This window comes from Synechococcus sp. F70.1, assembly GCF_047502745.1.
Classification (GTDB): Bacteria; Cyanobacteriota; Cyanobacteriia; order Thermostichales; family Thermostichaceae; genus Thermostichus.
Genome location: NZ_JANSJL010000029.1, coordinates 3,329 through 59,152, shown reverse-complemented (window position 1 = coordinate 59,152; position 55,824 = coordinate 3,329). Strand labels below are relative to the sequence as shown.

At 60.4% G+C, this 55,824-nt stretch carries 54 protein-coding genes (1 of these 54 running past the window's edge); 32 read left to right on the top strand and 22 right to left on the bottom strand.

Annotated elements, in window-relative coordinates; translation table 11 throughout:
- Positions 1-1,372, bottom strand: the 5' portion of a protein-coding gene (locus NW860_RS01980) for an NAD+ synthase (RefSeq protein WP_414512080.1). The gene continues 299 nt to the left of window position 1, outside the view; only the first 1,372 of its 1,671 coding nucleotides appear in the window; the start codon lies at positions 1,370-1,372; its stop codon lies off the left edge, out of view.
- Between the two features lie 53 nt (positions 1,373-1,425).
- Entirely contained in the window at positions 1,426-3,309 is a 1,884-nt protein-coding gene (gene uvrC, locus NW860_RS01975; protein ID WP_414512078.1) for an excinuclease ABC subunit UvrC, read from the bottom strand.
- A 155-nt stretch (positions 3,310-3,464) separates the two neighbouring features.
- Here uvrC and NW860_RS01970 point away from each other — a divergent pair, with 155 nt between their 5' ends.
- From NW860_RS01970 to NW860_RS01960, 3 genes are read left to right on the top strand one after another with little or no spacing between them, the layout of a single operon-like run.
- Complete coding sequence (locus tag NW860_RS01970) at positions 3,465-4,565, top strand: quinone-dependent dihydroorotate dehydrogenase (protein ID WP_414512076.1); 1,101 nt, start codon at positions 3,465-3,467, stop codon at positions 4,563-4,565.
- 22 nt (positions 4,566-4,587) lie between these two features.
- Positions 4,588-5,478, top strand: coding sequence for a photosystem I biogenesis protein BtpA (btpA, locus tag NW860_RS01965; protein WP_414512086.1), 891 nt, complete (start codon positions 4,588-4,590; stop codon positions 5,476-5,478).
- 19 nt (positions 5,479-5,497) lie between these two features.
- The gene (locus NW860_RS01960) at positions 5,498-6,580 is read left to right on the top strand and encodes a diguanylate cyclase (RefSeq protein ID WP_414512074.1); all 1,083 of its coding nucleotides are present in this window, start codon (positions 5,498-5,500) and stop codon (positions 6,578-6,580) included.
- Between the two features lie 6 nt (positions 6,581-6,586).
- Here the strand turns inward: NW860_RS01960 and NW860_RS01955 are convergent, their stop codons facing one another.
- From NW860_RS01955 to NW860_RS01930, 6 genes are all read right to left on the bottom strand, one after another.
- Positions 6,587-8,212, bottom strand: a complete 1,626-nt coding sequence (locus tag NW860_RS01955; protein ID WP_414512072.1) for a peptide chain release factor 3 — start codon at positions 8,210-8,212, stop codon at positions 6,587-6,589.
- 55 nt (positions 8,213-8,267) lie between these two features.
- On the bottom strand, positions 8,268-9,452 hold the full coding sequence (locus NW860_RS01950) for a pyridoxal phosphate-dependent aminotransferase (RefSeq protein ID WP_414395767.1): 1,185 nt from the start codon (positions 9,450-9,452) through the stop codon (positions 8,268-8,270).
- 42 nt (positions 9,453-9,494) lie between these two features.
- Entirely contained in the window at positions 9,495-10,055 is a 561-nt protein-coding gene (locus NW860_RS01945) for a hypothetical protein (RefSeq protein ID WP_414406260.1), read from the bottom strand.
- Between the two features lie 90 nt (positions 10,056-10,145).
- Entirely contained in the window at positions 10,146-10,805 is a 660-nt protein-coding gene (locus tag NW860_RS01940; protein WP_414512070.1) for a DUF2232 domain-containing protein, read from the bottom strand.
- Between the two features lie 36 nt (positions 10,806-10,841).
- The gene (locus NW860_RS01935; protein ID WP_414395762.1) at positions 10,842-11,126 is read right to left on the bottom strand and encodes an RNA-binding S4 domain-containing protein; all 285 of its coding nucleotides are present in this window, start codon (positions 11,124-11,126) and stop codon (positions 10,842-10,844) included.
- 63 nt (positions 11,127-11,189) lie between these two features.
- On the bottom strand, positions 11,190-12,248 hold the full coding sequence (locus NW860_RS01930; protein ID WP_414395760.1) for a serine hydrolase: 1,059 nt from the start codon (positions 12,246-12,248) through the stop codon (positions 11,190-11,192).
- Positions 12,249-12,505: 257 nt separating this feature from the next.
- On the opposite strand from NW860_RS01930, the gene NW860_RS01925 reads away from it, so the two are divergent.
- The 3 genes from NW860_RS01925 to NW860_RS01915 are packed head-to-tail and all read left to right on the top strand — an operon-like array spanning position 12,506 to position 14,220.
- Positions 12,506-12,733: a hypothetical protein gene (locus NW860_RS01925; RefSeq protein WP_414406257.1), complete on the top strand. Its 228-nt coding sequence runs from the start codon at positions 12,506-12,508 to the stop codon at positions 12,731-12,733.
- Between the two features lies 1 nt (position 12,734).
- Entirely contained in the window at positions 12,735-13,916 is a 1,182-nt protein-coding gene (mutY, locus tag NW860_RS01920) for an A/G-specific adenine glycosylase (RefSeq protein ID WP_414512067.1), read from the top strand.
- Between the two features lie 28 nt (positions 13,917-13,944).
- Entirely contained in the window at positions 13,945-14,220 is a 276-nt protein-coding gene (locus NW860_RS01915; protein ID WP_414406255.1) for a hypothetical protein, read from the top strand.
- A gap of 25 nt (positions 14,221-14,245) precedes the next feature.
- Here the strand turns inward: NW860_RS01915 and folD are convergent, their stop codons facing one another.
- The 3 genes from folD to xseA all read right to left on the bottom strand — a co-directional run bounded on the left by folD (position 14,246) and on the right by xseA (position 16,791).
- Positions 14,246-15,115 carry a bifunctional methylenetetrahydrofolate dehydrogenase/methenyltetrahydrofolate cyclohydrolase FolD gene (gene folD, locus NW860_RS01910; protein WP_414512064.1) on the bottom strand — a complete coding sequence of 290 codons (870 nt, stop codon included), beginning with the start codon at positions 15,113-15,115 and terminating at the stop codon, positions 14,246-14,248.
- 106 nt (positions 15,116-15,221) lie between these two features.
- A complete protein-coding gene (gene xseB / locus NW860_RS01905) occupies positions 15,222-15,461 on the bottom strand; it encodes an exodeoxyribonuclease VII small subunit (RefSeq protein ID WP_414395752.1) in 240 nt (79 codons plus the stop codon).
- Positions 15,442-16,791, bottom strand: coding sequence for an exodeoxyribonuclease VII large subunit (gene xseA / locus NW860_RS01900; protein ID WP_414512062.1), 1,350 nt, complete (start codon positions 16,789-16,791; stop codon positions 15,442-15,444). The genes xseB and xseA overlap by 20 nt, the downstream gene beginning before the upstream one ends.
- 13 nt (positions 16,792-16,804) lie before the next feature.
- Here xseA and NW860_RS01895 point away from each other — a divergent pair, with 13 nt between their 5' ends.
- The 5 genes from NW860_RS01895 to mraY all read left to right on the top strand — a co-directional run bounded on the left by NW860_RS01895 (position 16,805) and on the right by mraY (position 23,188).
- Positions 16,805-17,956: an AI-2E family transporter gene (locus tag NW860_RS01895; protein WP_414512060.1), complete on the top strand. Its 1,152-nt coding sequence runs from the start codon at positions 16,805-16,807 to the stop codon at positions 17,954-17,956.
- An 88-nt stretch (positions 17,957-18,044) separates the two neighbouring features.
- Positions 18,045-18,419 carry a DUF1257 domain-containing protein gene (locus NW860_RS01890; protein ID WP_414512058.1) on the top strand — a complete coding sequence of 125 codons (375 nt, stop codon included), beginning with the start codon at positions 18,045-18,047 and terminating at the stop codon, positions 18,417-18,419.
- Positions 18,420-18,437: 18 nt separating this feature from the next.
- Positions 18,438-19,541: a pentapeptide repeat-containing protein gene (locus NW860_RS01885; protein WP_414512056.1), complete on the top strand. Its 1,104-nt coding sequence runs from the start codon at positions 18,438-18,440 to the stop codon at positions 19,539-19,541.
- A 99-nt stretch (positions 19,542-19,640) separates the two neighbouring features.
- Positions 19,641-22,016, top strand: a complete 2,376-nt coding sequence (locus NW860_RS01880) for a phosphoketolase (RefSeq protein WP_414426096.1) — start codon at positions 19,641-19,643, stop codon at positions 22,014-22,016.
- Between the two features lie 95 nt (positions 22,017-22,111).
- On the top strand, positions 22,112-23,188 hold the full coding sequence (gene mraY / locus NW860_RS01875; RefSeq protein WP_414512053.1) for a phospho-N-acetylmuramoyl-pentapeptide-transferase: 1,077 nt from the start codon (positions 22,112-22,114) through the stop codon (positions 23,186-23,188).
- Between the two features lie 6 nt (positions 23,189-23,194).
- Here mraY and NW860_RS01870 read toward each other — a convergent pair whose 3' ends face one another.
- From NW860_RS01870 to NW860_RS01855, 4 genes are all read right to left on the bottom strand, one after another.
- Entirely contained in the window at positions 23,195-23,725 is a 531-nt protein-coding gene (locus NW860_RS01870) for a hypothetical protein (RefSeq protein WP_414395738.1), read from the bottom strand.
- A 143-nt stretch (positions 23,726-23,868) separates the two neighbouring features.
- A complete protein-coding gene (locus NW860_RS01865; RefSeq protein WP_414512051.1) occupies positions 23,869-24,486 on the bottom strand; it encodes an Npun_F5749 family FMN-dependent PPOX-type flavoprotein in 618 nt (205 codons plus the stop codon).
- A gap of 49 nt (positions 24,487-24,535) precedes the next feature.
- Entirely contained in the window at positions 24,536-25,753 is a 1,218-nt protein-coding gene (locus NW860_RS01860; protein WP_414395735.1) for a GNAT family N-acetyltransferase, read from the bottom strand.
- Between the two features lie 95 nt (positions 25,754-25,848).
- Positions 25,849-26,502 carry a DUF3386 domain-containing protein gene (locus tag NW860_RS01855; RefSeq protein WP_414395733.1) on the bottom strand — a complete coding sequence of 218 codons (654 nt, stop codon included), beginning with the start codon at positions 26,500-26,502 and terminating at the stop codon, positions 25,849-25,851.
- Positions 26,503-26,861: 359 nt separating this feature from the next.
- Between NW860_RS01855 and murA the strand changes: the two genes are divergently transcribed.
- The gene (gene murA, locus NW860_RS01850; RefSeq protein ID WP_414395920.1) at positions 26,862-28,181 is read left to right on the top strand and encodes a UDP-N-acetylglucosamine 1-carboxyvinyltransferase; all 1,320 of its coding nucleotides are present in this window, start codon (positions 26,862-26,864) and stop codon (positions 28,179-28,181) included.
- 59 nt (positions 28,182-28,240) lie between these two features.
- Positions 28,241-29,371, top strand: a complete 1,131-nt coding sequence (locus NW860_RS01845) for a geranylgeranyl reductase family protein (protein WP_414422977.1) — start codon at positions 28,241-28,243, stop codon at positions 29,369-29,371.
- Here NW860_RS01845 and NW860_RS01840 read toward each other — a convergent pair.
- Positions 29,368-29,847 (bottom strand): ATP-binding protein, encoded by a 480-nt coding sequence (locus NW860_RS01840; protein WP_414512048.1) that lies wholly within the window; start codon positions 29,845-29,847, stop codon positions 29,368-29,370. The genes NW860_RS01845 and NW860_RS01840 overlap by 4 nt on opposite strands.
- Positions 29,848-30,067: 220 nt before the next feature.
- Between NW860_RS01840 and NW860_RS01835 the strand changes: the two genes are divergently transcribed.
- The 7 genes from NW860_RS01835 (at position 30,068) to NW860_RS01805 (ending at position 35,585) form a co-directional block, all read left to right on the top strand.
- Positions 30,068-30,319 (top strand): hypothetical protein, encoded by a 252-nt coding sequence (locus NW860_RS01835; RefSeq protein WP_414512046.1) that lies wholly within the window; start codon positions 30,068-30,070, stop codon positions 30,317-30,319.
- A gap of 85 nt (positions 30,320-30,404) precedes the next feature.
- On the top strand, positions 30,405-30,767 hold the full coding sequence (gene ndhC, locus NW860_RS01830) for a photosynthetic/respiratory NAD(P)H-quinone oxidoreductase subunit C (protein WP_414405908.1): 363 nt from the start codon (positions 30,405-30,407) through the stop codon (positions 30,765-30,767).
- Positions 30,758-31,498, top strand: coding sequence for an NADH dehydrogenase subunit K (locus NW860_RS01825; RefSeq protein WP_414395725.1), 741 nt, complete (start codon positions 30,758-30,760; stop codon positions 31,496-31,498). The genes ndhC and NW860_RS01825 overlap by 10 nt, the downstream gene beginning before the upstream one ends.
- A 1-nt stretch (position 31,499) precedes the next feature.
- On the top strand, positions 31,500-32,045 hold the full coding sequence (locus tag NW860_RS01820; protein ID WP_414395724.1) for an NAD(P)H-quinone oxidoreductase subunit J: 546 nt from the start codon (positions 31,500-31,502) through the stop codon (positions 32,043-32,045).
- 244 nt (positions 32,046-32,289) lie between these two features.
- A complete protein-coding gene (locus NW860_RS01815) occupies positions 32,290-33,552 on the top strand; it encodes a class I SAM-dependent methyltransferase (RefSeq protein ID WP_414512043.1) in 1,263 nt (420 codons plus the stop codon).
- A gap of 24 nt (positions 33,553-33,576) precedes the next feature.
- Positions 33,577-34,548: a LysR family transcriptional regulator gene (locus tag NW860_RS01810; protein WP_414395720.1), complete on the top strand. Its 972-nt coding sequence runs from the start codon at positions 33,577-33,579 to the stop codon at positions 34,546-34,548.
- Positions 34,545-35,585 (top strand): anthranilate phosphoribosyltransferase family protein, encoded by a 1,041-nt coding sequence (locus tag NW860_RS01805; protein WP_414411690.1) that lies wholly within the window; start codon positions 34,545-34,547, stop codon positions 35,583-35,585. Before NW860_RS01810 ends, NW860_RS01805 begins: the two co-directional genes overlap by 4 nt.
- 38 nt (positions 35,586-35,623) lie before the next feature.
- Here the strand turns inward: NW860_RS01805 and glgP are convergent, their stop codons facing one another.
- A complete protein-coding gene (gene glgP / locus NW860_RS01800; protein WP_414512040.1) occupies positions 35,624-38,230 on the bottom strand; it encodes an alpha-glucan family phosphorylase in 2,607 nt (868 codons plus the stop codon).
- 135 nt (positions 38,231-38,365) lie between these two features.
- Here glgP and mnmE point away from each other — a divergent pair, with 135 nt between their 5' ends.
- From mnmE to gpmI, 4 genes are all read left to right on the top strand, one after another.
- Entirely contained in the window at positions 38,366-39,745 is a 1,380-nt protein-coding gene (gene mnmE, locus NW860_RS01795; protein ID WP_414405913.1) for a tRNA uridine-5-carboxymethylaminomethyl(34) synthesis GTPase MnmE, read from the top strand.
- Positions 39,746-39,851: 106 nt separating this feature from the next.
- Positions 39,852-40,352, top strand: a complete 501-nt coding sequence (gene dps / locus NW860_RS01790) for a DNA starvation/stationary phase protection protein Dps (RefSeq protein WP_414395712.1) — start codon at positions 39,852-39,854, stop codon at positions 40,350-40,352.
- A gap of 23 nt (positions 40,353-40,375) precedes the next feature.
- Complete coding sequence (locus tag NW860_RS01785; RefSeq protein ID WP_414395710.1) at positions 40,376-40,900, top strand: tetratricopeptide repeat protein; 525 nt, start codon at positions 40,376-40,378, stop codon at positions 40,898-40,900.
- Between the two features lie 94 nt (positions 40,901-40,994).
- On the top strand, positions 40,995-42,587 hold the full coding sequence (gpmI, locus tag NW860_RS01780) for a 2,3-bisphosphoglycerate-independent phosphoglycerate mutase (protein ID WP_414512038.1): 1,593 nt from the start codon (positions 40,995-40,997) through the stop codon (positions 42,585-42,587).
- Positions 42,588-42,600: 13 nt separating this feature from the next.
- Here the strand turns inward: gpmI and NW860_RS01775 are convergent, their stop codons facing one another.
- Together NW860_RS01775 and NW860_RS01770 are read right to left on the bottom strand one after the other, a co-directional pair.
- On the bottom strand, positions 42,601-42,915 hold the full coding sequence (locus NW860_RS01775; RefSeq protein ID WP_414410379.1) for a hypothetical protein: 315 nt from the start codon (positions 42,913-42,915) through the stop codon (positions 42,601-42,603).
- The gene (locus NW860_RS01770; RefSeq protein ID WP_414512036.1) at positions 42,912-43,499 is read right to left on the bottom strand and encodes a DUF3177 family protein; all 588 of its coding nucleotides are present in this window, start codon (positions 43,497-43,499) and stop codon (positions 42,912-42,914) included. The genes NW860_RS01775 and NW860_RS01770 overlap by 4 nt, the downstream gene beginning before the upstream one ends.
- A 319-nt stretch (positions 43,500-43,818) precedes the next feature.
- On the opposite strand from NW860_RS01770, the gene NW860_RS01765 reads away from it, so the two are divergent.
- The 8 genes from NW860_RS01765 to NW860_RS01730 all read left to right on the top strand — a co-directional run bounded on the left by NW860_RS01765 (position 43,819) and on the right by NW860_RS01730 (position 49,805).
- Positions 43,819-44,349, top strand: coding sequence for a hypothetical protein (locus NW860_RS01765; protein WP_414395702.1), 531 nt, complete (start codon positions 43,819-43,821; stop codon positions 44,347-44,349).
- A 5-nt stretch (positions 44,350-44,354) separates the two neighbouring features.
- A complete protein-coding gene (gene atpB / locus NW860_RS01760) occupies positions 44,355-45,101 on the top strand; it encodes a F0F1 ATP synthase subunit A (RefSeq protein ID WP_414395700.1) in 747 nt (248 codons plus the stop codon).
- A 227-nt stretch (positions 45,102-45,328) separates the two neighbouring features.
- A complete protein-coding gene (gene atpE, locus NW860_RS01755; RefSeq protein WP_414395918.1) occupies positions 45,329-45,577 on the top strand; it encodes an ATP synthase F0 subunit C in 249 nt (82 codons plus the stop codon).
- A 92-nt stretch (positions 45,578-45,669) separates the two neighbouring features.
- Positions 45,670-46,143, top strand: coding sequence for a F0F1 ATP synthase subunit B' (locus tag NW860_RS01750; protein ID WP_414395699.1), 474 nt, complete (start codon positions 45,670-45,672; stop codon positions 46,141-46,143).
- Positions 46,144-46,179: 36 nt separating this feature from the next.
- The gene (locus NW860_RS01745; protein WP_414512033.1) at positions 46,180-46,707 is read left to right on the top strand and encodes a F0F1 ATP synthase subunit B; all 528 of its coding nucleotides are present in this window, start codon (positions 46,180-46,182) and stop codon (positions 46,705-46,707) included.
- A gap of 25 nt (positions 46,708-46,732) precedes the next feature.
- Positions 46,733-47,281, top strand: a complete 549-nt coding sequence (gene atpH / locus NW860_RS01740) for an ATP synthase F1 subunit delta (protein WP_414395695.1) — start codon at positions 46,733-46,735, stop codon at positions 47,279-47,281.
- A 32-nt stretch (positions 47,282-47,313) separates the two neighbouring features.
- A complete protein-coding gene (gene atpA, locus NW860_RS01735; RefSeq protein WP_414411699.1) occupies positions 47,314-48,834 on the top strand; it encodes a F0F1 ATP synthase subunit alpha in 1,521 nt (506 codons plus the stop codon).
- A gap of 26 nt (positions 48,835-48,860) precedes the next feature.
- Positions 48,861-49,805: a F0F1 ATP synthase subunit gamma gene (locus NW860_RS01730; RefSeq protein WP_414410373.1), complete on the top strand. Its 945-nt coding sequence runs from the start codon at positions 48,861-48,863 to the stop codon at positions 49,803-49,805.
- Here NW860_RS01730 and NW860_RS01725 read toward each other — a convergent pair.
- The 3 genes from NW860_RS01725 to NW860_RS01715 all read right to left on the bottom strand — a co-directional run bounded on the left by NW860_RS01725 (position 49,802) and on the right by NW860_RS01715 (position 55,771).
- Complete coding sequence (locus tag NW860_RS01725) at positions 49,802-51,475, bottom strand: ABC transporter permease (protein ID WP_414512030.1); 1,674 nt, start codon at positions 51,473-51,475, stop codon at positions 49,802-49,804. The genes NW860_RS01730 and NW860_RS01725 overlap by 4 nt on opposite strands.
- A gap of 121 nt (positions 51,476-51,596) precedes the next feature.
- The gene (locus NW860_RS01720) at positions 51,597-52,643 is read right to left on the bottom strand and encodes a Fe(3+) ABC transporter substrate-binding protein (protein ID WP_414512028.1); all 1,047 of its coding nucleotides are present in this window, start codon (positions 52,641-52,643) and stop codon (positions 51,597-51,599) included.
- A gap of 215 nt (positions 52,644-52,858) precedes the next feature.
- Entirely contained in the window at positions 52,859-55,771 is a 2,913-nt protein-coding gene (locus NW860_RS01715) for a PAS domain S-box protein (protein WP_414512026.1), read from the bottom strand.
- Between the last annotated feature and the right edge of the window lie 53 nt (positions 55,772-55,824).

The following is a 55,824-nucleotide window of genomic DNA, read 5'->3' as shown; positions in this document are numbered from 1 at the left end:
GGGGAATCCGTTCCTGGTGGCGGTTGATCCAGCGGGCCAGGCGGTAGACCCAGGTTTTGGGCACATCGGAAATCACGGCCAGGCCGCCGGACATATCCCCGTAGATGGTGCAGTAGCCTACCGCCAGCTCCGACTTGTTGCCCGTGGTCAAGAGCAGCCGGCCAAACTTGTTGGAGAGGGCCATGAGCAAGGTGCCGCGAATGCGCGACTGCAGGTTCTCTTCCGTGATGTCAGAGGGCAGGCCAGCGAAGGGCTCAGCCAGGAGGTGCTGGTAGCTCTCCATAATCGACTGGATGGGCAGCTTCAGGGTAGGGATCCCCAGGTTCTGCGCCAGTTGGTAGGCGTCCGTCAGGCTGCCTGGGCTGGAATAGGGAGAGGGCATGAGCACCCCCAGCACCCGCCCCGGCCCTAGGGCGTCGGCGGCAATGACGGCAGTTACCGCTGAGTCAATCCCCCCCGACAGGCCCAGCAACACCTCGCGAAAGCCGCATTTGCTGACGTAGTCGCGGGTGCCTAAGACCAGCGCCTCGTAGAGCTCTGCTTCCGGCTCCGTTGGCCAGCGGGATCCCTGAACTTCCGGGCCTTCCTCAGGAGGGTGAACCAGCGCCTCCACATCTACCATCAGGCAGTCCGGCTGAAAGGCAGCGGCTTGGGCCACCACCCGGCCCCGGCAGTCTAGGGCGCAACTGGCCCCGTCGAAAATGAGGTCGTCGTTGCCCCCCACCTGGTTGACATAGAGGATGGGCAGGGCGTGCTTGCGGGCCAGGGATCCCAGCATCTCCACCCGCAATTTCTGCTTGCCCAGGCTAAAAGGCGAGGCCGACAGATTGATGAGCAAATCGGCGCCGCAGCGGGCCATCTCGTCTACCGGATCCCGGTGGTAGCGGCGGTGCTGCCAGAAGTCACGGTCGTTCCAGATGTCTTCACAGATGGTGAAACCCAGGCGATAGCCGCCGTACTGGACGGGCTGGGGCTGGGATCCCGGCTCAAAGTAGCGGTCTTCGTCGAAGACATCGTAGGTGGGCAAAAGCGACTTCTGGAACCAGTGGCGGATCTGCCCCCCCTCTAGCCAGGCCGCGGCGTTGTAGAGAGGCCGCCCCTCCGGCAGGGGGTTGGGCTGCACGGATCCCACCACCACCGGAATGCTATCCCGCAGCCGGTCAGCCAACTGCTGCAAGACTTGGCCTGCCCTCTCGACTAGAGCAGGGTAGAGCAGCAGGTCCCGGGGCGGGTACCCCAACAAGGCCAGTTCAGAAGTAATCGCCAGCTCTGCCCCCTTGGCTGCTGCCGCCTCGACCGCCGCACGGATGCGCTCGGCATTGCCGCTAAGATCACCAACGGTATAGTTAAGTTGCAACAGCGCTACCTTCACTTAGCTCCCTTGGTCGAGAATGGCGGACTCCACGATGATACGCCAGCTCAGACTTAGGTCTGGCTAGAGGCGGGTTGCACTGTTGCCGGCAACTCGGTTTCGGCGTCTGGGTGGAAGTAGCGGTAAATCTGGCGGGCCAGCTTGGGGCCAATGCCTGGCACCTGGGCCAACTGCTCTTCGGTGGCCACTTGAATGCGGGCAAGGGAGCGAAACGCCTCCATGAGCAGCTTTTGGCGCTGCTTGCCTAGGCCAGGGATCTCCTCCAAAACAGAAGCCTGTTGGCGCAGTTTCCGCTGCTGGCGATGGTAGGCAAGGGCAAAGCGGTGGGCCTCATCCCGTAGGCGCTGCAATAGCAGGCGAGCTGGATCTTGGGGTGGCAGCCGCAGCGGCTCGGGATCCCCAGGCCGAAAGATTTCCTCCTCCCGCTTGGCCAAGGCAATGACCGGCAGGTGATCCAGCCCCAGCTCTGCCAGAACAGCCATCACGGCAGCCAGTTGCCCTTTGCCCCCGTCGATGAGCACCAAGTCCGGCTGATCCTCAGGGGTCATTTTGCTAAAGCGACGCCGCGCCACCTCGGCATGGCTGGCAAAATCGTCGGAGTGGCCAGGACGCACCTCGGGGTTGCGAATCTTGTAGCGGCGGTAGTGCTGCTTGGCTGGCAGGCCGTCGATAAACACCACCTGGCTGCCCACCGCATCGGATCCCTGAATGTGGGAAATATCGTAGGCTTCCAGGCGGCGGGGGGCTGACGGCAGATCCAAAACTTCTGCCAAGCGCTCCAGGGCTGCTGCCTCCCGGTCTGCCAAGCGCTGGCTGCGGGCTAGCTCCAGCTGGGCGTTCCGCTCCACCAGGTCAATTAGCTCGGCTTTACTTTGCCGCTGGGGGGCAATGAGACTGACTTTGCGCCCCTTTTTTTGGCTTAGCCAAGACTCGAGAAAATCGCGATCCGGCAGCTCGTACTGCGTCAAGATTTCCGAGGGAATTTCCACCGGATCGCAGTACTGGTAATGCTCCTGCAAAACCCGCTGCAAAATCAGGGCTGGATCGTCGCCCCGGTTTTCGGCCACAAACCCCAGCCGACCCACCAGCTTGCCCGCTCGCACCTGAAACAACTGAATACAAGCCCGCGAGTCGTCCATCGCCAAGGCCAGAGCATCGCGGCTAACTGTCGAGTTGGGCAAAGACACCTTCTGGGATTCGCCCAACTGTTCTAGGCCGCGGATTTGATCCCGATACCGCGCTGCTGCCTCGTAATTTTCTTGCTCGGCCGCCTGGGCCATTTTCTCCTTCAACTCCCGGATGAGCTCGTCCGTCTGCCCCTGGAAGATCATCGCCACTTGAGCAACGGTCTTGCGATACTCCTCGGGGCTGATCAAGCCCTGACAGACACCAGGGCAACGCCCGATGTCGTAGTTCAAACAGGGGCGGTCTTTGTAAAGTGGCTTGGGACGCTGGCGCAAGGGAAAAATCCGCTTCACTAGCCCAAGGGTGTACCGCAGCAGGCCTACATCGGTATAGGGCCCGTAGTACTTATCTTGATTTTGGTCGAGACGGCGGTGGCGGGTAATGTAAATCTGAGGGTAAGGCTCTGACCATGTAATGCACAAATAGGGGTACTTCTTATCCTCTTTGAGGAGAACATTGTAGGGTGGCTGATAGGTTTTAATCAGATTGTCTTCTAGAGCCAGGGCCTCACTCTCGTTATCAGTTACAATAAACTCGATCTCGCACACCTGGGCTACCATGCGCTGAATGCGAGGGGGGAGATCCCCAAGGCAGCGAAAATAGGATCGCACCCTGGAGCGCAACTTCTTAGACTTGCCCACATAGAGGATTTGATCGCTGGCATCTCGCATGAGGTAGACACCAGGCTCAGCCGGGATCTCCTTGAGCCGACTCTCCAGAAGCTCTGGGCTTTGGATGAGAGGGATAGTCATAGCGCTAGCCTCAGGGATCCTGGTTTTGCCCCCATTCCCTTTTCCGGCGGAAGGAGGGGAGTCAAAACTGTAACCCCAATCTAGCAACAGCCCCGCACCGCAGAGTGCAAGCGAGCTGGCTCAGGTAATATGGCTTGGCCAAGAGGGGTTTAGGGGTGAATCTGTACCGGGATCTGCTGCAGCCGCTACTGTTTTCCGGGCTAAGGGCTGACCCAGAAACCCTCAAGGTGGCGCTCCTACGCACCTTGGAGTGGCTAGATGTTACCCAGGCCACGGGGATCTTGAGTCTTTTGGAACGCCTCTTCTGCTATCGGGATCCCTGCTTGGAGGTGCGGCTGTGGGGGCTGAGCTTCCCCAATCCCCTGGGTCTAGCTGCGGGCTTGGATAAGGACGGCGTAGCTTTGGGAGTCTGGCCCTACCTGGGCTTTGGCTTTGTGGAGGTGGGCACCGTCACTCCCCAGCCCCAGCCAGGCAATCCAAAGCCGCGCCTATTTCGGCTGCCCCAGGATCGGGCTGCCCTCAATTGCATGGGCTTCAATAACCAGGGAGCAGCAGCTTTGGCCGAACGGCTGCGCCGGCTGCGTCAACGTCTTATCCCCATTGGCGTCAACCTGGGCAAAGGCAAAGCCACGCCGCTGGAAGCCGCCGCCACCGACTACCTGGCCAGCTTTCGGGTGCTGCGGGAGCTGGGGGACTATTTTGTGGTTAACGTCAGCTCCCCTAACACGCCAGGCTTGCGGTCCCTGCAGGCTGCCCAGCACCTGGAGCCCATCCTGGCCGCTCTCCAAGAGGAAAACCAAGCCAAGAAGCCTCTTTTGGTCAAGATTGCCCCCGACCTAGACTGGCCAGAGATTGACGCCATTCTGGAGCTAGCTCAAGCCTACGGCCTGGCTGGGATCATCGCCACCAACACCACTCTGCGCCGCGACAACCTGAAAACCCGCTTCCTCCCTGGTCTAGGGCCTTTGACAACAGCAGCCGGCGGCATCAGCGGCGCCCCGCTGCGAGAGCGCTCCACCCAGATCATCCGCTACATCCACCAGGCCACGGGGGGACAGCTGCCCATTATCGGCGTGGGGGGCATCTTTACCCTAGACGACGCCCTGGAGAAGCTTGCTGCCGGCGCCAGTTTGCTCCAGGTCTATACCGGTTGGATCTATGAAGGGCCAAGCCTGGTTCCTCGCCTGCTGCGCGGCCTTGCTGCTAGCCGGCAGGGAGCCTGCTCGATCCCATCCGGGCGTAAGATTGTTGGTTAAGGATCCCCAAGGGAGCCTGCCGGTGAGCCTGCTGCAACACCTTTTCAAAACTTCCCATCCCGTGATCGGAGTGGTCCATCTGTTGCCGCTGCCCACCTCCCCCCGTTGGGGCGGCAACCTGGAGCAGGTTATTGCCCAAGCGGAACAGGCCGCCACGGCCTTGGCTGCAGGGGGCGTTCACGGGATCCTGGTCGAGAACTTCTACGATGCCCCTTTTGCCAAGGATCAGGTAGACGCGGCGGTGGTGAGCGCCATGACGGTAGTTGTCCAGCGGATTAAGACGTTGGTCTCCCTGCCCATCGGGATCAACGTCCTGCGCAACGATGGCTGTAGCGCTCTAGCCATTGCCGCCTGTGTGGGGGCGCAGTTTATCCGCGTCAACATCCTCTGCGGGGCAATGGTGACCGACCAGGGCCTCATCGAGGGGAATGCCTACCGCTTGCTGCGCTACCGCCGCGAGCTAGGGGCCCAAGACATTAAAATCTTCGCCGATGTGCTGGTGAAGCACGCCCAGCCTCTCGGCCCCATTAGCCTTGAGGCGGCTATCCTGGATACAGTGGAGCGAGGTCTTGCCGATGCCATCATTGTCTCCGGCGAGGCGACCGGCAAGCCGCCTCTTTTGGAAGATCTCAAGCTAGCCCGCCAAGTTGCTCCTCAGGTACCCCTTCTCATTGGCTCAGGGGCCACCGCTGAGAACATCGGCACCCTCATCCAGCACGCCGATGGAGTGATCGTGGCTAGTTCCCTCAAGCGGCTGGCTCGTTCTGGGGGTATACTGACAGGCCATGCAGAGCTTTTCCCCCTCATTGACCCCATTCGGGTGCGGGAATTTGTAGAGGCGTTGCAGCAGGCGGTAGGGGAGGGCCCCCCTGCCTCTACCTACTTAGCCACCCCTACTTCTAGTTGTAGCTAGACTTTGGGGGTTTCTCCCCATGCTGCCGTCTGACTACAGGGGCGGGGATTCTTCTAGTCCAGTACCTGAGTCCCTGGAGGAGAAGGCGTGGAGCCAGCTTAAGGATCAGGTTCCCCGCCTTTGGGTCGTCGACGACGATTCGGTGACTCGCTGCTTCGTGGGCGGGGTTCTCAAAGCCTGTGGCTACCAGGTGGAAACCTGGGAAGATGGCCAGATGGCCTGGGAGCAGCTGCAGGCGCTCGACGAAAGCCAGTGGCCGGATGTGGTGATCTGCGATTGGGTGATGCCCAAGCTGTCAGGGCTGGATTTTTGTCGCCGTCTCAAGGGATCCACCGCTGGCCAGTTTGTCTACTTCATTTTCCTCACGGCCCGCTCTGAACTCAAGGATTGCCTTCAGGGGTTGGAGGCGGGGGCAGATGAGTTTATCGCCAAGCCGGTGGCTCCTGAGGAACTGCGGGCACGGGTGCAGGCAGGGCTGCGTTTACAGCGGCTTGTCCAAGCTTTGGCTCAGGCCAACCGCCAACTGCAAGCCCGCAACGAGCTGTTGGAGTCTCTGGCTTTGACGGATCCCTTGACTGGAGCCTTGAACCGCCGCGCCCTTGACCAGGCACTGCCCCGTTTGCTGCAGCAGGTGGGGCCGCAAGGGAAAGCCCGCTACCTCTGCCTATTGATGCTGGATGTGGATCACTTCAAGCAGATCAACGACACCTACGGCCACTTCATCGGCGACTGCGTTCTCCAGGCCATTGTTGAACGGCTGCAGCAGCACCTCCGCCCCTCCAGCCTGCTCTACCGCTACGGCGGGGAGGAATTTGTCTGCGTTACCCCTGGTCTAAGCCCCTCGCGCTGTCAACGGTATGCTGAGTCGCTGCGCCAGGCTATCGCCAGCCGTCCCGTTGAGGTTTCGCCCCGTCGCAGCCTGCCCGTAACCATTAGCATTGGCGGGGTCGTGATTAGCGAAGATCACCCTCTGCCGCCAGAGGTTGCCCTCCAGCAAGCCGATGAGGCCCTCTACCAAGCCAAACGGGCAGGACGCAACCGGCTGCAGCTTTTCTGGCCACCAGCACCCTTTTCGGGGAATACGTCGGAGGAGGTCCTCTGAGGGGCTTTACGGGCTGCTGTTAGCTTCTAGGCTGAGATCGGCAGTGGGAGCAATTTTGCTGAGCTTAATCTTGGGATTGCTACTGACAAATTGCTGCAGAGTCCATTCATTCTTAAAGAGCAGAACCGGCCTATCCTGAACATCCTTGACAATCAGAGTGTTAAACAGACTGGGAAGATCCCGAAGGGCCTCCCAGCCGTTTTCTACCCAGCGAGCCAGCGTGTAGGGCAGCATCTCCAGGCGGGTTTCAACGTTGTATTCATGTTCCAGGCGGTACTGCAGCACCTCAAACTGCAACTGGCCCACCGCGGCCACGATTGGATCCCGTTTGGATTCGTCAAGGGAGTACATAATTTGCACCGCCCCTTCTTCCCGCAGCTCTGACACCCCTTTCTGAAACTGTTTAAATTTGGAGGGGTTGGGATTTTTGAGATAGGCAAAAAGCTCCGGGGAAAAGCTTGGGATCCCGGCGTAGCGCAGCTTTGGGCCAGTGTAGAGCGTATCCCCAATTGTAAAGAGGCCAGGGTTATTTAGGCCAATCACATCCCCAGGGTAAGCTTCGTCAATGGAGATGCGCTCTTGAGCAAACAATTTCTGGGGGTAGGATAGGCGGATTGGGCGGTTGAGGCGGGCATGGTTGACCACCATGTCTTTCTCGAACTTGCCGGAGCAGATGCGCACAAAAGCAATGCGATCCCGGTGGCGGGGATCCATATTGGCCTGCAGCTTAAAGACAAAGCCCGTGAACTCAGGATACTCTGGAGAAATCAGCCCAGCCGTACTTTCGTGGGGCATTGGCGGCAGGGAGTACTCCAAAAACGCATTGAGAAACAGCTCCACCCCAAAATTGGTCATGGCGCTGCCGAAAAAGACAGGAGTTTGTTTCCCAGCATGAACCTGTTTGAGATCCAAACTGGGCATAAGGCCATCCAGGATCTCCAATTCTTCCTTAAATCGGTAGTAGAGATCTTTTTCGATTAGGTCTTCCACTTGGGGATCCCCGAGTTTAATAACTGTATCTTTGACTCGTAGCCGTCCCCCAGAGACTCGCTCAAAGAAGTGAAACTCCTGGGTGCGTCGGTCAAACAAAGCTGTGAAGCGCTCCCCTGAGCCAATGGGCCAGGTAACAGGATAGGGCTTAAGGCCCAGCTCGCTCTCGATTTCGTCCATGAGCTCGAGGGGATCCCGGCTGGGGCGATCCATCTTGTTGATGAAGGTAAAAATCGGCAGCCGCCGCATTTGACAGACTTCAAACAACTTGCGGGTTTGGGGTTCTAGCCCTTTGCCGGCATCTTCTAGCATCACGGCGTTGTCCACTGCCGCCAGGGTTCGGTAGGTGTCTTCGCTAAAGTCCTGGTGGCCGGGGGTATCGAGGAGGTTGAGGCGAAAGTTGCGATAGTCAAATTGGAGCACCGTCGAGGTGATGGAGATACCCCGCTGTCTTTCCAGTTCCATCCAGTCGGAGGTAACCCGCTTTTGAGCGCGGCGGGCCTTCACGGCTCCAGCCTCCTGAATGGCTCCTCCGTACAGCAACAGCTTTTCCGTAAGGGTGGTCTTTCCAGCATCGGGGTGGGAGATGATGGCAAAAGTGCGCCGCTGCTGGATGGCTTTGGCCAGGTCTACTTCCTTCATCGTCAAGAAGCTCCTCTAGGTCAACCAGGGCGCTGGCAGCATCCAGTTTCCCGCCTTAGAGGGAGGAGAGAAAGCGGTGCAGTCGCTCCAGACCTTTTTCCAGGGTGACGCGGTCGGCGGCGTAGGAGAGGCGAATACAGTGATCGGCTCCGAAGGCCACCCCTGGCACGGCAGCCACATGGTGCTCTTTGAGCAGCCGTTGGCAGAACTCCACCGAGCTCAAGCCGGTCTGGCTGATGTTGAGAAAGATGTAAAATGCGCCCTCTGGCTCTGGACAGCTTACCTTTGGCAGGGTGCGGATCCCCTCCAGCATCAGATCCCGCCGCCGCCAGAACTCTTGGCGCATCTTTTCTACCGCTGGCGCTGAAAGGGGGCTGGTGAGGGCCTCTAGGGCACCGTATTGGGCAAAGGTGCAGACGTTGGAGGTGCTGTGGCTTTGCAGGCTGATGGCCGCCTCGACGATGGGCTTTGGCCCTGCCAAGTAACCGATGCGCCAGCCGGTCATGGCATAAGCTTTGGCAAAGCCGCTGCTAAGGATAGTGCGCGGCAGCAGCTCTGGAGAAAGGGATCCCAGGCTGAGGTGGCGAGCTTCGCCGTAGACAAGCTTCTCGTAGATCTCGTCGCAGACCACGTAGAGATGGGGGACCGAGAGGATCACCTCCGCCAGCGCCTCCAGCTCGTGCCGGTGATAGACGGCGCCGGTGGGGTTGGCTGGCGAGTTAAGAATGAGCAACTTGCTGCGGGGGGTGAGGGCCTGACGTAGCTGGTCGGCAGTGAGCTTGAAGCCCTGGGCCTCTTGGGTCTGAACCCGCACCACTTGAGCGCCTGCCAGAGCCACCATTTCGGGATAGCTGACCCAGTAGGGGACGGGCAGGATGACCTCATCCCCTGGATCCAGCAGCACCATGGCCAGGTTAAACAGGGTTTGCTTGCCGCCGTTGCTAATCAAGATCTGCTCGGGGCTATAGTCCAGGCCGTTTTCCCGACGCAGCTTGTCAGCTACCGCCTGGCGCAAGGCGGGGATCCCAGCGGTGGGGCCGTAGCGGGTTTTGCCTTCCTGCAAGGCGCGAATGGCAGCCGCCCGAATATGTTCAGGGGTGTCGAAGTCCGGCTCGCCGGCGCTCAGGATACAGACGTCCAGACCCTCTGCCTGCATGGCTTTGGCCAGGGCCGAGATCGACAGCGTTGCCGAAGGGGAAAGGCGGGCAACCCGTTGGGACAAGCCAGCAGCAGACACCATCAGTTGGGGATCCTGAGGTACAGTTGGGCTAGTTCTCAGCACCTAGGCTACGGCTGTCAAGAGGCGGCTGCCATCCACCAGCAGCAGCTTGTGACCTTCCCGCTCCGCCAGCAGATCCCAGAACTCCCCCGCTGTAGCCCCTGGCAAAAACCCTTCCAGGCGTAGCCGCAGGGGGGGAAATTGTTTGTTCCCCTGAGGCTTGCGCCGCACTGCTACCCAGATGTAGCCTTCGTGGGGCTCGACAACGCCGCGAATGTTAAAGCCTTCCTCCGCATCTTCAGGGGCAGGCAAAAAAGGCTCATCCTCTGCCGCTGGGTCTTGCTCCTCCTCTGGCAGAGCCAGGATGCGGATGACGCTCAGGCCCAGAGTGCCCCCCGAGCGCGGCTGGGGCTGCACGTAGTACCAGTAGGTTCGGCCGCTCTCAATACAGTGGGTGAAACGGCGCAGCAGCCCGGCGCGGCCAGGGGTGGCTGGGTACTCCACGCCATCGCTGGCAACCAGCGTCGCCTGGGCATAGGTCTTCGGGATTGGCTTCAGGGATCCCTTAATCAAGCCCAGCGCGCGGAACTGGTAGGGGTGGGCAGGGGGGGGAATAGGGTTCATAGGGCCTAGGCAACGAAGGCAGAGCCTCTAGGTCTTAACCTAATTAATTAATCTTATGGCGATAGCCTCCCCAAGAAGTATAGGAGGCTGCTAGTCCAGCAAAAATTGCACCCACTTTGGCGGCGGTGGCAGCGGACAGCGGAAGTGCTCCATGACCAAGGCTGCCACCAAATGCACAGTAAATGCATAGACAAGGGAGTTAAAGGCAATAAACCCTAGGACCACCACCTGAACCATCCAAGGTTCCGCCACCCAGTATAGGCCGAATCGGCCCAGAGACACGTCCAGCAGCCAGTTGGTCAGGCCAGTGAGCTGGATGGTGAGATAGATCCAGAGGTTTTCTCCCAGAAGCAGCGAGGAGAGCAGCAATTGGAAAACCAGACCAAAAGTGCTGAGGGCAGCGCCGCTGACCACCGAGAGATACCAGGAGAGGCGTTGCCGCCACAGGCAGGCACACCAATAGCCTAGAAGGCCGTAGGGAACGACATAGAGGATACTGCGGGTAGGCCCCATCAGCACCGTCAGCAGCAAGGCGGAGACCCCCAGCGCCATGGCCCCAGTGCGAGGATCCCAGCGCATCACGGCCAGTGCCACCGGGATAGGGAAAAACAGGCGCATAAGCGGGGCCAGCGGCGTGTAGCTCAAGATCCAGATCAAAGCGGCAGTGCTGGCCAAGAAAGCCGTCTCCACCACCCTCAACGCAGGAGAAGGGGGTGGCGAGGGGGGTGAAGGGGGAGAATCACCCTGCACAGGAGGCTCAGCTAGGAAAAGACAACTGTTCCCAGCTTAGGCCAGCAGTGGCCGAGTTGGCGGAGTGGGATCTTGGCGCCAGGCGCAAGCTCTGGCACCCTCCCAGCGCACCTGCCAAACTTGGCCTGCCACCGCCACTGCATCCCCTGGGCGCAACTTGCGCCCCCGCCGGGTTTCCACCTCGCCGTTGACGCGCACCTGCCCCGCCTGGATGAGCTGCTTAGCCCGCCCGCCGGTGGGGACAACTCCCGTCAGCTTGAGAAATTGACCCAGCTTAATGTAGGGATCTCCCCCTCCAGAAGCTCGAGCTGTTGTGGCCATAGCGTTCTTGCTCGTCGGCTAATTCCATTCTCAGGCGCTCTGCTGGCAAGGTGCTGAGATGGCCTAGGGCTGCAAAGCTGAGGTTGCCGGAGCTTCTACAGTCGACCAGAACTCGTAGGCGGCCTGGGAGAGTTTGGCAATCAGCTCCTCCGCTCTGGGATCGTTGGGGGTTTCCCGCTTCACCCACACCGCTGCTATGTAACGCCGCCCGTTGGGCAGATCGAGGATCCCGGCATCTCCGACCACCGAGCTAAGGGTTCCCGTCTTGTGGGCAATGCGCACTTCTGGGTCTAGGCCAGGGCGAAAGTAGGAGGGCCGCTGCGTGCGCCAGAGGATGTCCAAAAAGCGGTCGCGGCTGCGACGGCTAAGCAGGCGCCCCTGCTCCACTTGGCTGAGCAGCCAGACCATATCGCGCGGGCTACTGGTGTTGGCGCCCTCTAGATCTGGCAGCCATTGGGAGATCTGCGTGTGTTGCAGCCCCCACTGGCGAAACTTTTGGTTGAGGGCTTCTCGACCGCCCAGGCGATCCAGGATCAAGTTGGCGGCGAAGTTATCGCTGACGGTGCTCATGAGGGTGGCTGCCTCAAGAGCAGAGACCTGGGATCCCAGAGGACGGGTTTGCAAAAGGCCAGCTCCCCCCCCCTTGAGCTCTTTCCGCAGCGTCAGCTTTTCCTCTAGCCGCACCTGCCCAGTTTCCACTGCCTGCAAAAAGGCTAGGAGAATCGGGATCTTGAGGACACTAGCAGCAGGAAAAACCTGATCCGGCCTCACCCCCGCAAAGGCGCCAGTTTCCACCTCCCAAAACAAGGCTCCCACCGTCAGGCCCGGCTGGTCAGCCAGGGCCGCTAAGCGCTCCTGCAGAGCAGGGATTTCCTCTCCTTTGAGGAAGTCTGTGGGCAAGGCAGGGGGGGGATCCCCAGATCCTGCTGCCACCTGCTCTGTCTGGGGAGGGGCGGTGGATTGCAGCAGGCGCGACAGGCCAGCCATCGTCAGACCCAGAATTAGGCTGAAGCCCAAGCCCCTGAGCAGCACCTCCTTAAAAGCCCTGGGCCGGCGTAGGCGAGAGGGACGAGTTGCCCGTTGGCGCACTCGGGCAAGGGCCTTTTGGCGAGAAAGGCGCAAGAGGGATCCCGCAGCAGGTAGCAGACGCTCAGAAGCAAGGTGTTGATGAGGCCCTGCCTGCCGGGATCTTTCTGGAGCTGAGCTGCTGCCTCTTCCCTCCCTTCCTCTAGCCATGCCTGCCCCAACGCCACTCTTTTGGCCAATAATGGCAACTTGCCTCCGGAACCTCAGTTTAACAAAGCACCCCCTGGCCAACCCAGCCATAGCCGGGGGGAACCTGCCCTGCTGTAGAGGAAGCAGATTCGGAGGGGGGCTGGTTGGCTATCCTGAAAGTAGGCTTTTGGGAAGAACTTTCCAGCTCCTGCGCTTGGTTCCCCACCCCACCGCTGGAGCTGGGGGAGGCGACGATGGCTAACTACAACCGCGGCATTATGCAGTTCAAGGGGGCGGATAGCCCCATTGTGGTGCTGATCTCAGCCAGCGTTGTGGCGGGGGTCGTCTCGGCCTTGATCTGGTGGGCCCTGCACTTTGCCTACGCAGCTTGAGATGCCATCTCTGCAACCCGGGGAGGTGGAGGTAGAGGCGGCAACCGTCGAGGGGCAGCGACTGGGCTGGGAAGAGGCAGTTCAGCAGCGCCTGAGGCGTTCTTTGCTGCAGTGGTACCGCAAGGAAGGCCGGGATCTGCCCTGGCGGCGCACCCGAGATCCCTACGCCATCTGGGTAGCGGAAGTGATGCTGCAACAGACCCAGGTGGCTACCGTGATCCCCTACTTTCAGCGCTGGATGGAGGCTTTGCCCGGGATCCCCGACTTGGCGGCAGCCTCCCAAGAGCAGGTGCTGAAATTGTGGGAAGGCCTGGGCTACTACCGGCGGGCGCTAAATCTGCACAAAGCCGCTCAAATCCTGATGCGGGAACATGGAGGGCAGTTTCCCCGCGATCTGCAGCAGGTGCTGGCGCTGCCAGGGATCGGGCGCACAACGGCTGGGGGCATTCTCAGTGCTGCCTTTGACCTACCCCTGCCGATTTTGGAGGGGAACGTCAAGCGGGTGTTGGCTCGCCTGGTGGCTTTGCCCCAGCCACCAAGTCGCTGCCTGCCTCTCCTGTGGCGGCTTTCGCAGCAATTACTGGATCCCGAGCAGCCGCGCACCTTTAACCAGGCTCTGATGGACTTGGGCGCTACTGTCTGCCGGCCCAGGCGGCCTCGCTGTGGTCAGTGCCCTTGGCAGGCCGATTGCGCCGCTTACCATCGAGGTCAACAGCACCACCTGCCTATGGCTGAACCCCGTCCCTTGCGCCCTCACAAACAGATTGCGGTGGCCATTGTCCTGCGGGAGAACGAGATCCTCATCGATCGGCGCCCGGAAAGCTCGATGCTCAGCGGCCTGTGGGAGTTCCCCGGTGGCAAGATCGAGCCGGGAGAAACCCCTGCGGAGTGTGTGGTGCGGGAAGTGAAAGAGGAAGTGGGCATTGACATCGCAGTGGTAGCGCCGCTAGCCACCGTTGAGCATGCCTACACCCATTTCACCATCACCCTCATGGCTTTTATCTGCCGCTATTTGGGCGGAGAAGCTCAGCCTTTACAATGCAGTGAAGTCCGCTGGGTCAAACCGGCAGAGCTGTCGCAGTTTCCTTTTCCAGCAGCTAACCAAAAGCTATTTCCCTACCTGTACACTTGGCTAGAAGAACACGGGCTTTACGTGGAGCCCAGAAGATCTTCGCTGGGATGATACCTAATTGCTGCAGTGAGGCGCAAATATGCTGGTCACTTTGGAGAAAGCAGGGGAGATTCTCGCCAAGGGATCCCATACGGCCATTCCGACCACCGATGGCAAGGTCGCTCTGGTGCCTAAGGGAAAAGAAGACCTCAAGCTAACAGCCACCGAAGCCATTAACTTGATGTTTTACGTCGTTCGCTCCACTGAGCCTCCGGAAAAGGTGATGGTGCAACTGCAGGAAGCTGTGGCCAAAGCACAAGCCCCCGATCCCGCCGAAGAGCGCGCCAGAAGATATCGGGAAATCCGCGGCGTCTAGCCGGAGGGGGCGCACGCATTTTGGCCTAGAGGCGGCTGCGCAGTTTGTAGCTCTCTAGAGTGTTGGCCAGCAGCATGGTTACCGTCATCGGCCCCACGCCACCCGGTACGGGTGTGATGGCGGCAGCCCGCTCTTTGACTGCCTCGTAGTCCACATCTCCCACCAACTGCTCCGACCCGTCAGGGCCTTGGATGCGGTTAATGCCTACATCGACAACCACGGCTCCTGGCTTTACCATTTCTGCCTTGAGCAGGCGGGGACACCCCACCGCCATGACCACAATGTCGGCACTGCGGGTTACTTCGGCCAAGTTGGGTGTGCGGGAGTGGGCCATGGTAACCGTGGCGTCGGCGGCCAACAGCATCAAGCTCAAGGGCTTGCCCACCAGAAGGCTGCGGCCGACCACCACCGCTTTTCGTCCGGCAACCGGGATCCCTTCTGCCTCCAGCAGGCGCATCACGCCTAATGGGGTACAACTGCGCAGGCCGGGCTCGCCGCGCACCAGCCGGCCCAGGTTGAGGGGGTGGAGGCCGTCCACGTCCTTGGCAGGATCGATGGCTAGAAGAGGCGGGATGGGATCCCAGCCAGGGGGCAGCGGCAGTTGCACCAGGATGCCATCGACGCGCTCGTCCTGGTTGAGTTGGGCAATGGTGTCGAGCAGATGGGCGGGGGAGTCCTGGGCGGAAAAATGGCGACCAAAGGAGGCGATGCCCACCCGCTCACAGGCCCGCTCTTTGCCGCGCACGTAGGCAGCACTGGCAGGATCCTCTCCAACTCGCAGCACTGCCAACCCTGGGGGGCGCCCCACCCGCGGGAGCCAAGCTTGCACTTGGGCGGCCATCTCGGCTTGCAGGCGAGCAGCTAAGGCTTTGCCATCCAAGATCTTGGCAGCCATGGAGGGCGCCCCACGAGGTCTTGACAACTTGACTATCTTCAGGAGCTCGGCTCCCTTCGTCAAGCCTTGCTGCCGTCGAGAACCAGCAGCACGGGCATTGATGTCCCTAGAACTCGCGCAGCTCTTCTTCGTCGTCGGGCCCTAGCTGCTCAATGATGATCTCCACCTGCTGCCGTTTTTCCTCCAAAAACTCGGCACAGCGCTTTAGAGTTTGGGCGGCCTGCTGGAAGCGCTCCACCACCTCCTCCAGATCCAGCTCCCCCGATTCAATCTGGGCAATCAAACTTTCCACTTCGGCAATGGCTGCCTCGTAGCGCCAGGGATCCTCACGTTTGCGGCGGCTCATGGCTCTCCTCCACTCGAACCCAGAAGCTTCCCCCGGCCAGCTCTATGCGCAGGCGAGTCTGAGGCGGCAGGCAGGGGTTGCGGACGAGAGATCCCCGCTCGTCGCGCACGAGGGCGTAGCCCCGCCGGAGGACGGCGGCGGGATCGAGGGCTTGGAGGTGCTGCTGGAGAGCTTGGTGGCGCTGTTGCTGCTCTTGAAGGCGATGGCGCACGGCCTGAACTAGGCGCTGTTGCCGTTGCAGTAGGTGCTTCTGGGCCTGGTGCAGCAGCCGCTCGGGATGAATTTGGAGCAGACGGTGGTGGGCATGGTGCAGGCGCTCCTGGGCCTTCTCTAAAACCTGCAGGGTGCAGGTGACCAGCCGCTGCCGGAGCTGGGATCCCTGGCGCTGCAATTCCCGCAGATCCGGCACAACCCGTTCGGCTGCCGCTGTGGGGGTGTGGGCCGCATAGTCAGCGGCGTAGTCCGCCAAGGTCTCATCCCGCTGGTGGCCGATCCCAGTTACCACCGGAATGCGGCATTCGGCAATGGCCCGCACCACCCGTTCATCGTTAAAGCAGGCCAAATCCTCGCCGGCTCCGCCTCCTCGGGCAATCAGCAGCACCTCCGCCCGCCCATCCCGTTCCACCCGGCGAATGGCCCGCACAATGGACTCAGGGGCCGCTTCCCCTTGCACTTGAGCTGGCGAAAACAGCACCCGCAGCCCCGGGTAGCGCTGGTTGAGGGTGCGGCGGATATCTCCCCAGCCGGCGGCGTCGGGAGAGCTGACGACGGCAATGCACTGAGGGTGGGTGGGCAGGGGCCGCTGGTTGTCGAACAGGCCCTCGGCGGCCAGGCGGGCCTTGAGCTGCTGGAATCTCCACGCCAGGAGGCCTTCCCCTGCTGGCAGCAGTTGCCAGATGACCAGGCGGTAGTAGCTGCCGCCGCTGTAGATGCCAACTTGCCCCAGCGCCAGCACCTGTTGACCCACTTTTGGCCAGAAGCTGAGCCGGGCCGTCTGACTTTGCCACACAACCCCCCTGAGGACGTCGCCGCTTTCTGGATCCACCAGGGTCAGGAACAGGTGGCCCGTGTGGTTGCGCTGACAACTGGAGACTTCCCCAACCACCCACAGCCGGGTCAAGTAGGGATCCCCGCCCAGCAGCGACTTGAGGTAGCGGGACACCCCCCCAACCGAGAGGAGGGGAACTTCCTCGCCCAGCAGGGACTCTATCACCTCCTCCAGGTTACTGCGGTTAGCCAGAGCCCTTGCTTGTGGATCGGGATTCGGCATACGCAGCTCCCGAATACCGCTGGGAATGTCCGAGACCCCATCTAGAATAGGCGACGACAAACCAAGGGAGGAGGTGGCTACGGTGACTTTTGCCCATTGGCTGGGGCTGGGGGCGCTGCTGGGCCTGTTGGCGCTGCTCTGGCAGATTCGACAGATCCTGCTGCTGGTGTTTGCAGCCATCGTCCTGGCAGTAGCCTTGGATACTCTAGCCCAGATTCCCCAGCGCTACGGCTTTCGCCGCGGCCCCTCCCTTCTCATCACGGGCTTGACGGTTTTGGTGGGCGCGGTCTTGGTGGGGCTCATCGTGGTGCCGCCTCTACTGGAGCAGTTGCGCCGGCTGTTGACCGACGTGGTGCCTGCGGGGATTGTGCAGGCGCAGCGGCTGTTTGAGAGCCTAATCCTCTTGCTGCCGACCGACCTTGAGCTGCCGACGCTGCGGGAGTTGGCCAATAGTCTTGTGCCCCAGGCCACCGAGTTGGTGCGCCAGGTGCGCGACTTTTTCTCCCAGTCCTTCACTGCTTTCTTTGCCACCCTGCTCAACTTCTTGTTTGTGCTCATCCTCACCATCTTGCTGTTGTTAGATCCCCCGGCCTACAGCCGCGCCTTTGTTTCCGTTTTCCCGGCCTTCTACCGCCCCCGCGTTCGCTACATCCTCAAGCGCTGCGAGCTGGTGCTGCGGGGCTGGCTGGTGGGGTTCTTGTTTACCAGCACCTTGGTGATGGTGCTAAGCGGCATTGGCCTCTGGATTTTGGGTGTGCCCCTGATCCTAGCCAACGCGGTGCTAGCGGGCCTGTTTAACTTCATCCCCAACATTGGCCCCACCCTGAGCGTGGTTGCCCCAATGCTGGTAGCCCTCACCGACGCCCCCTGGAAGTCCCTAGCAGTGCTAGGGCTGTACATCTTCATCCAGCAGCTTGAAAGCAGCGTCTTTACCCCGCTTGTCATGTCGCGCCAGGTGTCGCTTTTGCCCGCCTTGACGCTGATAGCTCAAATCACCTCGGCCTTTTTCTTCGGGGTGCTGGGCCTATTCTTGGCCGTGCCCTTGGCGGCCATCCTGCAGGTGTGGATCCAGGAGGTGCTGATTCGAGATGTGCTGGATCCCTGGCGAGGCCCGCGAGCCCGCCCCTTGCTCCTGTCTGAGCTGGGAAGGGATGGGAGCTCGCCCTCCCGGCAGCCGGAGAGAACAGATCCCAAGCTGCTCCCCCCCTCGGGCGGAGAGGTTTAAAGCGTCAAGCTCCTTAACATTTGTCCTAGAACCGCAAAAGCGCTCCTATAGTGAGGATCCCCCTCTCCGTGTTGGGATGGGAAGCGCCATGTCCCACTTCACCACCCTGCAAGTGCAGATTAAAGATGCCGAGCTGCTGGAAGAAACCCTGAAGGAATTGGGCTACAGCGTGGAGCGGAACGCCAGCCTGCGGGGCTACCTCTGGAACCGCACCCACGCCGACTTGGTGATCCGGCAAAGGAACGGCTTCGACATTGGCTTTCGCCGCAAGGGGGATCACTACGAGCTGGTGGCTGATCTCTGGGGAGCCGGCATCGATCCCCAGACGTTCCTAGCGCCGATTTTGCAGCGCTACGCCTACAAAAGCCTGCTGCGCTCGGCCCAGCAACAGGGCTATGCCATCGAGGCGGAAGAGCGCCTGGAAGATGGCACTATCCGCGTGGTGGTGGGGCGCTGGGTGTAACTGAGCCCACCTCCGCCGATGAACGGCAATCCTCAGCCAGCGGTGGGGTCTAGCCCTCGCCCTTGGGATCTGGTGTTGGGAGGACAAGCTGCCGCCAGCGGTGCCCCGCCTTACGCCTTGGTCTTAGGGGGTCTTGAGGGGGCGCGGCGGCGGCTCACTCGGGGTGAGGAGGCGGTGCGTCTAGCCACCTTGCCCCAGTTGCTGCAGTACGGGCCGGCAGGTCTAGCGGAGCTAGTAGCAGCCCTGGCCGGCAACAGCTCCTGGGCGGTGCGCTTGGCAGCATGGCGGCTGCTCTCCCAGCTCGAGCAACCCGAGGCAGAGGAAGCTTGTCGGACCTACAGCCCCTTTCGGCCGGTGGGAGGAGCACAGGGGGTAATCGCGGCCTATCGGCGCGGGGAGCGAGACTTTGCCTACGCCGACTTGGAGGGAGCGGATCTGCAGGAGGCACGGCTGGGGGGTGCCAACTTCTACGAAGCCAATTTGAGAAAGGCTAACCTGCGCCTTTGCAACTTTAACGGCGCCCACCTGCGCCAAGCGGATCTGCGCCAAGCCAATTTGCAAGGGGCCAAGCTCAGTGGCGCCCTCCTAGAAGGAGCGGATCTGCGGGGAGCCGACCTGAGGGGGGTAAAAGTCAGTGGCACCAGCCTGCGCGGATCCCAGCTTTCAGACGCCACCCACTTGGAGGAGCGGCTGCGCCACATCTGGCAGTTGCAAAACTGGGGGGGAGAGGGGCAGGATCTGGCCGGCCAAGACCTCAGCAAAGCTGACCTGCGGGGGCTGGTGCTGCGGCAAATTTGTCTAAGGGGAGCCAACCTCAAGCGGGCGGATCTGCGCGGATCCAACCTGGAGGAAGCGGATCTGCGGGGGGCCAATTTGCAGCGGACAGATCTCCGGGGGGCCAACTTGCAGAATGCCGACCTAGAGGGGGCCGATCTCCGCGGCGCCGAGCTGCGCCAGGCCCAGTTGCAGGGAGCTAACTTGCGCCGCGCCGACCTCAGCGGGGCTAATTTGGAGCAAGCCAACCTAGAAGGCGCCCAGATCGAGGGCCTCAAGCATAGCGGCGCCCGGATTGCCGGCCTGATCTTCCCCGACGGCACCCCCCTCAAGCCTTGGTGGTGGTAGGCCGACCCTCCCTCCCGAATCCAAAGGAATCCCAAGATCCCCACGCCCTTCTCCAAACCTAGCTCACCATGGGAGTAGAGATACCTAGGGGGTGGAGCTATGGTTTTGGCAGAACAGCTCTCGAGAAAACCGCTCACCGACGAGGAACTGCGCAAGATCGACGCCTACTGGCGGGCTGCCAACTACTTGTCAGTGGGGCAGATCTACTTGATGGACAATCCGCTGCTGCGGGAGCCCTTGAAGCCAGAACACGTGAAGCCGCGCCTATTGGGGCACTGGGGCACTACTCCAGGGCTGAACTTTATTTACGTGCACCTCAACCGCATCATCAAGCGGGAAAACCTCAACGTCCTCTACATCACCGGCCCCGGCCACGGCGGCCCTGCCCTAGTGGCCAACACCTACTTGGAAGGCACCTACAGCGAGGTGTACCCCAACATCACCCAAGATGTCGAAGGTCTGCGCAAGCTCTTTAAGCAGTTCTCCTTCCCCGGCGGCGTGCCCAGCCATGCGGCTCCGGAAACCCCCGGCTCCATCCACGAGGGGGGAGAACTGGGCTATGCCCTGGCCCATGCCTTTGGGGCAGCCTTTGACAACCCCGATCTGCTGGTGGCCTGTGTGGTAGGGGATGGAGAAGCGGAAACCGGCCCTCTAGCTGCCTCCTGGCACTCCAACAAGTTTCTCAACCCCATCCGCGACGGGGCGGTGCTGCCCATTCTCCACCTCAACGGCTACAAGATTGCCAACCCCACCATCCTGGGCCGCCTCAGCCGCGAAGAGCTGCAAAGCCTGTTTGTGGGCTACGGCTACAAGCCTTACTTCGTGGAGGGCTCCGAGCCGGCAGAAATGCACCAGTTGATGGCCGCCACCCTCGACACCGTTATCCATGAAATTCAAGAAATCCAGCACTATGCCCGCAGCAAGGGGGATCCCACTCGTCCCCAATGGCCGATGATCATCCTGCGCACCCCCAAAGGTTGGACTGGCCCCAAAGAGGTGGACGGCAAAAAGGTCGAGGACTTCTGGCGCTCCCACCAGGTACCGCTGGCGGATCTGGCCCAAAAGCCGGAGCACCTCAAGATCCTGGAAGAGTGGCTGCGCAGCTACAGGCCAGAAGAGCTCTTCGACGAAAACGGCCGCCTGCTCCCCGAGCTGCAGGAGCTAGCTCCCAAGGGGGAAAAGCGCATGGGCGCCACTCCCTATGCCAACGGCGGCTTGCTGACGCGGGAGCTGAGGATGCCAGATTTCCGCCGCTACGCCGTAGACGTCCCGCGCCCTGGCACCACGGAAGCCGAGGCCACCAAGGTGCTGGGGCAATTCTTGCGGGATGTGATGAAGCTCAACCCCCACAACTTCCGCCTCTTTGGCCCCGACGAGACGGCTTCCAACCGGCTGGATGCTGTGTTTGAGGCTAGTGACCGCACCTGGGTGGCCCCTATCTACGACTACGACGAGCACCTCTCCCCTGACGGGCGGGTTATGGAGATCCTGAGCGAGCACGTCTGTCAGGGCTGGCTGGAGGGCTACCTGTTGACCGGTCGCCACGGCTTCTTCTCCTGCTACGAGGCCTTCATTCACCTGGTGGACTCGATGTTTAACCAACATGCCAAGTGGCTGAAAACCTCCCGGCACATCCCCTGGCGGCGGCCCATCCCTTCCCTCAACTACCTGCTGACTTCCCACGTGTGGCGGCAGGATCACAACGGCTTCAGCCACCAGGATCCCGGCTTTCTGGATCACGTGGTCAACAAGAAAGCCGATGTTATCCGCGTCTACCTGCCCCCCGATGCCAACACCCTGCTCTCGGTGGCGGATCACTGCCTACGCAGCCGCCACTACGTCAATGTCATCGTGGCGGGGAAACAGCCGGCTCTGCAGTACCTGGACATGGACGCCGCCATCAAGCACTGCACCCAGGGCTTGGGGATCTGGGAGTGGGCCAGCAACGACCAGGGCTCGGAGCCGGATGTGGTCATGGCCTGCTGCGGCGATGTGCCGACGATGGAGACCCTGGCGGCGGTGGACTTCTTGCGGCAGCACCTGCCGGACATCAAGATCCGGGTGGTGAACGTGGTAAACCTGATGAAGCTGCAGCCGCCCAGCGAACATCCCCACGGCATCAGCGACAAGGAGTTTGTCAGTATCTTCACCCCTGACAAGCCCATCGTGTTTGCCTTCCACGGCTACCCTTGGCTGATTCACCGCCTCACCTACCGCCGCCCCAACCACCACAACCTCCACGTGCGCGGCTACAAGGAGGAAGGCACCACCACCACTCCCTTCGACATGTGCGTCCTCAACCAGGTGGATCGCTTTAACCTAGCCAACGATGTATTGGAGCGGGTGGAGCGCTTCAAATACCGACGGGATCACCTCCAGCAGTTGATTCGGGACAAGCTGGTGGAGCACAAGCAGTACATCTGCAAGTACGGCGAGGATCTGCCGGAGGTGCGCAACTGGAAGTGGCCCTACTAGGGGATCCCCCTCTGAGCCGCGGGCAAGCTAGAGTTTTCTTGAGCTCTGCCTGCTAGAGTTTTCCCAAGCTTGGAGATTGAGGGTGTGAGGGGTAGATGGAGGGGGATACCCTTTCCCGGCTGGAGGTAGAGGAGGCGGACTGGGGCGGGGCGGCGCTTACCCTAGTTCTGGGCCTAGCGCTCTCGGCCTTGGTGATGGGAAGCCAGCCCCAGGTGCTTCTTCCCTTTGGGCTGAGCGTGCTGGGATCGGCGGTGCTGGGATCCCTGCTTCTTCCGCTCTTGCGGCGCTGGAAGGCAGGGCAGGTCATCCGCGAGGAGGGACCCCAGTCCCACTACAAAAAAGCGGGCACGCCAACCATGGGCGGCCTTAGCTTTTTGCCGGTGGGGCTGCTGGTAGCCGGAAGCTGGAGCGGCTGGGATCCCCAGTGGCTGGCGGTGGCCCTCCTGACCCTGGCCTACACCTTGGTTGGCTGGCTGGACGATTGGCTGGTCATCCGGCAGCGCTCCAACAAGGGGTTGCCCCCCAAAGCGAAGCTTTTGCTCCAGGTGGGGATTGGCCTGGTTTTTTGCGGCTACTTGGCCTGGCAAGGGATCCCAACGGTTCTCACGCTTCCGGGAATAGGCTCCCTCCCCCTAGGCGGGCTGTTTTGGCCGCTGGCTTTGTTTGTGCTGGTGGGCACCAACAACGCCGTCAACCTTGCCGACGGCATGGACGGCCTGGCCGCAGGGGTGGTGGCCCTTGTCCTGGCAGGGCTGGGGCTGACGGCAACGGATCCCGTTTTGGCGCTCGTGGCCTTTGCCTTGAGCGGCGCCTGTCTGGGCTTTCTGGTGCACAACCACCATCGGGCCCGCCTGTTTATGGGAGATACCGGCTCCCTAGGCCTGGGGGGCGCTCTGGCGGGGCTGGCGCTGCTGGGAGATCAGCTCTGGGCTCTGGCCTGGATGGGCGGGATATTGGTGGCGGAGGCGCTGTCGGTAATCCTACAGGTAGGCTACTTCCAATACACCAAACGCAAGACCGGCCAAGGCCAACGGCTGCTGCGCATGTCTCCTCTCCACCACCACCTGGAGTTGGGGGGCTGGTCGGAGGTGCAGGTGGTGGGGTGCTTCTACGGGCTAACAGCGCTATTGGTGGGGGTGGGCTGGCTCTGCTGGCAGGGGTCTGGAGGGTGAGCCTCTCTAGGGCTGCAAGATCATCGACCAGGAGCCGCTTGCCTCATCCCAAAAAGGCGCCAGCGACTCTCCCACCACATTTGGCCCCCAGTAGCGGCGGGTTCCATCTAGGGTAAAAGCCACCACAACATCGCCGGGGCCAATCTGCAGCGGCTCCTCCCCTAAGCTCAGCAGCAAACCCTGGCTGCCTCCTTCGCCAGGGGCAAAATCCCAGTGAGCCGTTTCGGGGTTGGTCAGCCGACTGCTGCTGCGCAACAAGATCACTAAGCGAATGGGGTGGGGAGTGCGGTTGCCAACCCGAAAGGGGCCGGTGCGAGCGGAGGTGGGGGAAACCGATTTCGAGGTTAGGACAGAGGTCCCCCCCTGCCTAGACGAACTGGGCGGGGATGTGGCAATTAGGGGAGCTGCGATCCCCCTAGGAACAGCCAGACTCCAAGCCAGGGCAGCAGCCAAGCCCAAGGATCCCCGCCGTACGCTAGCCGGCAATGACCTGCCGGCCACTTGGGCAAAGCGCTTTGAGAGGGCGGAAATGGCCATCAGAATTCCTGCCAGCAGGAAGGCTAGGTGTCGGATGGAGAGCGCTACCTCCCCAACTGCTCTCGGGCGGCGTTGCCCTAGGGGGTAGCACGTCTATTCTCTTCCTATTCTCTCGGAAAGCGAGAGGAAAAACAGCTCCCCTGCTAGGGATTGACCGCTCGACATTGCCATCCCTGCGGGCTGCGCTCATAGAGGGTTCGCCGTTGGGGGTAGATTGTATCCCCCCTAAGCTGCAGGTGATCCACCTCCGTTGGATCCAACAGCAGGAGGACAAAAGTGGGCGGCGGCGAAGAGGCCTTTTCGGGGGTTAGCTCGGTAACAAAGGCCTCTGGTGGAGCAAGAGGACCTTTGGGTTCTGGCCAAAACCAGAGCAGCCGTCCTTCTTCTGGGATTTGTTGCCACAACTGTTGCCGCTGCTGCTGCGCTTGCGGATCCGGATGGCCAGCGGTGATGGCTTCCAGGGTGCCGGCGATGCGGAATTGCTCGCGCGTTTTGGCAAAGTACCAGCAGATCTGGGCCAGGGGACAGTGGGCAATCTGGTGGATCTTCTCGCTGCGGCTATCCACCGCCAACTGGATGCGGTCGGTCTCGCCCAGAAACCCCCGGAAGACCACTGTGCGGTTGCGCGGCCGCCCGCAGGGATCCACCGTGGCCAACTGCAAATAGCGTGCAGCCGGGTCGCTGCGGTTGCGGTGCAAGGCCGCTTGGAGCTTTGCTCGCCAGGAGGGATCCCCGGCTGGGCTATCCTTCAACTTGTCCATAGAGGTTCGCAGATGCCCGCCAAGCAAGACTTAACCGCCAGGGGGGAGCCTACCCTTGCGGATCCCTGGACTGCCCTGGCCCGGCGTTGGGATCCAGCGCAGGGGGATGAAAGCGGTGCTCCGGCCAGCCCTCCGCTGCCCCCTCAAACCGCTCTGGCACCGGCTGTTTCATTGGCAGTTTTTGGAACACTAGACTGAGATACTCGCTGTACCACGGCGAGCGGACTTCCCGCACCTTGTACCACACCGAGCGTGACATCAACAGCGTCCGCTCCACCTCCTGGGCTCCCAGCTTAAGCAAGAACTCTTCCCGTTCCGGCTGGTAATCGGTGGAGGCCAACGCCAAAGCCTGCGGCGGATAGGCTTGGGTGAGCTGGGCCATCTTGGCCATGAGCTCTGGGTAGAGCCAGGTGTAGGCGGGGTGAACCGTAAGCTTGGCCACGTGCGGCTGCTGCCCCGTCCGATCCAGCTTGAGGTTGAAATAGCCGATGGCGGTTCTCCGCTCGGGCTCATAGACACACATCTCCAGCCGTTCGGTTTGGCTGACGGCACACCTGGCCTGCTCCAGAAGCCACTCCAGGGGGCTAGTGCGGAAGTCGCCCACGTTGCGGTCGTACACCTGGCGCACCGTGGCCGGCATGGATCCCGTATCCAGTTGGTAGATGGCGTAGGCATCTCGGTTAGTCACCGGCACCAGGTTGGGCAGCTTGGGCTCGTGTTGGCTGAGGGCGGCCAGGATCTCGGGCGGGATCGACCAGTAGGTAATCTGGGCTAGGGGCTGGAAGCCATTGTGCCGGTAGAGGGCTATCGCCCCCTTGTTGTGGATGTTCACCTCCAGAATCCAGGTGCGGGCCTCGCGAAAGTGCTCCATGCAGTGTTTGAGCAACTTAGACCCAATTCCCTGACGCTGGGCCGAAGGCGCCACCGCAATGTGATCCACCCGCCAGGTGCTGCGGGAATGGTTAAAGGGAGAAACCTGAATAACCCCCTGGATTTTGCCCTCCAGCTCCGCCACATGCACGGTAAACATGTGCTGGAAGCGGTTGGGAAACAGGCTTAGGGCTCTTAGAAGCCCGTACCACTGGCGCAGCCTCCGCAGTTGGCGACGAATGTCTACCGAGCGACTGCCATACTCTTCTTCAAAAGCTTGCGCCAAAATCTCCTCCACCGCCTCCAGATCCCCCAGTTGGGCCGGGCGGAGAATCAGCTTGGGAGCCTCGCTGGGGGCTTCGGAATCTGGAGTAGGTTTTACCGTTGTCCTGTCCATGTTAAAGTTCCGGGGGGAACATTCAAAGCATAGCCCAGAATCCTCCTTGGAGGTTGTTGCGGCCCCGAAAAAATTTTTTGTGGTCGCTTGGCCAGTTAGGCGCTGGCATCGAGCAACGCAAAGTTGCTGAAGCTAAAGCGCTTCTCAACAACACCAGCTTCCGTCTCGGTTTGAATGCGCCGCTCGGAGAGGATGTAGTACTTGCCCACTTTGGTGTAGAGGTCTTCAAATTGGCTGCGCCCACCCTTTTGCTCACCGGTCTTGGCGTCGTGGTAGACAGAGTCGTAGCGGTGGGAGAGGTAGCCTTCGCCGGTGTCGTGGCTGCTGAAGGTGTGAATGGTAACCACCACGCCGTGAATGTGCCGATGCACCATGGTAATTTGGTTGTCGCGCACGTGGTAGCGATCCCCCTCGGCTTTGCCTCCCACGAGGATCTCCACCGAGCCATCGGGCAGGATTTGGCCGTAGCGAAACGTGTTTTGGCCGTGGGCTTCGGCAAAGCTGCGGCGCACCCGGTGGACAGAAATCTCCCACATCTGCTCTTGGATGGCTTTCCGAGCTTCCTCATCTTCCACACCGGTTACCGTGGCTTTCAGGTCTGCCCCCAGGCGCACCTGACCCACAAACATGCGCTCTCCATCCCAGTAGGTGACCTCTGCGCTATAGCCCGGAAAGTCGGGATCCCAGGTGTAGCGATTTTCGTAGGCAGCCCGAAACAGTTCTTCGGCAGAAACGCGAGTTGCGGTCATCAGGGATCTCCTTCTTGCAAGAGATTCTCATCACTCTCCATTGTACCGCTCTCCCCTGTTGGGCTAAACCCAGCCGCCCGCGCTGGGAGCCTGCATTCAGGGAAGTGGCTGAGCGAATCCTCCTCTGCCACTATAGGGTAGAAGCAGGGCTGTAGGAACTTCTCTTCCTTCCTCACTCCCGGTTTGGGCCTGCTAGTTTAGCCGCTGCTGTGATCCCCAGAGTATTCTCTGAAGTGCCTACCTTTTCTTTTGTGTGAGGAGGAAGATTGAAAGATTTTGACAATCGCGGCAACAGAGCGTCCTCTCGCATTGACCCGGCGGGGCTCTTGGAGCCTGAGCTGTGGCCGACCCCCACAGGGATGGCAGCCTCGTCAGAGATAGCAGGGCCGGTTCTAAAAATTGTTGGCAAGCAGACCCTAAGCGGCCACGTTCCCATCGGGGGATCGAAAAACTCAGCTTTGGCTCTCATGGCCGGATCCCTCTTGGCCCCTGCCGCTTGTCGAATTCACAACGTGCCGCGCCTGCTGGACATCGAACGCATGGGGCAGATCCTGGCCACCCTGGGGGTTAAGGTGTCCCATGTCGGCAATACCCTTGACCTAGACGCCAGCTCCCTGAGGACTTGCCAGGCTCCCTATGAATTGGTCAGCCAGTTACGGGCCAGTTTCCTTATCATCGGACCGTTGGTGGCGCGGCTGGGAGTGGCCAGGGTGCCCCTACCGGGCGGCTGCGCCATTGGTTCGCGTCCCGTGGATCTGCATGTGCGGGGTTTGCAGGCGTTGGGGGCAACGGTTCAGATTGAGCACGGGGTGGTCCACGCCTATGCCCGTAAGCTGGTGGGAACCCGCATCTACCTCGACTATCCCAGCGTTGGTGCTACGGAAACTCTGATGATGGCTGCTACGCTGGCCGAAGGGGAAACGGTGATTGAAAATGCCGCCCAAGAGCCAGAGGTAGCGGACCTGGCCCGTTTTTGTCAGGCGATGGGAGCCCGCATCCGTGGCGTAGGCACCAATACCGTTGTGGTGGTGGGGGTGCCGCGTCTGCATGGCACAGAGTACACCGTCATTCCCGATCGCATCGAGGCCAGTACCTATCTCATCGCTGGAGCGATTACCCGCTCTGAGCTCACCGTGGGGCCGGTGATTCCGGATCACCTGCGGGCGGTGATTGCCAAGCTGCGGGACATGGGGCTGCGGGTGGAGGAAGAAGGCCCCAACCGCCTGCGCATTGCCCCGGCTCAACTCAGCTCAGGCTGGATTTGTCAGGCCACCGATATCCAAACCCTGCCCTACCCGGGTTTTCCCACCGATGTGCAGGCGCCAATCATGGCTTTGGCTGCTCTCAGCGAGGGCAGTTGCACCATCGAGGAGACAGTGTTTGAAAACCGAATGCACCACATCCCGGAGCTTAACCGCATGGGCGCGGACATTCGTCTCAAGAACCGGGTGGCCATCGTCCGGGGGGTGCCGTCTCTGTCAGGGGCGCCGGTGGTGGCTACGGACTTGCGGGCGGGGGCGGCCTTGGTGTTGGCTGGCCTGGCGGCCGAGGGCTGCTCCACCATCTACGGGCTCCACTACATCGACCGCGGCTACGAAGCCATCGACGAAAAGTTGCGCAATGTCGGGGCCAAGGTGTATCGCTGTAACAACCCGGCAGAAGACCCGACTACGGCCTAGAGTCAGCCAGGGATAACCCCTTCCCGGCTTCAGCGTTCCCTGAATGTAGGTGTCAAGCCATGTCCTACGTGTATGACTGTGTCATCGTCGGCGCTGGCCCTGCCGGCGGAGCTGCCGCCTACCACCTAGCCAAGCGCGGGCGCTCGGTGCTGGTCCTGGAAAAGGATCCCTTGCCCCGCTACAAGCCCTGCGGGGGCGGCGTCTCCCCCATGGTGGCGGCCTGGTTTGACTTTGACTTCAGCCCCGCCATCTCGCTGAAGATTCGGCAAATTCGCTACACCTGGCGGGGTGGGGATCCAGTGGTGGTCGAGTTGGATCTGAAAGAGCCAGTGTGGATGGTGCGACGGGAGGTTTTCGACGCCTACCTAATCCAGCAGGCCCAGAAGCAGGGGGCCACCCTCTGGGCTGGATGTGCCGCTGCCGGCCTTGAGTGGCAAAGTGACCGCTGGCAGGTAATGACTCCTGCTGGCCCGGTCTGGGGCCGGTACGTGATTGGGGCTGATGGGGCCAAGGGGTCGATGGCAAAGTGGCTGGGCTTTCGCAGTCGCCAGTGCCGCCTGGCCGCTGCCCTAGAGGCGGAAGTAGCTGGCTTGGAACCGCAAACTGCCGCTGCTCACTTTGACTTCGGCAGTGTTAGCAATGGCTACATTTGGAACTTCCCCAAGGCGGACGGCTACTCGATTGGAGCTGGCACCTTTCGGGGTGGCCAGAAACAAAACCTGCGAGAAATAGCCAGCCAGTATGCCCACAACTTTGGCATCGACCTCAAGTCGGTTAAGTCCTTTGGCCATCCCCTCTGCCTTTGGGACGGGGATCAACCCCTGCACAGCCAAAATGCGCTCCTGGTGGGAGATGCCGCCTGTGTTGTCGACCCGTTTACCGCCGAAGGGATCCGTCCCTCCCTCCTCACTGGCATGCTGGCGGCGCAGGCCATCGACCAAGCCCTGGCAGGGGATCCCGAAGCCCTGGCCAACTACTCCGCCCGCGTCCAACAGGAGTGGGGCGCAGAGATGCGCTGGGCCAAGCGGATTGCGGCTCTGTTCTACCGCTTTCCCGGCGTGGGCTACCGAGTTGGCGTCAAGCGACCGGGAGCCACCCGGCGTATGGGCCAAATCCTGGCTGGCGAGCTGCGCTATAGCGATGTGGCTAGCGCGGCCATTCGCCAGTTGAGTGCTGGTCTCTTGGCCTAGACAGCTTGCTGGGAACTGCAGCCAGGATCGTCAAAGCGGCGGCTAATCAACAGACAGTTGCGGCCATCGGCCTGGTGAGTGTAGCTCAGGTGAGTGGAGAGGGCTTTCATCAGCAAAATGCCCCGTCCTCCCTCGGATTCGGCGTCGGGGAGAGGGTTGGCTGCTAGGTTTTGGGCAAAGCCCTCCAAGTCAAACTCCTGACCCTGATCCCAGATGCGTAGCTCTAGTCCCTGCGGCGTCAGCGTCAGCTGGATATCGATAGGCGTACTGGCGGGCAGGGCGCGATGGGCATGGCGGACGGCATTGGTAAACCCTTCCGCCAGAACCAACTGGCACTCCAACCAGATGGGATCTGGAATACCCGCGTTGCGAAAGGACTCAAACCAAGTCAAAACTTCACCTAGGGCATCCAAAGTCGTGTCAACCCTCAGCGCAAAGGCTCGTTTTTCCTCTGCCGGAATCTCTGCCTCACTCAAATTGCGCCCTACTCCGAAGTTCTCCCTCAGCAGGAATGACCCGGTCAAATTCTAAACCAACCTGCTTCAGCCGCTTACCCCCCCTTTTAGGGGGCACTGAGGCTTGCTGTAGCCGCGCCTTCAACTTCCCAAGGGAATGAGAAGCTGCCTAGGAAGAAGCTAAGGGGAAGGGTCTGGGCAGTAGGGGTTAGGATCTGTGAAGATTTGGCCTGTTCTGGCTATGAGTCTCTCTACCTGGAAGCGCTGGTTGGACTCTTTTCTCATTGCCCTGGCCCTTCTGATGTTTGCCGGCTTTGTCTGGTTTGTTTTCTCGGTAACAGCAGCCTTCTTCGGGATTACCCTAGGCTACAAGCTCTGGCTGCGGCTGTGGCTACCTTTGTTTCAGCCGTTGCTGGGGATCCTGACAGCTGGCGCTTTGCTAAGCGGCGTGTGGAGTTGGCTCTCCCACAATCGAGACCATCAGCAGTCCTAAAGATCCGCCGGCGCCAAGAGGCCACGGACTGGCTCTATACTGAGAAACGTATCTAAATGTTGAGCACCTGAGGCAGTTTGGCGTCGTGTTTGTCCTATCTGGCTACGAGTACCTGCTGGCTTTCCTCATTGTCTGCGCCCTGCTGCCAGTTTTGGCCCTAGGGGCCTCAGCCCGTTTGTCTCCCAAACGGCAGGGAGCCCTGCGAGTCAGCACCTATGAGTCGGGGATGGAGCCGTTTGGGCAGGCCTGGATTCAGTTCAACATCCGCTACTACATGTTCGCGCTTGCCTTCGTCATTTTCGATGTGGAGACTGTGTTCCTCTACCCTTGGGCAGTAGCTTTTCACCGCCTGGGGCTGCTGGCTTTTGTGGAGGCTTTGATTTTCATTGCCATCCTCGTGGTGGGTCTTGTCTACGCTTGGAGAAAAGGAGCGCTGGAATGGTCATGACCTCTAAGGAGCCGGAAGTTTTGTTTCCGGCCTCTCCTCCGCAAGTGACTACGGATCTTTCCAACAATGTTATTCTCACAACGGTAAACGACCTCTACAACTGGGCCAAGATGTCCAGCCTCTGGCCGCTGCTCTATGGCACCGCCTGCTGCTTTATCGAGTTTGCGGCGATGCTGGGATCCCGCTTTGACTTCGACCGCTTTGGCCTGTTGCCTCGGACTTCGCCGCGCACCGCTGATTTGCTCATCACAGCGGGAACGGTAACCATGAAGATGGCGCCGGCGCTGGTTAAGCTCTACCAACAGATGCCCGAGCCCAAGTACGTCATTGCCATGGGAGCTTGCACCATCAGCGGCGGCATGTTCAGCTCTGATTCCTACACCGCTGTGCGAGGGGTGGATAAGCTCATCCCCGTGGACGTGTACATTCCCGGCTGCCCGCCCCGCCCTGAGGCCATCATGGACGCCATTGTCAAGCTGCGCAAGAAGATTGCCGCTGAGGACATGCGGGAGCGGGGCCGTCTGCAGCAAACCCACCGCTACTACACCGTCAAGCACAACCTCAGACCGGTGCCCGAAGTCATCACTGGCAAGTACTTGGAGAGCGAAACCCGCCAGGCTCCGCCGCCGGAGCTAGCTGCCGCCATTGGCCTGCCCGTGCCGCCGGCCCTGCAGACTGCCGACTTCAAGCGGGTAGAGCAACAGCTCAAAGCCTTGCAAGGAGGGGCCTGAGATGACGGATCCCAAAACGCCGGAAAGTCCGCCGCCTGCCTCTGAGCCAGCCGAGTCGCTGGCAACGCGGGAGCGAGGTCCAGTTTCTCAGTTTCTTGCTGACAACGGCTTTGACCACCAGTATCTGGGCAGGGATGCGGCTGGAGTAGAGCTACTGGAGGTGGAGCGGGACTTTCTCCTGCCCGTATGCACCGCTCTCTACGCCTATGGCTTCAACTATCTTGCCTGCCAGTGCGGCTATGACCTAGGGGCAGGCCAGCCGTTGGTTAGCCTCTACCACTTGATTAAGCTGACGGACGGAGCGGATCGCCCGCCGGAGGTGCGCGTCCAGGTGAAACTGCCCCGCGACGATCCGCGGGTGCCCTCGGTGTACTGGATCTGGAAGTCGGCTGACTGGCAGGAGCGGGAGACCTACGACATGTACGGCATTATCTTTGAAGGTCACCCTAACCTAAAGCGGATCCTGATGCCAGAAGACTGGATCGGCTGGCCGCTGCGCAAGGACTACATTACGCCTGACTTTTATGAGTTGCAGGATGCCTACTAAGAGGGCTCCCTCAACCACCTGGCTGGCGTTTGCAGGATAAGCGAAAATGTGGCCGTTTTTGCTCTTGGCAATCTACGCAGGAGGGGTTTGGTACTCGCTCCGCAAGGCAGATCGCCTCTACTCGGGATCGGGAAAATGGCTGGTCTCAGCTCTCTGGCCAGTCCTACTTTTCACAAACCGTCGGTTTCGCCAAAATTGGCGCCGCCCCTTGCAGAGATGAGTCTCCTAGCCTATAGGCACCTTGTTGCACCCCCAGACGGACCAACAACTTCGGGATCTCATCGCTAGCCGCATCCGCGCCCAGGGGCCAGTGACTTTTGCCCAGTTCATGGAGTGGGCCCTCTACGAGCCGGAGCTGGGCTACTACGAGCGGGGCTACCCCATTGGCCCTGACTACTTAACGGCTCCCCACCTGGCGCCCGACTTTGCTCACCTGTTGGCGGAGCAGATTCACCAGTTCTGGCAAGTTCTAGGCTCCCCTTCTGCTTTTGCGGTCGTTGAGATGGGGGCAGGCAGCGGTCGCCTGGCTGAAGATTGGTTAACCTACGTGCGCTCGGCTTACCCCGCGTTTTGGCAGGCTCTAGAGTACGGGATCCTGGAGCGCTCTGCCTCTTTGCGGCGGCTGCAGCAGGAGCGCTTGGCGGGCTTTGGGGAGAAGGTGCGCTGGCTGGCGTGGGACGAAATCCCGGAGGAATCGGTAACTGGCTGTTTTTTCTCCAATGAGCTGGTGGATGCCTTTCCGGTCCATCGGGTGCAGGTGCAGGGGGGGTCTCTGCGGGAAATCTACGTGGATTGGACAGAGGGAGGGTTTCAAGAGGTGCTGGGGGATCCCTCGACCCCCGCGCTAGAAGCGTACTTTGCCCGGCTGGGGATCCCAATTACCACCTACCCCTCTGGCTACCAAACCGAGGTCAACCTCAAGGCCCTCGAGTGGCTGCAGCTTCTGGCCCGCAAGCTGCGGCGGGGCTACGTGCTGACCATCGACTACGGCTATCCTGCCCAGCGCTACTACAGTCCCCAGCGCTCCCAGGGCACGCTCCTAGCTTACCGCCGACACGCCACCTCTGCGGATCCCTATAGTCGGGTGGGGTGCCAAGATCTCACGGCCCATGTGGACTTTACAACCCTGGAACAGGTGGGGGAATCCCTGGGACTCAAGCGACTGGGCTTCACGCAGCAAAGCTGCTTTCTGGTAAGCCTGGGGTTGGCGGAGCGGCTGGCCGCCCTCAGCTCAACGGGCGGTGGGTCAGGGGGCGTGGGCCAGGTGCTGCAGCGGCGCTTTGCGCTCCAAGCGCTGATCGATCCGCTGGGACTAGGCAGCTTCGGGGTGCTGCTGCAGGCCAAGGGCCTGAGTGAGTTGGAATCTACCCAGCGGCTGCGGGGCTTTGCCGAGCCGGAGCTAATGCCTATGGGCGGGGCGGGCTTGCAAGTGAACCCTACGGCAGGGTTTGGTAGCGGCACTTACAGCAGTTCGAAAGATCCCTGGCTAAAATCCCGCGGCAGCTAGGCCGTAACTCCTGAGAGGTTCTCGGTGCGCTTGGAGCTGTTACAGGCTTTTCTAAACGTCGTCGAAAGTGGCAGCTTTTTGGCTGCAGCCCGCCGCAGTGGCCTAAGCCAGCCTACCATCAGCCGCCAGATTCAGGCCTTGGAGGAAGAGGTGGGCGCCCCGCTACTGCACCGCAAGAGCCCAGTGGCCCTGACGGTGGCGGGGGAACGGCTCCTACCCCATGCCCGGCGCATCTGTCAGGAGTGGCAGCAAGCCCAAGCCAGCATTCGGGAATGGCTGCAGGGCGGGCAAAGCGAGCTCTGCGTTGCCGGGATCCACTCCCTGACTGCCTATCGACTGCCGCCGGTGCTGCAGGAGTTCTGCCGAGAGTACCCGCAGGTGCAGTTGCGGGTTACAGCTCTAGGCAGCGACCGCGCCTTGAAGGTGCTCAAGGATGGGTTGGTGGATGTGGCTTTGGTGATGGAAAATCCCTGGCTAAGGCGGGGGGACGAACTGGTAGTGGAGCCCCTGTATTCCGAGCCCATCCAGGTGTTGATGGCCACCAGCCATCCCCTCAGCCGCTACGAGCGGATCCCTTGGCCGGTGTTGGCCGAGTACCCCCAGGTCGTGTTTAAAGATGGCTATGCCATGCGCACTTGCGTGGAGTCCCACCTGGCCCGCCAGGGGTTAACTCTCAAGGCAGCGCTGGAGCTGAACACGCTGGAGGCCTTTCGCGGTGTCGTTCGCCAGGGGCAGTTGATTGCTCTCCTGCCAGAATCGGCTCTAGTGGACTGTCACGCCGACCCAGGGTTGCAGGTGCGGCCCACCGACCCCCCCTTGTTGCAGCGACAGGTAGTGGCAGTAACCACCCGTGATCGCTATCGGATCCCGCCCATTCGCCGGTTTTTGCAGTTAGCAGCCCAGTTGCTCCGCCAGCCTGCTTCCGACGCCAAGGCAGATAGGGATGCCTCCTGGGTTTCTGCCAAGTTCGCTCGCCCTAGACTGCCAAAGCTATGAGCCACGAGTTTCGCGAGCTTTTGAAGAAAATCAGCAGCGGCACCCACACTCACGAGGATCTCACCCGCGGCGAAGCCGCCCAGGCCATTCGGCTGCTCCTTGCGGGCAAAGCCACCCCGGCCCAGATTGGGGCCTTTTTGATTGCCCACCGCATCAAGCGCCCCACCGCCGAAGAGCTGGCTGGTATGTTGGATGCCTATGCCGAGTACGGCCCTCGCCTTCCCCAACGAGATCTGCCCCATCCCTTGGTTATCTTTGGCCACCCCTACGACGGCCGCTCGCGAACAGCGCCGCTGGGGGTGTTAGTGGCTTTGGTATTGGCGGCAGCAGGAGCAGCTGTTTTGCTCCATGGTTCCGGCTTTTGCCCTCCCAAGTATGGCCTGCCCTTGGAGGTGGTTTGGCGAGGCTTGGGGGTGGACTGGCGAGGATGGTCGCTGGAGCAGGTGGGCCGATGCCTGGAGCAAACTGGCTTGGGATTTTTGTACTTGCCAGACTGCTTCCCCCAAGCGCAAGCTCTGATGGAGTACCGGGATCAAATCGGCAAGCGCCCTCCCCTGGCTACGCTGGAGCTGGTCTGGGCACCCTATGAGGGCCCCTTCCACCTGGTGGCCGGCTATGTGCATCCGCCCACCGAGGCCACAATGCTGGAGTTGTTTGCCCTGCAAGGGATCCAAAACTTTACCACGGTCAAGGGACTAGAAGGCAGCAGCGACCTGCCGCGGGAGCGGACAGCTATCCTCAACCACCGCGGGGAACGGCTGCTGCTCAAAGCCCGCGACCATCACCTGGCTGGCCCGGAGATCCCGCTGGCGGAGGAGAAAGAGTTGCTGCGGCAGATGCACCAGCTCCTCAACGGGGATCCCTCCCCCCTTGCCCCAGCGGTACTCTGGAATGGCGGCAGCTACCTCTGGCTGCTGGGCTATGCTCAATCTCTCAGCGAGGGGATCCAGCAAGCAGAGGAATTGCTCCGCTCTGGCCGAGTGAGGGAAAAGCTGCAACAGCTCCAACACCTAGCTTGCCTGGCCCAGCTTTCCTAAAAACCAACTGGCCCAGCCCTTGAGGAGGGCCTGACCGGCTAGGCCCAGAGCATCAGCCGCAGCTCATAGGGATCGGGCATATCGGGGTGAAAGGGCAATAGGCGGATGGCCAACCCCTGCAAGCCGCTGCTCTCGTAGCGAACTTGGCCACAAAAGATGGCGCGATCCCCCACTGTCTCCACGTAGCGCAAGGGGGTTGCCCGGCCGTTTTGGATCTGGCCCTTGTCGTCCACCGACCCCTGGTAGGCTTGAACAATCACATCCTGCGGCTGCAGGGATCCCAGCTGCACCTCCACCGTTACGGTGAGGGGTTCCCCGGCCATCACCACTTCCTGGACCTGACTATCCCGGCCGGCAGAAGGCTTGCCAGTGGGCTGTCTTGGGTTTTCAATCCGGACGTCGAGAACCCGGAGGTTGTACCAGTTCTCCTGCAGATGGTTCCGCCAACGGGTAAACTGGCGGGCCGCCTGGAAGTTGTTGCGCCGCATGCGGTCAAAGGAGTTGCTCAACGGAATGTAGGCTCGCTCGGCATACTCCCGAACCATGCGCTGGGTGCTGAAGCGAGGGCAGTTGAGGTGGATTGCCTGCTTCATGCGCTGAATCCAGGCATGGGGCAGGCCATCGCTGCCGCGTTGGTAGAAAAGAGGAGCTACTTCCTTTTCCAGGAGATCGTAGAGGGCGTTGGCCTCCACCTCGTCCTGGTAGGCGCGATCCTCAAACTCCTCGCCGCGGCCAATGGGCCAGCCAGTCTGGTAGTAATCTGCCTCATCCCACCAGCCGTCCAAGATGCTCAGGTGCAGTCCGCCGTTAGCCGCTGCCTTCATGCCGCTAGTACCGCTGGCCTCGCGGGGGCGCAGGGGGGTGTTCAGCCACACGTCCACCCCGGCCACCATTAAGCTAGCGATGTACATGTCATAGTCTTCGATAAACACCAGCCGCTGGCGGAACTCTGGCTGGCGCGACACCTGGACAATTTGGCGGATCAACTCCTTGCCGGCTGTATCGCGAGGGTGGGCCTTGCCGGCAAAGATAAACTGCATTGGGTACTGGGGATGGTTGATCAGGGCTTTGAGCCGCTCCAGGTTGTGGAGCAAGAGAGTGGCCCGCTTGTAGGTGGCAAAGCGGCGGGCAAACCCAATGGTAAGCACCTCTGGGTTGAGGGCTTCTGAGGCCCGTTGGATCTCAGCCGTCGAGGCTGCCCGCTTTTGCAGCTGCTCCACCAGGCGCTGGCGGGTGAAGTCAATGAGGCGAGCGCGGCTGTGCTCGTGCGCCCGCCACAGTTCCGCATCCGGGATCCGATCCACCTTCTGCCAGAGAGGATCCGAGGGAGGAGCCTCCGCCCAATCCGGCCCCAGGTAGCGGTCGTAGAGAGCTTGGTTTTCCTCCCCCACCCAGGTGCGGACATGCACGCCATTGGTGATGGAGGTAATCGGCACCTCCTCTTGCGGGATCCCAGGCCAGAGGGGGCCAAACATCTTGCGGGCGACCGCCCCATGGAGCTTGCTGACGCCGTTAACAAACGAGGCCATGTTGATGGCCAGCACCGCCATGCTGAAAGGGGACTGGAAGTCGCCTGGATTTTCTCGACCCAGGGCCAAAAAGTGCTCCCGACTTAGGCCCATCTGGCGGTAGTAGGAGCCCAGGTAGTAGTCGATTTTGTCTGGCGGGAACAGGTCGATCCCCGCAGGCACTGGCGTGTGGGTGGTAAACAGCTGGCTCGACTTAGCCACCTGCCAGGCCTCCTCAAAGCTCAGCCCTTGCTCCACCATCAACAGGCGGATCCGCTCCACTGCCAAAAAGGCAGAGTGCCCCTCGTTCATGTGGTAGACAGTGGGGTGGATCCCAAGGGCGCGCAGAGCCCGTACACCACCGATCCCCAGCATGATCTCCTGGTGAATGCGCACATCCTGGTCGCCCCCGTAGAGCTCGTCGGTGATGTCCTGGTCGTACTGGCTGTTGGGCTCGATGTTGGTGTCGAGAAGGTATAGGGGCACCCGCCCCACCATGGCTTTCCAGATGCGGGCAAATACCTTGCGGTTGGGGTAGTCCACCTCAATGCGAATCTCGCGGCCCTCCGCGTCTCTTTGCAGCTCCAGGGGCATGTTAAAGAAATCGTTGGTGGGGTAGCGCTCCTGCTGCCAGCCATCGGGGCTGAGGTACTGGCGGAAATACCCCTTCTGGTAGAGTAGGCCCACACCCACGAGCGGCAGGCCCAAGTCGCTGGCTGCCTTGAGGTGATCCCCGGCCAACACCCCCAAACCCCCTGAGTAAAGAGGCAGACAGTCGGCCAAGCCAAACTCCGCGGAAAAATAGGCGTAGCATTCCCCTTCCACCGCATGGGATAAGCGGTACCGACGGTACCACGTGTCTCGTTGGAGATAGCTATTTAGTTGCTGGCTAGCTCGCTCCAGTTGGGCTAAGAACCCCGGATCCTCTGCCAATTCATCCAGCCGTTCCTGCCGGATCTGGCCCAAAAGAGCCACAGGGTTGTGCCCGCAGGCATCCCACAGATCTGGATCCATGCGCCGGAACAGGGTGCGGGTTTCTACGTTCCAACTAAAATGCAGGTTGTAGGCCAAAAAGCGCAGGCTCTCCAAGGCAGGCGGCAGGTAAGGGATTACCCTAAACGTGCGTAACGGCTTCATATTTTGTTAGGACAAGTGCAGGTCGCCACTGCCAAGCTACCCTGACCTCGGCGGGAGAGCTTAGCTTTTTACAGCTTCTTTCGAGTTAAGGCCGGGCTCCTGTCTACAGGGAACTAAGGCATAGCCCATTCACCTATGGATCCCACTACACCCCTGGCCGACACCATTGCTGCCATTGCCACCGCCGTGGTGCCCGAGCAGGGCAGCATTGGCATTGTACGCCTTTCCGGCTCGCGGGCTTTGTCCATTGCCCAGGCGATCTTTACTCCCGCCCGCCGCAATGCCACCTGGGAGAGCCATCGCCTTCTCTATGGCTGGATCCATGACGAGAAGGGCCACCCACTGGACGAAGCTCTGGCTGTGTGGATGCAGGCCCCCCGCTCCTACACCCGCGAGGATGTGGTGGAGTTCCATTGCCACGGCGGCATTATGGTGGTTCAGGCTACCCTACAGCAGTGCCTGCGCCAGGGAGCCCGGCTAGCGCAGCCAGGGGAGTTTAGCCTGCGCGCTTTCCTAAACGGTCGCATCGATCTAACCCAGGCCGAAAGTGTGGCTGATCTGGTGGCAGCCCGCTCTCCGCAGGCAGCTCAAATGGCGCTGGCGGGTCTGCAGGGCAAACTGGGACAGTCTATCCGCGCCCTGCGCCAGGCGCTCCTGGGCTTATTGGCCGAGATCGAGGCGCGAATTGACTTTGAAGAGGATCTGCCCCCTCTGGATGTCCCGGCTTGGCAGGCCCGGCTGCAAGACATTCAGGCTCAGATGCAGGCCCTGCTGGCCACTGCCGAACGGGGGCAACTGCTGCGCACTGGGGTGAAAGTGGCCATTGTCGGGCGGCCCAATGTGGGCAAGTCCAGCCTGCTCAACGCCTGGTCAGGGCAGGATCGCGCTATTGTCACGGATCTACCTGGCACCACTCGGGATGTGGTGGAATCCCAGTTGGTGGTGAGAGGGATCCCCGTCCAGCTCCTGGATACCGCCGGCATTCGCGCCACTGACGATCCGGTGGAGCGGCTGGGGGTGGAGCGCTCCCAACGGCTGGCCCAGACCGCCGATGTGCTAGTGCTGGTCATCGATGCTCAGGCGGGCTGGACGGAGGCTGATGCGGCTATCTATGCCTCCATCCGCCACCGCCCCCTGATTCTAGTGATCAACAAAACTGACCTCGCCTCCCCCAACGGCATTTCTCTCCCCCCCGAAATCACCTACCGTGTCCCTGCTGTTGCCGCCCAGGGCAAGGGGATCCCAGAGCTGGAAGAAGCCCTGGAGCAGCTTGTTACCCAGGGGCGACCCCAGCCCAACTTGGAGGTCAGCCTCAACCAGCGCCAGGCCGCCGCCCTCCGCCAGGCCCAAGCCAGCCTAGAACAAGTGGCCCAGGCCATGCGGGAACAGCTCCCCCTCGATTTCTGGACCATCGACCTGCGGGGGGCGCTGCACGCCCTTGGCCAGATCACCGGCGAGGAGATCTCCGAGGCAGTCTTGGATCAGATCTTTAGCCGCTTTTGCATTGGCAAGTAACCGCTTGCTAACTCATACTCATTCTGAGTTTGTGTTAGTATAGGCCCAGTTGGGAGCTGACAGATCGATGGCCCCAGCGGGTTCCACAACAGTTGGGAGGTTGGCTATGGTTAGCGCCGAAAAAACCCGTCTCTACCCCACTCAGCTCGACCTGCCGGCCGAGGCCCGCGCGCAACTGGTGGAGCTGCTCAACCAGTCTTTAGCGGACACCCTGGATTTGAAGACTCAGGTGAAGCAGGCCCACTGGAACGTCAAAGGCATGAACTTCATCGCCCTGCACGAGATGTTTGACACCTTTGCCAGCACCCTGGAAAACTACGTGGACATGCTGGCCGAACGGGTTACGGCCCTGGGGGGCATTGCCCGCGGCACGGCCCGCATCGTCGCCCAAACCTCGAGCTTGCCTGAATACGACCTGACGGCTGAAGACGGTCGGGCTCACCTGCAGGCTTTGGCGGCCCGCTACGGTCAGTATGCCGCTGCCGTTCGGCGCAACATTGACCGCGCCACCGAGCTGGGGGACGCCGACACTGCCGACCTGTTTACCGAGATCTCGCGGCAAATCGATAAAGATCTCTGGTTTATCGAGGCCCACCTGCAGGCTTAAAGAGCTAATTGTGGGGTAACAAAATGGTTGCCAGTGCTTCTCTCCTTTACTTGGCAGCTTTGGCAGGCATCCTGGGGGTGGTGGGTTTCTTTGTCTTGCGTGGGGTGCTACGCCTATGGGCGCAGGAAAAAGTCATTCGCGAGCTCCAGCCCCGCCTAAGCAAGGGCAAGGGATCCCCCCAGGAGCACTACGAGTTGGGCAGCGTCTACCTGCAAAAGGGTCTCTACGAGCAGGCCATCGTCCAGCTCAAAAAAGCCCTGGAAGTGGCTGGGGAAAACATCCCCCCGGTTTGCAACGCTCTTGGCTTTGCCTACTTTAGCCAGGGGCAATACGATCTGGCCATTCGCTACTATAAAGATGCGGTGGCGGCAGATCCGGCCTATGTAACCGCCTGGAATAACCTGGGCCATGCCTACGAGAAAAAAAATCTCTACGGCCCTGGCCTGGAAGCCTACGAGACCGTGTTGAAGCTGGATCCCCAAAATGCCATTGCCAAGCGCCGCGCCGAGTCCCTGCGCAAGCGTCTGCAGCCCAGCTCCCGCGGCTAATTGACAATTGCTGGCCTTAAAAGTGGAGGTTAGGGATCCGGTACCGTATTGCCGGGGCTGGTATCATGTTTTGGAAAACGCGAGAGACCGCTTCATGAATGCACAGTCGGTGGCACCGGTAGTTTTGGTCATTCTAGATGGCTGGGGTTATCGCGAGGCCGCGGAGGGCAACGCCGTACTGGCTGCCCGAACCCCCGTCATGGATAGCCTATGGGCTACCTATCCCCATACCCTGCTGCAAGCTTCGGGGCGGGCCGTGGGTTTGCCAGAAGGGCAGATGGGCAACTCCGAGGTGGGCCACCTAACTCTGGGAGCAGGGCGGGTAGTGCCGCAGGAGTTGGTGCGCATTAGCGATGCCATTGAGACGGGATCCCTTTTTCAAGAGCCTCTTTTGGTGGAAGTTTGTCGTCAACTCAAGGGGCGGGGAGGCCGGTTTCATTTCATCGGGCTCTGCTCTGCAGGAGGGGTTCACTCCCACATTGACCACCTCTACGGCCTGCTGAAACTGGCAGCGCAGGTGGGGATCCCTGCTTACGTTCACGCTATCACGGATGGCCGCGATACTCCCCCTTGTGAAGGGGCAACAGTTCTGGCCGCCCTCCAAAAAGAGCTGCAATGGCTGGGCAACGGCGTCATCGCCACCCTGAGCGGCCGCTACTACGCCATGGATCGGGATCGCCGTTGGGAGCGCACCCAGAAGGCCTACGAGGTTATGACGGAAGATGGCCCTGGCTGTGGCCGCAGCGCTGCCGAGGTGATGGCAGACTTTTACGCCCAGGGTATTACCGACGAGTTCATTCCCCCCACTCGTTTGGCGCCGGGAGCAGTAAGGCCGGGAGATGCAGTCATCTTCTTCAACTTCCGCCCGGATCGGGCCCGCCAGCTTACCCAAGCTTTCGTCTGCCCCGACTTTTCCGGTTTCCAGCGCTGCCTTATTCCGGACCTCACCTTCATCACCATGACCCAGTACGATCCCACCTTGCCGGTGCAGGTGCTCTTTAAGCCGCAGAACCTGGATCACCTGGTAGGGCAGGTGGTCAGCGAGGCTGGCCTTAAGCAATTGCGCATTGCCGAAACGGAAAAATACGCCCACGTCACCTACTTCTTCAACGGCGGCCTAGAGCAGCCCTTCCCTGGGGAAGATCGCATCTTGGTTCAAAGCCCGCTGGTGGCCACCTACGACCAAGTGCCGGAGATGTCGGCGAGGAAAGTCACCGACAAGGCTATCGAAGCCATTGCCCGCGGCGAGTACAGCCTGGTGGTGCTGAACTACGCCAACCCCGACATGGTGGGCCACACCGGCAACTTTGAGGCCACGGTGCGGGCTCTGGAAACGGTAGACCACTGCCTGGGTCGCCTGCTGGCGGCAGTGGTAGACGTAGGAGGCACCACCCTCATCGTTGCGGATCACGGCAACGCCGAGCAGATGTGGGACGACCAGGGCAACCCCTGGACCGCTCACACCACCAACCCCGTGCCCTGCATTCTGGTGGAGGGCGAAAAGCGCAAGATCCCGGGCCGCGGTGGCGACGCCAGGCTGCGTTCCGGCGGCACCTTGGCTGATGTCGGACCTACCCTGCTCGAGATCTTGGGCTTGCCGCAGCCCCCAGAGATGACGGGGCAGTCCCTCCTGCAGCCGGCAGCATACACCCTCCTGCAGCGGCAGCCGGCGCCTGTGGGGCGCTAAAACCCGCCCTCCCTTACTCGGCTACTGGGATCCCTTCTTGGATTAGCCAAGCCCTCACCTCCTCCCAGCTGCGGTAGAGAGCCAAAACCCGGGAGCGCTCAGGGTGATAAGGGGCACTAAGGCGCTCTAACTGTAAGAAGCGAGCCTGAGGAGGGATCACCGGCACCTCTGGATCGGGGGGGGTGGGCCGGCGCAGGGAGCTGCTGTAGCCGCGGTAGATGAGCACCAAGTCCGTTTCCCCCTCGCTTTCCACCTCCACCCGCAGCACCTCCTGGGGGTGGGCTTGGCTGTAGCGCTCTAGAGCCAGCGGCCAGGGCAGGGCGCTCATTCTGCCAACTCCCTTTTCTCCTCAGGGGGCCGCAGCCGCCAGACGAAATAGACGCTGTAGAGTAGGTAAGCTACCAAGCCCCAGGCCCCTAGGCTCCCGAGCAGCTCGGGGGGTACATTGGGATGGAAGATCTCCCGAAAGCCCAGCGGCGGCTCAAACCAGGCTCGACACTGCAGCGACAAAGAAGCCTGGAAGGCGCAGGGCACAAAGGCTCCTGAAAAGAAGAACCCGACCCCCATATAGCCAGTCAGGATCCACCGCCAGAGCAAGAAAGCCCGCGCTGCCCAGCTTCTCGACTGCTCGAGGGCGGTGCTCCAATCCCGCCAGAACCAAAGGCTGAGCGGGATCAAAAGCCGTGCTATTGCCCCGCTCAAGAAACTGATGGGCAGGCCGCCAATCATGAGATATACGGTTACCGCCAACAGACTAGACACCCGCCAGTAGGCAATCAGAAGCTGGATCAGGGGCCCCAGCCCCACCGCAAAAGCCCAAACCAAGAGAGCTAGCGGCACCACCACGGTCAGCGCCACAGCTAGGCTGTAGTCCGCCCAAATGGCTTTCAGCAGCCACTCCTGTGGGATCATCCTCTCCTTCTCTCCTTCCTGACCCTAGTATGCCGGGATCTGCAGCAGGATCCCCCAGGGGTACAGAATACTACCCCTCCCCAAGACTTTACGCTGCAGGCTTTTGGAAAGTTTTCCAATTCTCGCCATTGCCCATCCAGGAAGGTGGTAGATTCTTAAAGGAACACCTCGTGGGCCAGCCGTCTTTCTGGAAGGCAGATGGGAGTTTCCTAGGGCCTTGGTTTGGCCTAGTGTGTTAAGCCTAGTGTGTTAAGTATTGTTACTCAGCCATGGTATTTTGGGTTAAGGCCGACCCCTAAGAGGTAGGAATCCCGCTTCCATGTCCCCTTCTTTCAGACTTCTCTCTCACAGTCCCAGCCGCTGGAAGGCAGCCCAGTGGAAGCCCAGGCCCTTGCCTCCCCTAGAGGACGTGCCCCTTTCTCAAAACGATGGGGAAGAGAGGGGTTGCCAAGCTTCGCTGCAGCCAGAGCCAACCTCTCGCGAGGGGACAGTGGGCAGAAGCTATGCGGCACTGCAGTTATGGCTGGCGCTAGTTACCCTTAGCGTGAGCCTGCCCATTGCCCTGGGGTTGGCTTTGGTTTACTCGCCAGGGGTTGCAGGCAACTACTTGCTAGGGGCAATGGTCGGCGTAGTCTATCTGCGCATGCTGGGCCGCAGCGTGGCAGAGCTGGGCAAAACTCGCAGCCGTTTAGGGGTGACGCGCCTGGCTTTGTTTGTTGGGCTGATGGTTTTGGCTGCGAAGGTGAAGTCCCTACAGATTTTGCCCATCTTCTTTGGGTTTATGACGTATAAGGTCACCCTGCTCATCTACCTCGTCCAGACGTTGAGCCGTTTATCTTCCTCTTCCTGATGCTTATGAGCCCGTCCTTCTCCTCGCCTTTTCTCCTAGCAGAGCTTGAGGTTGGCCATCACCTCTACTGGCACCTGGGCAAGTTTACGGTTCACGGCCAGGTTCTGATTACCAGTTGGATTGCCATTGCCCTGATTTTGACGGTGGTGCTGCTGGGCACTCGTCAACTGCAGCGGGAGCCCGCTGGCTTGCAGAACTTTGTTGAGTATGTTTTGGAATTTGTGCAAAGCATTGCCCGTGCCCAGATTGGCGAGAAAAACTTCCGGCCCTGGGTGCCCTATGTTGGCACCTTGTTTCTGTTTATTTTTGTCTCCAACTGGATGGGGAACCTTTTCCCCTGGAAGTTGATCCCGTTGCCGGAAGGGGAGCTGGCTTCTCCCACCAACGACATCAACACCACTGCCGGCTTGGCGCTGCTTACCAGTATCATGTATTTCGTGGCCGGCATCAGCAAGCGGGGGCTGTCCTACTTTAAAAAGTACATCGAGCCCACGCCGGTTCTCTTGCCCATCAACGTTCTGGAGGACTTCACCAAGCCCCTCTCCCTAAGTTTCCGTCTGTTTGGCAACATCTTGGCCGAGGAGCTGGTGATTGCGGTGTTGGTGTTGCTGGTGCCCTTGTTGATCCCGGTGCCGGTGATGATCCTGTTCCTGTTTACCGGAGCCATTCAGGCTTTAATCTTCGCAACCCTCTCGGCGGCTTACATTGGAGAGGCGCTGGAAGGCCATGGGGGTGGGGATCACCACGATTGAGCTGCCGAGGAGTCGGCGAGGGCTGGGGCGCTCAGCTCTCCCCACCTCTTCCGGGGGTTGTTGCCGGGGCTGGGTAAGGTTTGTTGGGGCCGAGGGCCTGTGCCCAGAGGTCGCCGACAAGGGGGCGATCGGCTCGGAGACTCCAGCCAGATCACCTCAAACCAAAGGCGCTGTTGCAGTCGTGCCTACTTCTGTTCTGTAACGACGAGGAGAATCTCACGATGGCTATGGATTCGTTAACCTCTGCTGCCTCTGTTTTGTCTGCTGCTCTGGCTATTGGTTTGGGATCCCTGGGTCCAGGGCTGGGCCAAGGGAATGCTGCTGCTGCGGCCATGGAGGGGCTGGCCCGCCAGCCAGAGGCGGAAGATAAGATCCGCGGCAGCCTGTTGATCAGCCTGGCCTTCATGGAAGCTCTGACCATCTACGGCTTGGTGGTGGCGCTGGTGCTTTTGTTTGCTAACCCCTTCGCCTCCTAGTGCTGTCGTCTCGGGGGCAGTCTGGACAGTCCCTGCCGGCTTGCCCCCTAGTCTTGCTTCAGCTCAGATCTCGTTTCTGTCCCTGAGGCCCCATGCTCTCCTCAGCCCTTTTGGCCGTCGAGGCCGCCGAGAAAAATGGTCTCTTCGACTTGGATGCCACCCTGCCCATCATCGCCATTCAATTTCTGTTGTTGGTAGCCGTGCTTAACTCTCTCTTCTACGAGCCGGTTACTCGGGTTATTGACAGCCGCAACGACTACATCCGCTCCACCCAGGCGGAAGCCCAGGAGCGGTTGGAGAAGGCAGCGGCCCTGGCCCAAGAGTACGAGGCGGAGATTAGCCGAGCTCGCCTGCAGGCGCAGGCCGTGATTGCCGAGGCGGAAGCGGCTGCTGCTCGCATCCGTTTAGAGAAGCTGGCGGCAGCTCAGGCAGAGATCCAAGCCAAGCTGGAAGCGGCGCGGCGGCAGGTTGAGCAGGAAAAGCAAGCAGCCCTTGAACAGCTGCAGCAGCAAGTGGAGGCCATCGCCGCCCAGATTACCGAGAAGTTGCTAGGCAGCGTCCGTTGAGTGGCTGGTTAAACGTTCCTTGGGGAGTAGCTTGTGATGCTGGGGTTTAGCTGGATGCCCGCTTGGCTTTTGGCCGTGGCTGAGCCAGGGATCCTCGAGGCGGTTCTAGAAAGCAACCTCATCAACATCGCCATTATCCTAACTTTGCTGTACCTCTTGGGTCGCCGAGTGGTGGGGGAAGCGCTGGCTAAACGGCGGGAAGGCATCCTCGAGGAGCTGCGGCAGGCGGAGCAGCGCAAGCAGGAAGCCCTCGAGAGGCTGGCGAAGGAACAGCAAAAGCTGGCACAGGCCCAGCAGGAAGCAGAGCGCATTCGCCGTCAGGCGGAAGCTAGCGCAGAGGCCCGCCGTCAGGAGCTGTTGCAGCAGGTGGAGCAGGAGATCGAACGGCTGCGCGCCAAAGCGGCAAGGGATCTCGCCGCCGAGCAGGAGCAAATTCTCCAAGAGCTGCGCCGCCAAATTGTTCGCCAAGCGCTGCGCAAGGTGGAACAGGAGCTGCCGCAACACCTCAATGAGCAGATTCACCATCGCCTCATTGAGCAAGGGATCCAGATGCTTGCCCGCTAGGTGAGTTCAGGAGAAACGGAAACCCATGCTGAACCGGAAAATGGCTCTTAGGGTAGTGGATCCCTACGCCGAGGCCTTGGTTTCTCTGGCTTCTGGACAGGGGTTGCTGGACACCTTTACCGCCGATGTGCGCTTTATTGCCGCTGTTTTGCAGGCCACGCCGGAGCTGGGCCAGTTTCTGGCTAGCCCCCTGGTGAAGACGGAAGCCAAGAAAAACCTTCTGCAGCAGGTGTTTGCCGATCAGATCCACCCGCTGCTGCTCAACGCCCTTCAGCTGTTGACCGACCGCCGCCGCATCATGTTCCTTGGGGCTCTCTGTCAGCGTTTCTTGGAGCTGCAGCGGAAACTGCAAAACATTGTTCTTGCGGAGGTAACCGCCGCAGTGCCCTTGACCGAAGCCCAGCAGCAATCCATCCGGGAGCGGGTAAAGGACTTCACGCAAGCTAGCAGCGTGGAGCTGCAGATTAGCCAAGATCCCACGGTGCTAGGCGGAGTGATCCTCAAGATTGGCTCCCAGGTCATCGACCTCAGCTTGCGCGGCCAGTTGCGCCGGCTGGCGCTGCAGCTAGCTTAAGTTTTGAGATCCCCTTTCCTGAGAGGACTGCCATGCCTACCATTCGCCCAGATGAGATTAGCACCATCATCAAGCAGCAGATCGAGCAGTACAACCGGGAGATGCAGGTCTCCAATGTCGGCACGGTTCTGCAAGTAGGAGACGGCATTGCCCGCATCTATGGCTTGGAGAAGGTGATGGCCAGTGAGCTGCTGGAGTTTGAGGATGGCACGCTGGGCATTGCTCTCAACCTCGAGGAAGACAACGTTGGCGCCGTGCTGATTGGCGACGGCCGTAACATCCAAGAAGGCTCTACCGTCAAGGCCACAGGCAGAATTGCCAGCATTCCCGTAGGGGAAGCCCTGCTGGGCCGCGTGGTCGATCCCTTGTGCAATCCCCTCGACGGCAAAGGGCCGATTCACTGCACCGAGACTCGCCTCATTGAGTCCCCAGCTCCCAGCATCATTGACCGCCGCTCGGTGTATGAGCCGCTCCAGACCGGCATCACCGCCATCGACGCCTTGATCCCCATTGGGCGGGGACAGCGGGAGCTCATTATCGGCGACCGCCAAACGGGTAAGACCACCCTTGCGGTCGACACCATCCTCAACCAAAAAGGACAGGACGTCATTTGCATCTATGTGGCCATCGGCCAGAAGCAAAGCAACATCGCCCAGGTGGTGAACATCCTAACCGAGCGGGGGGCAATGGACTATAGCATCGTGGTGGCTGCTGGCGCCGACAGCCCGGCCCCCCTACAGTGGCTGGCTCCTTACTGCGGGGCCACCATTGCCGAATACTTCATGTACCAAGGCAAGCACACCCTGGTGGTCTACGACGACCTGTCCAAGCAGGCAGTAGCCTACCGCCAGATGTCGCTGCTGTTGCGCCGTCCCCCCGGTCGGGAAGCCTATCCGGGCGATGTGTTCTATCTGCACTCGCGGCTACTGGAACGGGCAGCCAAGCTCAACAGCCAATTGGGCGAGGGATCCATGACCGCCCTGCCAATTGTGGAAACCCAGGCCAATGACGTGTCGGCCTACATTCCCACCAACGTTATCTCCATTACCGACGGCCAGATCTTCCTGGAGTCGGATCTGTTCAACGCTGGCATTCGCCCAGCCATCAACATTGGCATTTCCGTTAGCCGCGTTGGCTCGGCGGCGCAAACCAAGGCCATGAAGAAGGTCGCTGGCTCCCTGAAGGTGGAACTGGCGCAGTATCGGGATCTGGAAGCCTTTGCCCAGTTTGCCTCCGACTTGGATGAGGCCACCCAAAAGCAACTGGCCCGCGGCCAACGGCTGCAGGAGATCCTCAAGCAGCCCCAATATTCGCCCCTGTCTTTGGACCAGCAAGTAGCCATTATCTATGCGGGAACGCAGGGCTACCTGGACGACATCCCGCTAGAGAAGGTCTCCAGCTTCAAGCAGGGCCTGCTGTCCTACTTGAGCACCGCCCATCCCAAATATGGCGAAATCGTCCTCTCCACCAAGCAGCTTACCGAGGAGGCGGAAGAGATCCTAAAAACCGCCATTGCAGAGTTCAAGCAAAGCTTTGTAGCTCAGGCAGCCTAGGGGCAGATCCGACAAGAGAGAGGGTTATGGCCAAGCTAAAGCCAATTCGGGATCGCATCAAGGCAGTGAAGAACACCCGTAAAATCACGGAGGCCATGCGCCTGGTGGCGGCAGCGCGGGTGCGGCGGGCTCAGGAGCAGGTGATGGCTACCCGTCCCTTTGCCAATCGCCTGGCCCAGGTTTTCTATCGGCTGCAGACGCGGCTGCGGCTGGAAAATGTCGAGCTGCCCTTGCTAAAGCAGCGCCCTGTGGCAACAGTGGGCCTGCTAGTGGTGGCTGGGGATCGGGGTCTGTGTGGCCCCTACAACGCCAACGTTATCAAGCGTACTGAAGAGCGAGTGGGCGAGCTGCAGGAAACAGGGCAGCAGGTGCAGCTTTACCTGGTAGGCCGCAAGGCGGTGCAGTACTTTCAGCGGCGCTCTGCCCCTATCGCCAAGACCTACGTGAATCTGCCGCAGATCCCCACTGCCGCTGAAGCCGCTCAAATTGGGGATGAGCTGCTCTCCGCTTTCCTCTCCGAGAAGGTGGATAAGGTGGAGCTCATCTACACCCGCTTTGTCTCGCTGATTAGCTCGCGGCCAGTGGTGCAATCCCTGCTGCCTCTAGACCCTACGCGCCTGGCTGCTCGCGACGACGAGATCTTTAACCTGCTGGTGCGGGGGGGAGAGTTTACCGTCGAGCGCAGCAAGATCGTTGCTCCGGTCTCAGCCCCGCCGCCGGACATGATCTTCGAGCAGGATCCCGTGCAAATCCTGGATGCGCTCCTGCCTCTGTACCTGAACAATCAATTGCTGAGGGCTCTGCAGGAGGCAGCAGCCAGCGAGCTGGCGGCCCGGATGACAGCCATGAGCAATGCCAGCGACAACGCCACTGAGCTTATCCGTACCCTCACCCTTGCCTACAACAAAGCTCGGCAAGCGGCCATTACCCAGGAGATCCTCGAGGTGGTGGCAGGTGCCGAGGCCCTCTAGGTCTCTTCCCGTCCGGAAGAGTACAAGTTACGCTGCCGGGCCATTTGGGAGTTGAGCAGGATGACAGGCAAGAGCCCCACCAAGACCATTGCCAAAGCAGGGGCACCGGCCTCGGCCAGGCGTTCGTCGGCAGCCATGCGGTAGGTGTAAACGGCCAGGGTATCGAAGTTAAAAGGCCGCAGCACCATCGTGGCTGGCAGCTCCTTCATGACATCCACAAACACCAGTAGCATTGCCCCCAAGATCCCGCCTCCCATCAGCGGCAGGTGCACTCGCCACAGGGCGCCCAGGGATCCCTGCCCCAGGCTGCGGGCTGCCTCGTCCAGGCTGGGGGGGATGCGCAGCAGGGTTGCCTCGACGGTGGCTAGAGCCACTGCCAAAAAGCGCACCAAATAGCCAAATACCAGGGCGGCGATGGTGCCGCTCAGAACCAAACCGGGTGGCTGCTGAAAGAGCACCTGCCGCAAGTAGCTCAGCAGTTGATCCAGTCGTCCCAGGGGAATCAGAACTCCCACGGCAATCACCATACCTGGCAGCGCGTAGCCTAAAGAAGACAAGCGCACTGCCAGCCGCAGGCTCCAGGTGGATCCCCGCTGCAGCCGCAGCCCATACAGCACCACCACCGACACCGAAACGGCAATCACCGCTGTGATGGTGGCTAGTAGAAGGCTATTCCGGGCGTAGCTCCAAAAGTGGCGGCCCACCGCTCCCTGGCGCAGCGTCATCTGGAGCAGGATAAGGGCGGGGACGACAAAGCCTAGCCCAACCGGGATCCCACAGGCTAGCCACGCTCCCACCGCTCGGATCCCCTGCAGACGGTAGCGGGCTAGAGCTGGCCTAAGCCCTTGGCGATAGTAGCGCGCCCGCCGGCGCAAGAATTGCTCCAAGCCCATCAGCAGCAACACCCACAGCAACAGCAGCGCCGAGAGCTGAGCTGCTGCCACCGGATTGCCGAGGGCCGTCCAAGTGCGGTAGATGCCGGTGGTAAAGGTATCGACCCCGAAGTAGCTGACGGTGCCGAAATCGTTCAGGGTCTCCATCAACGCTAGGAGGCAGCCAGCCACGATCCCTGGCCGCGCCAAAGGCAAAGCCACCCGGAAAAAGCTAGCCCAGGGCCCGTAGCCTAGGGAACGGCTCACCTCCAAACAGGCCACCGACTGTTCCTGGAAAGCTAGCCGCGCCGAGAGATACACATAGGGGTAAAGAGTCAGCGTCATCAGCAGGATGGCCCCCCCCAGCGAGCGAATGTTGGGGAACCAGTAGTCGCCGATCTCCCAGCCGGTGACCCGCCGTAGCCAGATCTGGAAGCCCCCAGTTACTTGCAAAAAATCGGTGTAGGCATAGGCCAACACATAGGTAGGGGCCGCCAGGGGCAACACCAGCATCCACTCCAGCCAGGCCCGCCCCCAAAACTCGCACATCGTCACCAGCCAGGCGGTGCCGCTGCCCACCAGGATGACTCCCAGCGCCACCCCCGCCATTATCAGCAGGCTGTTGCGCACATATAGCCCCAAGACCGTGTCAACCAGGTGCCCCCAAACCTGCCGCTCGTCGGCAAGGAGGCTGAGCAGCACTGTTAGCGTGGGAATCAAAATTAAGCCCGTCAAGGCTACGGTCAGCAACGTCCAGCCGCTGAACCATCGCCTCCAAGCGCTCTTGAATTTAGCCAAGCTAGCTTTCCCATCAACTGCAATGGCAATTCCTGAGAGCTGGCAAAAATCTGATCTAGCCATACCGGGGAGCCAAGAAGAAGGCTCTCGGCAACCCCGGCATTTTGGGTGAACCTAGCCCTTACCGCCAACCAGCCCGATCCATGACTTTCAGGGCCTCGGGGGTAACGCGGCCAATGCTGGCGGCGTTGATCGTGTCTTCCTTGAAGGTGCCAAAGCTGGCCACCACCGAGTCGATCTCCGCCCCCCGCAGCACCGGGTACTCGTTGTTGCTCTGGGCAAAGATGGCCTGCGCCTCCGGGCCGGAGAGAAACTCCAGAAACTGGATGGCAGCCTCTTTATTGGGAGCGGTTTTCAGAATGCCGGCGCCGCTGATGTTGACGTGAGTGCCGCGATCCTTTTGGTTGGGGAAGAAGACACCGATTTTCGCTGCTACAGCGCGATCTTCTGGATTGTCGGATTTGATCAAACGCGCCAGATAGTAGGTGTTGGCCAGGGCCACGTCTCCTACGCCAGCAGCTACGGCTTTGATTTGATCAATATCTCCCCCCTCCGGCGGGCGCGCAAAGTTGGCCACCAAGCCCCGCGCCCACTTTTCCGTCTCCGGGATCCCGTGCGCCAAGATGATCGAAGCCGTCAGAGACTGGCTGTACACATTGCTGGAGGAGCGAGTGAGCACCTTGCCCCGCCACTTGGGGTTAGCGAGATCCTCATAGGTGGACAGCTCCTTGGGATCCACCTTGTCCTTGTTGTACATGATTACTCGCGCCCGCTTGGTCAGGCCGAACCAGTAGCCTTCCGGATCCCGCAGGGATTCTGGGATGTTTTTAGCGAGCGTCTCCGACTGGATAGGTTGAAACAAGCCTTCGTTTTGAGCCCGCCACAGCCGGGCCGCATCCACTGTCATGAAAATATCAGCGGGGCTGTTGGCTCCCTCGCTGCGGAGGCGCTGGAGAATCTCGTCGGCGTTGCCCTGCACCCAGTTTACCCTAATGCCCGTTTTCTGTCTGAACAGTTCGTATAGTTTTTCATCTGTGCTGTAGTGCCGAGAGGTGTAGAGGTTGACCTCCCGGTTGGCGCCGCGAGCCGAACGCCCCAGCGAGCCTACTGTCAAGGCTACCGATCCCAACACAGCTGCGTTAACCAACTGCCGTCGCGATAAGCGCATACCCAACTCCTAAACTCAAAAAAATCTCAGGAAAAGCTGCTGCCCTGATTCCGTCAGCAGCAAGGGATCTAGCCCTAGAAGCGGACCAACCCTTCCAAATCCTGCTTTTCTAGACCAAGCTTATTGAGAGTCTGTATCAGTAGCTTCGCCCTAGGCAATGATAGGGGATCTCAAGTACTGAGTCAAGCTCTTAGGAGCTATTCTCACCAAGCAGATTAAAGTTGCGGCAGGTGGGGCAGGTGGAGCGTAAAGGTTGTCCAGCCGGCGGCGCTGCTGACCTCGATGGATCCGCGCAACTGATCCACCATCTGTTTCACCAAGGCCAGGCCTAGACCCGTGCCCCCTTCCTTCCAGGGATCATTGCTGGGAATGCGGTAAAAGCGCTCAAAGATGCGCGTGAGCTCCTCGGCAGGGATCTCTTGACTATTGCTGACCTGGATGCGGCTTCGACAATTTTCCGTTTCGATCTGCAAGCGGATGGATCCCTGGGGTGGGGTGTATTTCACCGCATTGTGCAGCAACTCGCGCAGGATTCGCCCTAAGAGCAAGGGATCCGTTGTGATGGTGCTTTCTAGGGGGACGCTGGCTTGAAAGCTCTGCCCCTTGGCGCGGGCCCGCTCTTCGGTAACGGTCAGCAGATCCCCCAGCAGCTCCCGCCAGGTGAGGGCTTGGATGTTCAGGGCATAGGCCCCGGCTTGTAGCCGCTGCAGATCCAGCAGGTCGTTGATGAGCTCGATTTCCCGCTGGCATTCCCGCTCGGCAATAGCCAGGTATTGGGCTCGCTTCTCCTCAGAGGGAGCTATCTGCAGCATTTTGAGAGCCATCCTTAGGCTAGTGAGGGGAGTGCGCAGCTCGTGGCTGACGGTGCTGATGAAGTCGTCTTTCAATTGGTTGAGGCGCTCTAGAGCTTGCACCTGCTCTTGGGCAGCTTGGAACAAGCGCGCCTGGCGCAGCCCAATGGCACATTGGTTGGCCACCTGCTGGATAAGTCGGATCTCCTGGTCGTCGAAAGGACGCCGAGCCGATCGAAAGATCCACAGATCCCCCAGGACTTGGCCTTTATCTAGCAAGGGACAAGCCATCACTACTTGGCGGTCTTCCAGGGCTTTCCCTGAAAAGCAAAATAGACAAGACTGCCCCCTGAGCAGTTGTCGATGAACGTCTCCGTAAGGGCCTCTCTGCAAAGGTACAGAGAGGTTTAGGTAAGACTTCGAGCGGGGGCAATACTCGTAGCGGATGGTGGCAAGGGTGAAATCGGCGTTGTAAAGGCTGATATCGCAGCCATCGGCATCTAGACTTTCTCCCAGCTCGCGCACGGCAGCGCTGAGGATCTCAGCTTCGTCGAGAGAATCGCGCACGCGGTTGGTAATGCTTCTTAGGAGAGCCTCAAATTGCAAAGCCCGCTCTAGCTCCGCAGTGCGCTGCCGCACTTTTTCTTCTAGCGTTTGGTTTAGAGCTTTTACCTGCTCGTACAACTGAGCCTGTTGCAACGCGATAGCCAACTGGTCGGTCAGCTTCTGCAAAAGCTCAATTTCCCACTCCTGCCACGGGCGGCTGGATTGGCAGTGCTGCGCCACCAAGAGGCCCCAAAGGTCTTCACCCCGTCGGATTGGGATCACCAAGTTGGCCTGGGCCTGGAAAGATTCCAAGAGCTGCCGATAGCAAGGATCCAAACTGGCGGTCGCCACATTTTCGATGGCTTGCACAAAGCCCTGCTGGTACTTGCGATGGCAGGGATCCTGGCGAAAGCAAGCATCCCACACGGAGCGGCCCAAGTGGCTGGGCCAGGGATCCAGCACTGACTCAGCGGCCACAAACCCCCCTGCCCCCTCCTGCAACTGGTAGATCATTACCCGATCCACCTGGAGAAACTCCCGCACCTCGGCAGTGGTTGTTTGCAAAATAACTGGCAGGTCTAGAGCTTGTCGGATCCGCCGCAGCAAAGCCCCTAGTAGTCGCTCCCGCTCTGCTTCTTGCAGCAACAGATCCTGAGCCTGCTTAAGAGGCGTTATGTCCACAACAACGCCACAGACGGCATAGGGATCCCCCTGGCAATCTCGCAGGGCAAATTTGGTAACCCACTGGCTCAATTGCTTGCCATTGCGGGAAAAAATCCGCTCGTAGCTGACAGGATCCGGAGATTGGAGAGCTTTCTGATCCTGCTCTCGGAACTCGCGGGCCTCTTCGGGAGTGAAAAGCTCATCATCCAGCTTGCCAATAAGTTCTCCTAGCTCAAAACCTCTCTGTTGTAGATAAAACCTGTTGGCGTGAAGATAGCGCCCCCCCAGGTCTTTGAGGAAGATGGAAAAGGGGATGCTGTCCAGAATAGCTCTAAGGCGAGCCTCACTTGCTTGTAGAGCCAGCTCCACCTCTTTTTGCTCAGTGATGTCTTCCGTAACACCTACAAAGCGGATGATTTCTTGCCGCTCATTAAAAATAGGCTGACAGGAAGTGCGTAACCAGCGCAGGCTGCCATCTCGATGGAAGATGCGGTAGGTGATTGGCTGCTCCCCTCGAATAACTCGAGGAAGAGATCGAAGAACACGGGGCAGATCTTCAGGGTGAAGCCTTTCTTTCCAAAGATCCGGTTTTTGATAAAACTCCTCCGGTGTGTATCCCCAGATGCTTTGACACTGGGGGCTTTTGTAGAGAACTTGGCTGAGATCTGCGGAACAGACGAAGAAATTCACCGGCACAGCCTCGGCCATTTCCCGAAAGCGGGCTTCGCTTTCCCGCAAAGCTAGTTCCACCTGCTTTTGTTGGGTAATGTCGCGGCTGCTGCACACAATCCCCTGCACTACAGGATCCTGCAAAAGGTTGGTGCAGCGGCTCTCCAGCCACACCCAATGGCCATCGGCGTGCTGGGCCTGATAGACAAAGCTGAGCGTCTCGCCTGGGCTAGCTCTTAGGCGCTGGAAAGCGTTGACAACAGCCTGTCGATCTTCAGGGTGGATCCACTCCCAAGGCAGCGGCTCTCCCTCTTCAAGACAGCGCCCTAGGATCCTCTTAGCCGCCGGTGGGTTAAGGCAATGCAACCGGTCCTGGCCGTCAATTCGGCACAAGATCTCATGGCTGTTGTTGATGAAGGCGCGAAAGCGCTCCTGCTGCTCTACTAGCTCTTGTTGCATAGGTATAGCGCTCTTCTCCCTGAACGAGCTCTTTCCCCTCGTACTTGACAACT

What these genes read in the sequence shown, in the direction of transcription:
- uvrC (WP_414512078.1), bottom strand. Translation starts at nt 3,309, where the DNA reads ATGACTATCCCTCTCATCCAAAGCCCAGAGCTTCTGGAGAGTCGGCTC.
- NW860_RS01960 (WP_414512074.1), top strand. Translation starts at nt 5,498, where the DNA reads ATGCTGCCGTCTGACTACAGGGGCGGGGATTCTTCTAGTCCAGTACCT.
- NW860_RS01955 (WP_414512072.1), bottom strand. Translation starts at nt 8,212, where the DNA reads ATGAAGGAAGTAGACCTGGCCAAAGCCATCCAGCAGCGGCGCACTTTT.
- NW860_RS01950 (WP_414395767.1), bottom strand. Translation starts at nt 9,452, where the DNA reads ATGGTGTCTGCTGCTGGCTTGTCCCAACGGGTTGCCCGCCTTTCCCCT.
- NW860_RS01945 (WP_414406260.1), bottom strand. Translation starts at nt 10,055, where the DNA reads ATGAACCCTATTCCCCCCCCTGCCCACCCCTACCAGTTCCGCGCGCTG.
- NW860_RS01935 (WP_414395762.1), bottom strand. Translation starts at nt 11,126, where the DNA reads ATGGCCACAACAGCTCGAGCTTCTGGAGGGGGAGATCCCTACATTAAG.
- mutY (WP_414512067.1), top strand. Translation starts at nt 12,735, where the DNA reads ATGCCATCTCTGCAACCCGGGGAGGTGGAGGTAGAGGCGGCAACCGTC.
- NW860_RS01915 (WP_414406255.1), top strand. Translation starts at nt 13,945, where the DNA reads ATGCTGGTCACTTTGGAGAAAGCAGGGGAGATTCTCGCCAAGGGATCC.
- folD (WP_414512064.1), bottom strand. Translation starts at nt 15,115, where the DNA reads ATGGCTGCCAAGATCTTGGATGGCAAAGCCTTAGCTGCTCGCCTGCAA.
- xseB (WP_414395752.1), bottom strand. Translation starts at nt 15,461, where the DNA reads ATGAGCCGCCGCAAACGTGAGGATCCCTGGCGCTACGAGGCAGCCATT.
- NW860_RS01890 (WP_414512058.1), top strand. Translation starts at nt 18,045, where the DNA reads ATGTCCCACTTCACCACCCTGCAAGTGCAGATTAAAGATGCCGAGCTG.
- NW860_RS01885 (WP_414512056.1), top strand. Translation starts at nt 18,438, where the DNA reads ATGAACGGCAATCCTCAGCCAGCGGTGGGGTCTAGCCCTCGCCCTTGG.
- NW860_RS01880 (WP_414426096.1), top strand. Translation starts at nt 19,641, where the DNA reads ATGGTTTTGGCAGAACAGCTCTCGAGAAAACCGCTCACCGACGAGGAA.
- mraY (WP_414512053.1), top strand. Translation starts at nt 22,112, where the DNA reads ATGGAGGGGGATACCCTTTCCCGGCTGGAGGTAGAGGAGGCGGACTGG.
- NW860_RS01870 (WP_414395738.1), bottom strand. Translation starts at nt 23,725, where the DNA reads ATGGCCATTTCCGCCCTCTCAAAGCGCTTTGCCCAAGTGGCCGGCAGG.
- NW860_RS01865 (WP_414512051.1), bottom strand. Translation starts at nt 24,486, where the DNA reads ATGGACAAGTTGAAGGATAGCCCAGCCGGGGATCCCTCCTGGCGAGCA.
- NW860_RS01860 (WP_414395735.1), bottom strand. Translation starts at nt 25,753, where the DNA reads ATGGACAGGACAACGGTAAAACCTACTCCAGATTCCGAAGCCCCCAGC.
- NW860_RS01855 (WP_414395733.1), bottom strand. Translation starts at nt 26,502, where the DNA reads ATGACCGCAACTCGCGTTTCTGCCGAAGAACTGTTTCGGGCTGCCTAC.
- murA (WP_414395920.1), top strand. Translation starts at nt 26,862, where the DNA reads ATGGCAGCCTCGTCAGAGATAGCAGGGCCGGTTCTAAAAATTGTTGGC.
- NW860_RS01845 (WP_414422977.1), top strand. Translation starts at nt 28,241, where the DNA reads ATGTCCTACGTGTATGACTGTGTCATCGTCGGCGCTGGCCCTGCCGGC.
- NW860_RS01835 (WP_414512046.1), top strand. Translation starts at nt 30,068, where the DNA reads ATGAGTCTCTCTACCTGGAAGCGCTGGTTGGACTCTTTTCTCATTGCC.
- NW860_RS01825 (WP_414395725.1), top strand. Translation starts at nt 30,758, where the DNA reads ATGGTCATGACCTCTAAGGAGCCGGAAGTTTTGTTTCCGGCCTCTCCT.
- NW860_RS01820 (WP_414395724.1), top strand. Translation starts at nt 31,500, where the DNA reads ATGACGGATCCCAAAACGCCGGAAAGTCCGCCGCCTGCCTCTGAGCCA.
- NW860_RS01805 (WP_414411690.1), top strand. Translation starts at nt 34,545, where the DNA reads ATGAGCCACGAGTTTCGCGAGCTTTTGAAGAAAATCAGCAGCGGCACC.
- glgP (WP_414512040.1), bottom strand. Translation starts at nt 38,230, where the DNA reads ATGAAGCCGTTACGCACGTTTAGGGTAATCCCTTACCTGCCGCCTGCC.
- mnmE (WP_414405913.1), top strand. Translation starts at nt 38,366, where the DNA reads ATGGATCCCACTACACCCCTGGCCGACACCATTGCTGCCATTGCCACC.
- dps (WP_414395712.1), top strand. Translation starts at nt 39,852, where the DNA reads ATGGTTAGCGCCGAAAAAACCCGTCTCTACCCCACTCAGCTCGACCTG.
- NW860_RS01785 (WP_414395710.1), top strand. Translation starts at nt 40,376, where the DNA reads ATGGTTGCCAGTGCTTCTCTCCTTTACTTGGCAGCTTTGGCAGGCATC.
- gpmI (WP_414512038.1), top strand. Translation starts at nt 40,995, where the DNA reads ATGAATGCACAGTCGGTGGCACCGGTAGTTTTGGTCATTCTAGATGGC.
- NW860_RS01775 (WP_414410379.1), bottom strand. Translation starts at nt 42,915, where the DNA reads ATGAGCGCCCTGCCCTGGCCGCTGGCTCTAGAGCGCTACAGCCAAGCC.
- NW860_RS01770 (WP_414512036.1), bottom strand. Translation starts at nt 43,499, where the DNA reads ATGATCCCACAGGAGTGGCTGCTGAAAGCCATTTGGGCGGACTACAGC.
- NW860_RS01765 (WP_414395702.1), top strand. Translation starts at nt 43,819, where the DNA reads ATGTCCCCTTCTTTCAGACTTCTCTCTCACAGTCCCAGCCGCTGGAAG.
- atpB (WP_414395700.1), top strand. Translation starts at nt 44,355, where the DNA reads ATGAGCCCGTCCTTCTCCTCGCCTTTTCTCCTAGCAGAGCTTGAGGTT.
- atpE (WP_414395918.1), top strand. Translation starts at nt 45,329, where the DNA reads ATGGATTCGTTAACCTCTGCTGCCTCTGTTTTGTCTGCTGCTCTGGCT.
- NW860_RS01750 (WP_414395699.1), top strand. Translation starts at nt 45,670, where the DNA reads ATGCTCTCCTCAGCCCTTTTGGCCGTCGAGGCCGCCGAGAAAAATGGT.
- NW860_RS01745 (WP_414512033.1), top strand. Translation starts at nt 46,180, where the DNA reads ATGCTGGGGTTTAGCTGGATGCCCGCTTGGCTTTTGGCCGTGGCTGAG.
- atpH (WP_414395695.1), top strand. Translation starts at nt 46,733, where the DNA reads ATGCTGAACCGGAAAATGGCTCTTAGGGTAGTGGATCCCTACGCCGAG.
- atpA (WP_414411699.1), top strand. Translation starts at nt 47,314, where the DNA reads ATGCCTACCATTCGCCCAGATGAGATTAGCACCATCATCAAGCAGCAG.
- NW860_RS01730 (WP_414410373.1), top strand. Translation starts at nt 48,861, where the DNA reads ATGGCCAAGCTAAAGCCAATTCGGGATCGCATCAAGGCAGTGAAGAAC.
- NW860_RS01720 (WP_414512028.1), bottom strand. Translation starts at nt 52,643, where the DNA reads ATGCGCTTATCGCGACGGCAGTTGGTTAACGCAGCTGTGTTGGGATCG.
- NW860_RS01715 (WP_414512026.1), bottom strand. Translation starts at nt 55,771, where the DNA reads ATGCAACAAGAGCTAGTAGAGCAGCAGGAGCGCTTTCGCGCCTTCATC.